Origin of the sequence: Algorimicrobium echini (assembly GCF_900115185.1) — a bacterium.
Classification (GTDB): Bacteria; Bacteroidota; Bacteroidia; order Flavobacteriales; family Flavobacteriaceae; genus Algorimicrobium; species Algorimicrobium echini.
In genome coordinates, this window is sequence record NZ_FOVN01000006.1 from 115,344 (window position 1) to 173,014 (window position 57,671).

Sequence of the window (57,671 nt, forward strand, 5' to 3'; positions counted from 1 at the left end):
TGAGTTGGAAGCACTTTCTAAAGTAGATGGGTATTTGGCTAAAGGTTATATTTATGAGTATGATGACGAACCCGAACTAGCCGAAACCTATTATAAACGCGCCATAACTACTGGAGGTTCTATTACCTGTTTTGAAAAATTAGCTAATTTTTACGAAAAGCAACAGCAACCCGATAAGGCGATTGCAACGATTGAAGCATCCGAAAAAAAGCATAAACGCAATGCCGTTCATTACCAAATAGGAAAAGTAGCCGCCGAGTATAATTTGCAATTAGAAAAAGGTGAAAATTGCCTGAAAAGGTATCTAGCCAACTATTCCGTGGAAGATGGTGTGCCAAAAGCCTGGGCAAATTACCGATTGGCGCAGATTTACAAACATCAGAATCGTAAAAAAGAGGCGCTTAAACATATAGATCTAGCCTTGGCCGAATTACCTGAAATTGAAGTTTTTTCGGCAGAGAAATCCGCTATTTTAAACCGTTAGAAACTTAATAATTTACCGGTGTTCACATTTCTACTTCCATTTGCAATGTGTATATTTGAATTCTACAAAATTTAATTATGAACGTACATTTTATAGCCATTGGTGGTGCTGCCATGCACAATTTAGCCATTGCTTTACATAATAAAGGCTACCAAGTTACCGGTAGCGATGATACTATTTTCAATCCGTCTAAATCTCGTTTGGAAGCTAAAGGTTTACTGCCTGAATCATTTGGTTGGTTCCCAGAAAAAATCAGTTCTAATTTGGATGCTATTGTTTTGGGCATGCATGCCAAAGCTGATAATCCGGAATTGCTAAAGGCGCAAGAACTCGGTTTAAAAATATATAGCTATCCAGAGTTTCTGTACGAACAATCTAAAAATAAAACCCGTGTGGTAATTGGCGGAAGTCATGGGAAAACCACGATAACCTCTATGATTTTACACGTTATGCATTACCACGATCGGGATGTGGATTATATGGTTGGCGCCCAATTGGAAGGTTTTGATGTCATGGTGAAACTCACAGAAGACAATGATTTTATAGTTTTGGAAGGCGATGAATATTTAAGCTCTCCTATTGATAAGCGACCAAAATTTCATTTATACAAACCCAATATTGCGTTGTTGAGTGGTATTGCTTGGGATCATATTAATGTGTTTCCAACCTATGACAATTATGTCGAGCAGTTTAAAATTTTTGTAGATAGTATTGTTCGAGGTGGTAGCATTACCTACAATGCCGAAGATGCTGAAGTAGCACGCGTTGTAGAAGCGTCTGAAAATACCATTCGTAAATTACCGTATTACACACCAGAATATACGGTTGAACATGGTGAAACGCTTTTAGAAACACCGGAAGGACCGTTGCCAATTGAAATTTTCGGGAAACACAACCTGAATAATTTAGCAGGCGCCAAGTGGATTTGCCAACATATGGGCATTGACGAAGATGATTTCTATGAAGCCATTGCCACATTTAAAGGGGCTAGCAAACGATTAGAAAAAATTGCCGAAAGTAAAACCAGTGTTGCTTATAAAGATTTTGCCCATTCACCCAGTAAAGTATCGGCTACTACCCAAGCTGTAAAAGCCCAATATGAGGATAAAACCCTTATTGCCTGTTTGGAATTGCATACTTATAGTAGCTTAAATGCCGAATTTTTAAAAGAATATAAAGGCGCTCTGGATGCTGCTGATGAGGCTGTCGTTTTCTATTCACCAGACGCGGTTGAAATTAAGAAATTGGACGCAGTTTCGCATGAACAAATTGCCCATGCGTTTGAACGTGACGATTTAATGATTTATACCAATCCCGAAGAATTTAAAACTTTCTTATTTTCGCAAGACTTTAATAACAAAGCCTTGTTGCTCATGAGTTCTGGAAATTATGGCGGATTGGATTTTGATGCGGTTAAGGGGTTGTTGAGGTAGTTTGTCATTCCTGCAAAGGCAGGAATCTCACTGTAGGTTTTTTAGGTTATTGTTTGGTAAATAAATCACAGATAGAAAATCCGCGAGGACTTTCGTAAGTAGGTGAGAACTAGCCGTTAATTATACATGGTGTTACCAACTGTAATTTTATAATATGTTATTTAAATCTTGTCTTCCAACAATAGCCATTATCTCTACAATGTCATTATTAACTTTAAAATAAATGCTGTCAGATCCGCAGACACAGCGTTTATATCCGTATTTTATAAAGTCAACCGATTCAAACGAGAAAGGCCGTTGAGCAATAATGTCAAAATATTCAAAAAATGAGTTAAAATATTTGTCAGCTTCTGTTATACCAAATTTCTTTACACCGTAATGATGAATTCTAATTAAGTCATCTTTAGCTGCATTACTTAACTTGTATTTAGCCATTCAATAAAGACTTTGATTTTGCTAAAATTTGCTCTTTACTATCATTCGTAAAACCGCTATTTTCAGCTATTTCTAATTTAGAGCTTATCCAATCAATTTGGCGTTGTTGATTTCTTGCCTGTCTTATTAGGTCATTTACAAGTTCACTTTTACTGGAATACTCATTAGTCGCCACTTGGGTTTTTAACCATTCGTCATTTGGTTGTGTCAATGAAATGCTTTGTCGTGCCATTGGATTCGTTTTTGATGTAAATTTACACCAAAAAAATATATTTACAAAACATTTTAATTCAATTAGCTAAATTTCAGAAGGTTGGGTTTTTATAGTTGGTAACGATATAATATAAATCCGTTTCAATGATTCATATTATTTGAACTCCAAGTTCGTCATATTTTTTTCTAAACAACGCAATAAACTCAAATAAAGATCGTTAAACGATACAGAACCAGCCACTAACTATTTATTCGAAACACAATTACGTTTTTTAATCACCTTAATTTTTTAAAATATGATACGTAATTTGTTATTTATCCTTCTTTTAGTATGTGCTTTTTCATGTTCCTCTGATGATGATACTGGAACGCAACCAGCCAATGGAATTAGCGATCCTGGTTTTTATGGTTTGCAAGTTGGTAATGCATGGGTTTATAAAAGCTATCAACGAAATCCAAGTACAGAAACCTATGATGATACAGGCGTTGTAGATTCTATAAGTATTGTTGGTACAGAGGTAATTAATGGTCATACCTATTTTAAGTTTAGACGATTAACAACTGGTAATACTAGTAATGCACCACTTTTAAGCTCCAATGGCGAGTATTTTGAGCTTGTAAGAGATTCCTTGGGAAATTTAATTTACGATGACGGCAGCATAAAATTTACGCATACCAATTTAAGCGAACGAACGATTACTACGGATTCTTGGGGTTCTATTTTTGAAATCTTAACTGAAAATGAAGTACAACTGACTGTGGAAGCTGGTGTGTTTACATGCAACTATTCAGAGCGTTATGCCAAATCACACGAAGGCGAACAATTTCCAGGTTTAGACCGTTTTTATTATGCGGAAGGTGTTGGACTTATTTATGATACAAATTCATTTGTCAGCACACCAATTCATGCTGTAGAGCGTCGTTTAGATAGTTATAATGTGCAGTAACAACGTAAATCTAAATTTAACCTACTGGTTACGGTTGCCTTAGCGCATAAACGGCATTTTCCAAATTATCAGCGTCCTGTTTGCCAATAAGCAGTTTAAATCCGTTGCGTTCTAATAATTTTATAGAAGCGGTATTGTTTTTCTGTGTGTAGGCTTCAATAGATTTCAAGTTTATAGAATTAAACCCAAAATTAATAATCGCTTTTAGCGCTTCATTCATAATGCCTTTGCCTTGGGAGTTTGGATGTAAATCGTAACCCACTTCTGCTTTTTTTCTGTCTTCTGAAAAATTCCACAAACAAATGCTGCCTATCATTTGGTTTTGGCCTTGTTCTGTAATCACCCAATATAAAGAGTTGTTTGTTTCAATAGCTTGGCTAATTTTATCAATAAACGCCAGAGCTTTTTCTTGGGTTTCCGCGGATGCTCTTTTTACAAATTTATTGACATCTGGATCCGAACGTAAAAAGGAAATAGCTTCCCAATCGGAATGTGTTAGTTTCCGGAGTCGTAAGCGTTTGGTTTGTATTTCTGTGAATAGACTCATGGTAGATGTTACGTGCTTACGTGGCCGTATTTTATGATTAACGGGTATTATTTATCCAGTTTAATTTTCTTTTTATTCTCGTATCTAAAATCGTTCAAATCTTTTAGTTCAGCAGCAGTTTTCGCTTTCCATTCTTCAATTTTTTCATTATTTCTGCCACTTTCAGTTTCCTTTACTAATTCCAGACGGCTTTCTGAAAATTCACTCAAAATATCATTGTTAATTTGCGTTATAATATCAAAACCTTTAGCAATTTTTTTCTTATTCTCTAATGCGCGTTTTCTAAATTTTCTTGCGTGAATTTCTGCCAAGTCAAATTGCAATTGTTGAAATTCTATTTGTTTATCAATTTCGTCAACCTTTGTCGTATCTATCCACGAGGCGTTTCCAAGAAAAATATTTTCTATTTTTTGGTTCAAATTCCGCTGCATAAAATCAAAACCACCAATGGCATGATGTATCATAAATTGACTATAAACAGACTCGTTATTCTCATCGCTAATTTTTATTTTAAAATCGTCAACGGTTAACGGATGTTTTGCACTCCATCTTTTTTGTCCCTCTTGTAGGTTTTGCCCAAATGTTTTATTTATAATACTACATACTATAATAAACCCTAATAATGACCTTTTCATGCGTCTTCTTGTCAACTTGTTAGCAATTATTGGATCTAGGTAGTCAACCAGAACCAACTTTTAAATATGTTCACAAATCTAATCCATTTCTACATATTTATATTTCCATTTTTTCAATTTTTAGTAAATTGCGAGCATGAGCAATAACTTTGAAAATGAATTTTTTGGTATCGGGATTCAAAATGGTAAAACACCTGAAAACTTGGGTGTGCTTTGGCGTTCGGCTCAAAATTTAGGGGCTAGTTTTATTTTCACTATTGGAAATCGCTATGCCAAACAAGCTTGCGATACGCATAATGCTGTAAAAGCCATGCCGTATTTTCATTATGAAACTTTCAACGATTTTCTAAAAAACTTACCAAAAGGTGCCCGAATTGTTGGTGTGGAACTCACAGATGAAGCCGAAAGTTTAGAAACCTTTCACCATCCAAGACGCTGTGTGTATTTGTTAGGTGCCGAAGATCATGGTTTGTCCAATCAAGCTATTGAGAAAAGTCATTTTTTAATTAAATTCAAGTCGGAATTAAGCCTCAACGTATCTGTAGCTGGAAGTATTGTTATGTATGATAGAGGAATAAATAAACCAAGGTCGTAACTTTGCCACAATAAAACCGCACGTATATGAATCATAAAGCTGGATTTGTAAATATTATTGGAAACCCAAATGTAGGGAAGTCCACATTAATGAATGCCTTTATTGGCGAAAAACTATCCATTATAACCTCCAAGGCACAAACCACGCGGCATCGGATTTTGGGTATTGTAAATGGTGATGATTTTCAGATGGTTTTATCTGATACACCAGGCATTATTAAACCGGCTTATGAAATGCAGGAATCCATGATGGATTTTGTAAAGTCAGCTTTTGATGATGCGGACGTGTTGATTTATATGGTAGAAATAGGGGAAAAAGAACTGAAAGACGAGGCGTTTTTTAACCGCATTACCAATTCTACAATTCCTGTTTTATTACTCTTAAATAAAATTGATAAATCAGATCAGGAGCAATTAGAAGCGCAGGTGCAATTATGGTCAGAGAAAGTGCCAAATGCCGAGATTATGGCTGTTTCAGCTTTAGAAGGTTTTGGCGTTCGCGAAGTATTTGATAGAATTATTGAATTACTTCCGGAGTCACCACCTTTTTATCCAAAAGATCAGTTAACCGATAAGCCAGAACGCTTTTTTGTAAATGAAATTATTCGGGAGAAAATATTAATGCATTACAAAAAAGAAATTCCATATGCGGTGGAAATTGATACCGAGGAGTTTTTTGAGGAAGAAGACATTATTCGTATGCGTTCCGTAATTATGGTAGAGCGCGAAACCCAAAAAGGCATTGTTATTGGCCATAAAGGTTCAGCGTTAAAGCGTGTAGGTGTGGAAGCAAGAAAAGATTTAGAAAAGTTTTTTGGCAAACAAGTCCACTTGGAATTGTATGTTAAAGTGAATAAAAATTGGCGAAGCGATCAGCGTCAATTAAAGCGTTTTGGTTATAACCAATAGCTTCAGTGTTTGATAAAAAGTTCGTTAGCTCGGGTAAGTTTAAGCAGTAAAGCTTGTAACTTATATCGAGAATAAGAATTTGAGTAATAGATTAATTTTCGATATATTTTTCCAGTAAAAAATCAGTCATAATAACGCTTTGTTAACGTTTATTTGAATACCAAAACCGACATTATGCTTTAAGAATTTTATTCATAAAATCATGGAGTTCGTGCATTTGGTCTTTGCTGGAGTCTCGGCCAATACGTCCTGCAAAATATAATGCAATCCAAAGAATGACCATCAAAATCATGACTCCTACCTGTATGGCATATTCATTATCTAAAGTCCAATTGGAATAACCCCAAATACCAAAACCTATAAACAAACTAGCCACTATAAAATGGAAAAACATAAACATAGTCCAAACCGTTGGATTGGGTCCAAATAGGCCATGAAGCATAGCTGTATTGTGGTTTACCTCATTAATTTCTAAATGGAGTTGTGGCGACCAAAAGTGTTGTTTGCTTTTTGGTAATTTTAAAAATATATGATCGTCAATAATAGAAATTACATAATCGGTTTGCGTTTTTTTGGCATCAGCAAATAGCTGAATAAGCTCGGTATTGCTTTGAGGTAGTTCCTTTTTAAAGCGTGGACGTAGCACAATATCTTCTCTGTGTAAACTCATTAGTATCTGCCTATTAGCAATTTAAGTAACTGATTTTAATTTCTTTTTTAAAAATACATATTTTAAACACGCACTAAATATAACGAAATCATTAGCTTATCATTATATTTGCACCAAATTTTGTAATAACATGAGTAATATAGTTGCCATAGTTGGTCGTCCAAATGTAGGAAAGTCCACGTTCTTTAACCGTTTAATTCAACGTAGAGAAGCTATTGTGGATGCCACAAGTGGAGTAACCAGAGACCGTCATTATGGGAAAAGTGACTGGAATGGTCGTGAGTTTTCATTAATAGATACGGGAGGTTATGTAAAGGGAAGTGATGATGTTTTTGAAGCTGAAATTGATAAGCAAGTTGAAATTGCTATTGAAGAAGCAGATGCTATTATTTTTATGGTAGATGTAGAATCTGGCGTAACTGGTATGGATGAAGACGTAGCGAAATTATTACGTAAGGTCTCCAAGCCTGTTTTCTTGGTTGTTAATAAAGTTGATAATGGAAAACGTGCAGAAAATGCTGTAGAGTTTTATTCTTTAGGTTTAGGCGACTACTTTACTATTGCCAGTATTAATGGAAGTGGAACGGGTGATTTGTTAGATGCGCTAGTGGACGCCTTGCCAGAAAAAGAAACGGTAGAAGAAACAGAATTACCTCGTTTTGCGGTGGTTGGCCGTCCTAATGCTGGAAAATCGTCATTTATAAATGCCTTAATTGGTGAAGATAGATACATAGTTACTGATGTAGCTGGAACCACAAGAGACTCTATTGATACCAAATACAATCGTTTTGGTTTTGAATTTAACCTAGTTGATACCGCTGGAATTCGAAAGAAATCCAAGGTTAAAGAGGATTTGGAGTTTTATTCCGTTATGCGTAGTGTGCGTGCCATTGAACATTCGGATGTTTGCTTGGTGGTGTTAGATGCCACTCGTGGTTTTGACGGACAGGTTCAAAATATTTTCTGGCTGGCAGAACGTAACCGAAAAGGCATTGTTATACTAGTAAACAAATGGGATTTGGTTGAAAAAGATACTAAAACAACCAAAGAGTTTGAAAAACATATTAGAGAACAAATGGAGCCGTTTACGGATGTGCCTATTGTTTTCATTTCCGTATTGAATAAACAACGTATTTATAAAGCTATTGAAACAGCCGTTGAGGTTTATAATAACCGAAACAAAAAGATTAAAACAAGTAAACTTAACGAAGTTTTATTGCCAATTATTGAAAATTATCCGCCACCTGCTTATAAAGGTAAGTTTGTGAAAATTAAATACATCATGCAGTTGCCAACACCACAACCGCAGTTTGCTTTTTTCTGTAATTTACCACAATACGTTAGAGATGGTTATAAGCGTTTTCTAGAAAATAAACTACGTGAACATTTTGATTTTCATGGTGTTCCTGTTAGTGTATATATGCGTAAAAAGTAATTAAATAGTACTTTTATTTCAATTAATAAAAATCCGTTTACAGCTGTAAATGGATTTTTTTGTTTCGGTTTAGGCTCTTGTTTGTAGGATTTTATAACAAAAGTTTATGTTTTTTTTAAGAGGCTCCATACTTCAAACAGTATATATTCGTTTTCTTAAAACCAACCTAAAACCATCAATCTTAAATATGAAGAATCTATTCTTTGTACTCTCGTTTTTTACTATATCAGTAGTATTTTCTCAATCAAGACCTATTCAAATTTCTGGTAAAATTATTTCTGTCGATGAACAATTGCCATTAGAATCTGCAACCGTTCATTTAGAGCGTCTGTCAGATAGCACGGTTATTACTTACACCATTTCAGATAAGGAAGGGCTATTTGTTTTAGAAGATCGGATTTCAGATAAATCCGTAAAGTTACACGTGTCCTATGTTGGCTACAAAACGTATACTAAAACAATTTCATTAAGTAATCCTATGGTTCGTTTAGAAACCATCAATTTAGATGTGAGTAATGAGTTGGATGAGGTTGTCATTAAATCGGCTGCACCAATAACCATAAAAAAAGATACATTAGAATTTAATGTCAGTTCTTTTAAAACAAAAAAAGATGCTACAGTAGAAGATTTACTAAAAGAATTGCCAGGTGTAGAGGTGGATGAAGATGGTAAGATAAAAATTAACGGTAAAGAGGTGAATAAAATTCTTGTAAATGGGAAGCCTTTCTTTGGTGATGACCCTACCATAACTACAAAAAATTTAACCAAGGAGCTGATTGAAAAAATACAAGTTGTAGATACAAAAACCAAAGCGGAAGCTTTTTCAGGAGAAGAAGTGGATGGTGAAAATAAAACCATAAACTTAACCATTAAGGAAGAAAATAATAAAGGGGTTTTTGGTCGAGTAGCAGCAGGTGCGGGAACAGATGATCGTTATGAAGGTGCTGGAATGCTTAACTATTTTGATAATGACAGGCGTATTAGTGTACTAGCAGGAGGGAATAATATTAATTCCCCTGGTTTTAGCTTTGGTGAAATTCGTAAAATGTTTGGTGGCGGATATAGCATGTCTATGTCTAGTAATGGGTCGTTTACAATTGATGGTCGGTCGTTTGGTGGAGGTGAAGGAATTACCAAATCTCAAAATGCAGGATTAAATTATGCGGATATTATTGGAGAAAAAACAGATGTAGCTGCCGATTATTTTTATTCTGGAAGCAGTTCTGAAAACAAAACAGCTTCTCAACGTGAAAATATTTTACCAGATTCTAGATATTTTACCAATTCGGTTTCTAGTAGCTATAACGATAGCGATAGCCATTCTGCTAATATGGGTTTTGATATTGAAGTAGATTCTACGTTTTTAATTAATATTGACCCTTCATTTCGTTATTCAAAAAGTACCAATAGTTTTAATGCAGCCGAAGAATCATTAAATGAAAACCAGATACTAACTAACAATTCAACATCCAATTCTTATGTTGAAAATACAGGTAGAAATTTCCGAAACAATATAAATATTACCAAAAAATTTGGTAAAAAGGGAGCCTTTATTAGGGTGAATTTAACCAATGAAATTAATACCCGAGAATCGGAAGACTTCTTAACTTCTTTAACCAATGTGTATGGCGAAGATGTAAATAATCCAAACAATCCAGACTTCATTATTATAGACCAAATAGAACGTGATCAACTTACAAATGGAACTGGTGATGTTACTAATTTCAATTCAAGCATAAACTACCGATTGCCTGTCGTTGCTGAAAAGTTATTTTTGGATTTTGAATATTCCTATGCACGAGACAAAAGTACAGATACAAAAAGTACTTTTGATAAAGATGCACAAGGAGAGTTCACAGTTTTTAATGAAGATTTAAGTACAGATTTTGAATATTTAGATGAACGGATAACACCTGGTGTTAGTTTGAGTTTTCGTAACAAAGTATGGTCCTCAAGAATTGGGTTTAATTATGTGTTTAGAACATTAGGAAATACAGATTTACTCCGACCAGAATTGAGTATCAAAAAACGTTTCGAAGCCACAGAGTTAAACGGATACTTGCGTTATAAATTTAGTCCAAAAGCTTCATTTTGGTCTAGTTACCGTTTGAGTAATGAACCACCTAGGTTATCTCAATTGCAGGCGTTTCAAAACGTATCGGACCCATTAAACACAGTTGTTGGTAACCCAGATTTGGAGCCATCCAATAGTCATCGTATAAATTTAGGATTTAATGCTTTCGATTGGCAGAAACGAACCGGATTCTATTCCTACGTAGGTGGGAATTTTACCCAAAATCAAGTGGTAACCAAGACAACGATAGACGCCAATTTTGTTAGAACAACAACCTTTGCTAACGTTGATGGTAACTATCAGTTTTATGCTAACATGGATTATAGCAAAGATGTTAAAATAGATAGTTTACGAACGGTAAAAATGAGTGTAGGTGTGAATGGAAATTTAAGTAGAAATATCAATTTTAATAACGACGTGCAATATGCCAGTAAAGTAAGATCCTTATCACCAGAAGTGGGCATGCGTTTTACTTGGAAAGAAGTTATGGAGTTTAGACCAAGGTATTCAGTGTCATTTACAAAAAATAAATACGATTTAGCTGAATTTGAAGATCGTGAGTTTTTAGAACATAACTTAAATATAGGAACAGCCTTGTTCTTGCCAAAAAAGTTTGAATGGCGAAATGATATCAATTTTAATTACAATCCTAATGTAGGACCAGGCTTTCAAAAAAGTGCCTGGTTTTGGAATTCTACTCTAGCATATTCTGTTTTAAAAGACGCAGGAACTGTTACGTTAAAAGTTTATGACTTGTTAGACCAAAATACGAACGCCAGACGAACAGCTACTCAAAATTACATTCAAGATTCTCAAAGTACGGTTTTAGAACAATATTTTATGCTAAGCTTTAGTTGGAAGTTTAATAGTTTGGGAAGCAAAGGAGAAACGGATGATGATACTTTTTATTGGGATTAAGCAAAGCCTAATTAAGCAGTAAAGATATTCATGTCCGTTGGAGTCCAGTAGAGAATTTTTTCCTTTTAAGTAAAATGAGGTGTCAACTGAACTCGACCAGACAACAACTTAAATGAAAAAGCGATTTTAGTTCAAACTAAAATCGCTTTTCTATTTTTCATTGCTCATTACTCACTACTACCAACCTCCCGAAGCGCCTCCACCTCCAAAGCCACCGCCTCCGAAACCACCTCCAAAGCCGCCTCCAAAGCTGCCGCCCGAAGAGCCGCCAAAACCACCTGATGAGCCACCATAACCACCACGTCCTAGATTGCTTAAAATAATAGCGTCTAAAATGCTAAAACCTCCAGAGTTTTTACCACCAGAACCATTATGACCACCACCACGCTTATTTTTAGAAATAGCGATGATGATGAAAATAAATACTATAAATAGGAAGAAAAAGAAACCAATGGGTGAACCATTAGAATTTTCTTGTCTGGATCCTTGATACTCGCCAGTCATTACCTCAAAAATGGCATCAGCACCTCGGTTTAAGCCACCAGGATAATCATTTTGTTTAAAGAAAGGGATGATATCATTTTGTATGATACGTTTGCTCATGGCGTCTGTAAGCAAATGCTCCACACCATAACCTGTATTAATGGCAATTTTCTTGTCATCACGTGCTAATAAAATTAACACTCCATTGTCTTCCTTTGCTTGACCTATTCCCCATTTTTGTCCCCATTGCGCACCTAAATAATTTATGTTTTCTCCATTGGTTGAAGAGATAATTGCGACCACTATTTGCGTAGAAGTCGTGTCAGAATACTTGATTAATTTATTTTCTAAAGCCCTTTTTTCTGTTGCTGATAATAAACTAATATAGTCATAAACACTGGTTTGTTCTTTGGGTATTTCAGGAATTGTAAACTGTGCCAAACCAGATTGCAAACCTAAAAACAGCATGGTGCAAATAAGACTAATCTGCTTGAAAGTTATGTGTGTAAATAGGTGGTTTTTTAAATTTGGCATGTTTGGTTTTATCCTTTAGAAATGGTGTCTGGTAATTCGTTTATATCAGTGTGTTGCCAAGGGAAATGTTGTTCTAATGCTTTGCCAGCCATTAAAATACCATCTACTAATCCTTGCTTAAAGTTACCTTGTTTGAACTGGGCTTGAATGGCATTACGTGTTGTGTCCCAGAAATCATTTGAAACGACATCGTTAATACCTTTGTCTCCAAATATCACAAAGTTTCTGTCTTCTACAGCTACATAAATTAATACGCCATTTTGCTGTTTGGTATTATCCATTTTTAAAAAATGAAACACTTCCATAGCACGATCAAACACATCAATTTTAGATGTTTTTTCTAAATGAACCCGAATTTCACCAGAGGTGTTTTTTTCAGCTTCGCGAATGGCAGCAATAATAGCTTGTTCCTCATTAGCTGTTAAAAAATCTTCTATTTTAGACATAGCTCTTAAAATTCGAAATCAATATCTGGTGCATTTTCACTGCCTGGATCTGCTTTGTATCTTGGCATTTCTTCAAACCCAAAGATTCCAGCTAAAAAGCTGCCTGGGAACTTTTTAATGTGCTTGTCATAAATGTTAACAGATTCATTATAACGGTCTCTAGCTACATTAATTCGGTTTTCGGTTCCTTCTAATTGAGCTTGTAATTCCAAGAAATTCTGATTGGCTTTTAAATCAGGATAGCGTTCCACTGTGACTAATAATCGTGATAAAGCACTACTTAAGCCAGATTGAGCTTGTTGAAATTGTGCCATGTTTTCAGCTGTTAAATTGCTGGCGTCAATGGTAGTTGATGTAGCTTTTGATCGGGCTTCAATAACTTCAGTTAACGTAGTTCGTTCAAAATCGGCAGCACCTTGAACCGTTTTTACTAAGTTTCCAATTAAGTCGTTACGTCGTTGGTAAGAGCTTTCAACATCTGCCCATGCTGTTTTTGCATCTGCTTCATATTCTACGGCTGTATTATTAAATCCAACAGCCCAAGAGTAAATTGCGACAGCAAGAACTCCTATAATTATAACGGGAATTAACCATTTTTTCATAATAAGTTGTTTTAGTGTAAAGGTTGTTATTATTAGTTGTCTTTTTTAGTAAAAAGTTACAATTGCTCTTTAATTTTTGTGAGTTGTGCTTTTATATCTTCTAGTTTAGAGATAATTTCAAAGTTATTTAGCGTCTGTTGTTTTTCTTCTTTTAAGTGAATTTTAGCACCATCTAAAGTAAAACCGCGTTCTTTTACTAAATGAAATATGAGTTTCAGGTTTTGAATATCATCAGGTGTAAACTTCCTGTTGCCCTTTGCGTTTTTTTTAGGTTGTAAAACATCAAATTCCTTTTCCCAAAAACGAATTAAAGACGTGTTTACACCAAATGCCTTGGCTACTTCACCAATTCCATAATATCGTTTTTCGGGTAAGTTAATATGCATTAGTCTAAAGATTGGTTTTCAAGGGTGGCATGTTTTAAAAGCTCATCAAATTCTTCAGCAGATAGATTGCCGTAATAGAAATTGAGTGGGTTAATGCGTTCATCGTCTTTAAAAATTTCATAATGTAAATGGGCTGCTTCTGAACGACCCGTATTTCCAACAAAGCCAATTAAATCACCTCGCTTTACTTTTTGATTTTTTTTAACGTTGTATTTATATAAATGAGCATACAAGCTGATATACCCAAAACCATGGTCTATCCGTATGTGATTGCCATAGCCGGATGATTGACTGTCGGCACGAATAACAACGCCATCACCAGATGCGTAAACAGGTGTGCCTCGTGGTGCTGTAAAGTCCATGCCATAATGAAATTTTCTAACTTTTGTAAATGGATCGGTTCGATAACCATAACCAGAGGCCATTCGTGTTAAATCTTCATTGCTAACGGGTTGTATAGCCGGAATAGCAGCTAATAGTTTTTCTTTTTCTTCTGCTAATTTGGCAATTTCATCCAATGATTTTGACTGGACTACAATTTGCTTTTGTAGCATATCAATACGTTTATTGCTTTCAATAATAAGTTTGGAGTTATCAAATCCTTCTAGGTTTTTATAACGGTTTACACCACCAAATCCAGCACGCCTTTGTTCGTCTGGAATAGGGTTGGTTTCAAAATACAATCGGTAAATATTATTATCTCTATTGGCAACATCTTCTAAAACTAATTGGGCTTCATCCATTTTTTTGTTTAACAATTGGTACTGTAACTGCATGTTAGCCAGTTCTCGTTTTAAAGCTTTTTCTTTAGGAGATTCAATATATTGACTAGTAATAAACATGGTTAGGAAACCAAACAATCCAGCGGCTAAAATAAAAAGCCCAATGAATTTAAAGGTGCGCCTTTTTTTACGCTCAATTTTCCTGTAAGAGAGCGTTTCAGAATCGTAATAATATTTTACCTTACTCATTGGCTAAATTTACTATTTTTGCAGATAATTAGAATAGATTAATTAATTATTCTGCTATGTAAAAATAATGTTATAAATATAGAACTAGAACTGGTGTTATTGCCATACATTTAGTTTACTATATTTTTAATTATAAATTTATGAAGAGTAAATATATAAATTGTTTAGCACATGGCGGAATTTTAACATAAGCTTACAACCCATTTTCATTTATGAAGTCTCAAGATATACGTTCAAAATTTCTACAATTTTTCAAAGATAAGCAGCACAGTATTGTGCCATCAGCTCCAATGGTACTAAAAGATGATCCTACGTTAATGTTTGTCAATTCTGGTATGGCTCCTTTTAAAGAATACTTTTTAGGGAATGCGGAGCCTAAAAATAATAGGATTGCTGACTCACAAAAATGTTTACGTGTTTCTGGTAAACACAATGATTTGGAAGAGGTTGGTTATGATACCTACCATCATACGCTTTTTGAAATGCTAGGAAATTGGAGTTTTGGTGATTATTTTAAAGAAGAAGCTATTGCTTGGGCATGGGAATTACTAACAGACGTTTTTAAAATAGATCAGGATATTTTATATGTTACTGTTTTTGAGGGTGATGATGAAGATGGTATCCCTATGGATCAAGAAGCTTATGATTTTTGGAAGCGTTTAATTCCTGAAGAGCGTATCCTTATGGGAAATAAAAAGGATAATTTTTGGGAAATGGGTGATCAAGGACCATGTGGACCTTGTAGTGAGATTCATGTTGATATACGTTCGGCAGAAGAAAAAGCCAAAGTATCAGGAAAAGATTTAGTAAATATGGATCATCCACAAGTTGTGGAAATCTGGAACTTGGTCTTTATGCAATACAACCGGAAAGCCAATGGTTCATTAGTGTCTTTGCCTAATAAACATATTGATACAGGTATGGGATTTGAGCGATTGTGTATGGTTTTACAAGGTGTTCAGAGTAATTATGATACCGATGTTTTTACACCAATTATTCGTGAAATAGAAACCATAACCGATAAAGATTATGGTAAAGAAGATAAGATTGATGTTGCTATTCGGGTTATTTCAGACCACGTCCGTGCGGTAGCATTTTCAATTGCAGATGGTCAACTGCCAAGCAATACAGGAGCAGGTTATGTTATACGTAGAATTTTACGTCGTGCCATTCGCTATAGTTTTACCTTTTTAGACCAAAAGGAACCATTTATTTACCGTTTGGTAGATGTATTAAGTTTGAAAATGGGCGCGGCTTTTCCAGAACTGAAATCGCAAAAGCAATTGATTGAAAATGTTATAAAGGAAGAAGAAGCCTCCTTTTTAAGAACATTGGACCAGGGATTAGTATTATTAGATGGTATTGTAAAAAACACTTCAGGTGATACGGTTTCGGGTGAAAAGGCCTTTGAGTTATATGATACGTATGGTTTTCCAATTGACTTAACCGCTTTAATTTTATCTGAACAAGGATTAAAATTAGATCAAGCTGGTTTTAAAACGCATTTAGAAAAACAAAAAAAACGATCGCGTGCAGCCAGTGAAATGTCTACAGACGATTGGACCATTTTAATTGATGATGCTGTTCAGGAGTTTATAGGTTATGATGCTTTGGAAGCAAAAGTTAAAATTACACGCTACCGTAAAGTAACGTCTAAAAAAGATGGCAATATGTATCAACTGGTTTTTAATCTTACCCCTTTTTACGCAGAGGGTGGTGGTCAGGTTGGTGATAAAGGCTATTTGGAAGATGTACATGGTAATATCATTTATATCCTAGACACCAAGAAGGAGAATAACGTGGTCATGCATTTTACTAAAAATTTACCAGAAAATATTGATGGGACTTTTACAGCAACTGTAGATGCTAAGCAACGTTATAGAACGGAGTGTAACCATACAGCAACTCATTTATTGCATCAAGCTTTGCGTGAAGTTTTAGGACCTCACGTCGAGCAAAAGGGAAGTGCCGTTCACTCTAAATACTTACGCTTTGATTTTTCGCATTTTTCTAAATTAACCGTCGATGAATTGCGGGATGTTGAGATTTTTGTAAATGCACGTATTGCTGGTAAATTACCATTGCAAGAAGAGCGCAATATGCCAATGGATAAAGCTATTGAGGCTGGAGCAATGGCGTTATTTGGAGAGAAATATGGTGATACGGTTCGTGTGGTTCGTTTTGGGCAATCTATTGAATTGTGTGGTGGAACTCATGTGAAAAATACAGGTGATATTTGGTTCTTTAAAATTGTTTCTGAAGGTGCAGTTGCAGCTGGAATTAGACGTATTGAAGCCATAACCAACGATGCATTAAAAGATTACTTTGCAGACGTAAATAATACGTATACTGAAATAAAAACACTATTGAATAATAATGAGCCTGTTAAAGCACTTCAAAATTTACAAGAAGAAAATAGTCAGCTTAAAAAACAGGTTGAAAGCTTATTAAAAGACAAAGCAAAGAACTTAAAAGGCGACCTTAAATCAGAATTAACAGTAGTAAATGGTGTTCAGTTTTTAGCTAAAAAAATAGATTTGGACGCAGGAGGTATTAAAGATTTGTGTTTTGAATTGGGTAGCCAGTTTGATAATTTATTTTTATTATTTGCGGCCGAAAATGATGGAAAAGCCTTGTTGTCCTGCTATGTTTCTAAAGAACTTGTAGCAAGTAAAGGTTTAAACGCTGGACAAATTGTTAGAGAACTAGGCAAGTATATCCAAGGTGGAGGTGGAGGTCAACCGTTTTTTGCAACAGCAGGCGGTAAAAATCCAGACGGTATTGAGGAGGCTCTGGAAGCTGCTAAAAAGTATTTGGAATAGGAAGGAGGCTCTCGCAAAGGGGCAAAGACGCAAAGTTGGATTACAGTGAGAATAAAAGGGTAAATGAGTTAAGGAATATCAATGCTGTTTGCTGAAAATTATTTTCTTCATTATTTTTTAGATAATCTAAATAAATAGAAACTATGAATGAAAACGATATTTCAAAAGTTATAGTTGATGTTTGTTATCAAATTCATGTAGAAATTGGTCCAGGATTGTTAGAGTCTGTTTATGAAGAAATATTATATCAAGAATTACTAAATGAAGGTATGATAGTTGAAAGACAAAAATTACTTCCAGTAGTCTGGAGAGGTCAAAAATTAAATTTGAATTATAGAACGGATTTAAGAGTTGAGAATAAAGTTATCATAGAAATTAAGTCGGTTCAAGAAATTCATCCAGTACATCCAAAACAATTGTTAACCTATTTAAAATTGTCAAAATTAAAACTCGGTTTACTAATAAATTTTAATAGTCCTCTAATTAAAACAGGAATTACTAGAATTGTAAACGGTTTATAGTAAGTAATTTGATTTTGATTTTCAGAAAAGCAACTTTGCGCCTTTGCGAAAAAAAACAATTAAGAATAAATATCAGTAATGAACCTCCAAACAAAAATCCCACTAAAACCACAGCCAAGTAATCAAATAGATTATGATGCTAAAGTGCTTTTATTAGGGTCGTGTTTTGTTGAAAATATTGGTCAGAAATTAGATTATTTTAAATTTAGGAGTGTTCAAAATCCGTTTGGAATTTTATTTCACCCTTTGGCTATTGAAAATTTGATTTCAAATGCTGTCACTAGAAAGGTTTATAAAGAAGATGATGTCTTTTTTCACAATGAACAATGGCATAGTTTTGAAGCGCATTCAATATTAAGTAGCGTTAGTAAGGAAGCTTTGTTAAGTAAACTGAATGAGCAGATTGAAATCACGCACGAACAAATTGTAAAAGCCTCTCATATTATTATAACATTAGGAACAGCTTGGGTGTATCGCGATATAGAAAGCAACACCGTTGTGGCTAACTGTCATAAAATTCCGCAGAAAAAATTCTTAAAAGAATTGTTGTCCGTAACCGATATATTAAAAAGTTTGCAAGTTTCTTTGCTACAGATTAAAAGCGTGAACCAATCTGCAGACATTATATTTACGGTGTCGCCCATTAGACATTTAAAAGATGGTTTTATTGAGAATACACAAAGTAAAGCGCATCTTATAACTGCTATTCACGCACTATTAAATGAAAAAGCATCACCTAATAAAGGGCAATTGTATTATTTTCCTTCTTATGAAATAATGATGGATGAATTACGCGATTATCGTTTTTATGCTGATGATATGATTCACCCAAACCAAACAGCTATACACTATATTTGGAATGCTTTTAAAAGAGTATGGGTTTCTGATGATGCCTTAAAGACGATGGATGAGGTTGATGCCATTCAAAGAGGGCTTCAGCACAAACCCTTTAATTCAAATTCAGAAGCGCATCAATTATTTCTTAAAAAACTTTCAGAAAAAAAGGTAAAATTAGAAACGAGCTTTCCGCATATAAGTTTTAAATTTTAATACCTTATTCCTAAATATACGTAATTCATCGTATTGACTTCAACCCGCTATTGTTGCAATTTTGGACTATTATTAACAATAAACGAATTCAACAATGAGAACTTTAAAACAATTTACCGTATTTGTGATGATGGCATCACTTGTTTCAATTACAGCTTGTAAAAGCGATGATGATGGAGGTGATCCAGCAGCATCAGGAGGAGCATCAGGTGTGATAACGGCTAAAATAGATGGAAATTCATTTCAGTCGTTGGAAATTACATCAACAGCTTCACAAGTTACAGCAGGTCCAAATACAACCGTAACTTTGCAGGGGAATTCTTCAACCCAAGGATTTAGTATAATTATTAATGCGTTTGATGGTGTTGGAACTTATGAAATAACCGATAGTAATGTTTTTATCGTGGCATCTTACATAGAGCCTAATGTTTCAAATCCGTCAGCAACGCAAACATGGAATGCGCCTTATCAAGATTCTGGCGTTGTGGGTGAAATAAAAGTTTCTGAAGATTCAGATACTAATATTAAAGGAACGTTCAGTTTTCAGTGTAAAAACGCAAATGACGATTCGGTGAAAAACATCACGGAAGGAACGTTTAATTTGACAAAGCAAATTTTCTAAAAACGACATTTAAATCTTAACTAACAATATCTTGTTGTTGAGATGTGTGGATTGGGCGTGATGATACCATATTATTACGCTTAATCTTTTTTAAAAAGCAGTTGGTCGAAAAAATAATTGATGTCAGCCATATAGTTGTAATTTTAAAATGCTATTAATTATTATATAATTAAACATCAATTATGCGAACTGCCAAAAGCAATTCCTAATTGGTGTTTTTTTTTGTTTAATAATTAGTAAAAATGATTCTACTCTCAATTTTATACAGTCTAGTTCTGATACTAGTTATGGTTGCTATTTGGATATATATGCAAACACGAATATTCCAAAAAACAGTTGTAAAACAGAATGAAATTTTGCAAGAAAATCTTGCTTTTAACCTAAAAAAATATGAGAACAATACTCAAAAATATACATTTTTAGAATCCTATAATAAAGAGTTGCTTAAAAAATTATTTGGTATCACGCAGGACTTACTTATAGTAAAAAAAGCTATATTAGAAGATGCTATTAATGGATTTCTTTAACTATTTTCACTACATAATTTAAACGGAACTTATGAATTATTTTATTTGTATTGTTTTAGTTCTTTTTAGTGCGACAATTTCTTGGGGCCAAAATCGTGCACAAGTTTATAATGATTCTGCACTAGATATTTATAAAACCGATTCTAAAAAAGCCATTGTAATTTTAGAACAAGGGTTAATGATAGCGGAAAAAGAAGGTTCCAAAAAAGAAAAAGGTAGAATATTAAATAGTCTAGGAATTGTTTATAGAGATTTGGGTGAGTTTGAAAAATCTAAAGAGCTTTCTCTAGAGTCTTTAAAGAATACTAATGATTCTCTGATAGTGGCATCGGCCTATAATAATCTGGGTGTTGTAAATAGAAATTTGGGTTTTTATGAAGAAGCGGTTTCATTTTTAATTAAAGCTTTATCAATTTATGATGCCAAAGGTATGATGCGTGAATCTGCAGTTACAAATAATAATATTGGTATTGTTTATAGTTTTAATGATGTTTATGATAAAGCAGTAGAATATCACCTAAAGGCTAAAGGAGAATTCGAGAAACTAAATGATAAGAAAGGGGCTTCGGAAGCTTATAACAATATAGCTATTGTTTATGCTAACAATGGTGATTTAAAAAAAGCTTTAGAATATTTTAAATATTCATTAAAACTAGAAAGTGAGTTGAAAGATAAAAAGGGCGTTGCCGAATCTTTAAATAATATAGGAGGTGTCTATTATTATTTAGAGGAAGTCGATTCATCTCTTGTTTATTTTGAAAAATCCGCTGAATTGGAGAAAGAAATTGGAAATTATTCAGGTGTCGGATCCAGTTATAATAATATAGCGCAAGTTTTAATTGAAAAAAAAAGAGCGGTTAAAGCAAAACCTTACATTGATAGTGCTTTTGTTTATGCTCAAACTTATAAAGTAGTAGAAGACATTCAAGCTGCCCTACAAAACTATTCAGACTATTATCAAGCTAATAATCTGCCACAAAAAGCTTTGGAGTATTATAAACGTTTAACCAATTTTAAGGATAGTATTCAAAATTTGGATGTAAAAAATAAAATTGCTGAACTTGAAATTGAATATCAAACCGAAAAGAAAGAAAAGGAGATTTTAAAGCAACGTGCTGATTTAGCGGAAAAAGAACGGGATATCAGCGAAAAAAACAGCTTCATATTAGGTTTAGTTGGTTTGGCTACTGTAATATCATTACTAGGTTTTTTGGTTTATAATCAACAAAAGTTAAAAAACCGACAGCTTAAAAAGGAAAGTGAATTAAAAGAGGCCTTAATAAAAATTGAAACCCAAAATAGATTGCAGGATCAAAGGCTGCGAATTAGTCGCGATTTGCATGATAATATTGGTGCGCAATTAACCTTTATAATTTCCTCTTTAGATAATTTAAAATATGGGTTTAAACTTCCAGATAATTTAACCGCTAAATTAGAAACCATCAGCCAGTTTACAACTGCCACAATTTATGAGCTTCGCGATACAATTTGGGCCATGAATAAAACTGAAATTTCCTTTGAAGATTTACAATCTAGAATATCTAACTTCATTGAAAAAGCAAATTCTTCATCAGATGCTATTACCTTTAATTTCCGTGTGGATCAAGATGTTGATTCCAATAAGTTATTTACTTCTGTTCAGGGTATGAATATCTATCGTATCATTCAAGAATCTGTTAATAATGCTTTAAAATATGCAAAAGCATCTATTATTAATGTTCAATTTTTATCTAAAAATCATCAATTTGAAATGACCATTACTGATAATGGAATAGGATTTAATCCCGATGAGGTTTTGGGTGGAAATGGACTCCTAAATATCAAGAAACGTACGCATGAATTAGATGCAGAATTGGAAATTATCAGCTCTGAAAATAAAGGTACAACCATACGTGTTTTTAAAATTCTAAATACGTAAAGTGTCGTATAGCATCTAATCTGTGGAATTCCTATATTTAGTAAAAACCAACTATCATGAAAATTAAAATAGCCATTGTTGATGATAATTCTTTTCTAATAAAAGCCGTTACTGAAAAATTATCTTTTTTTGAAGATTTAGAGGTGAAATTTACAGCTACCCATGGTTCAGATTTATTACTTAAATTAAGTGAAAATCATAATTTAGATTTAATTCTAATGGATATTGAAATGCCTATTTTAAACGGTATCGAATCGACTGAAATTGTCAAACAAAAATATCCGCATATTAAAATTATTATGCTCACAGTTTTTGATAATGATGAAAATATTTTTAATGCTATTAAAGCAGGAGCAGATGGCTATTTGTTAAAAGAAATTAATGCCAAAGATTTATATGATGGCATTCAAGAAACTATAAATGGAGGTGCTGCAATGAATCCATCAATAGCTATGAAAACGCTTAAATTACTACGAAACCCAATAAATATTGAAAATAAAATAGATCAAGATGTTATTAAATTAACACAGCGTGAAGTTGAAGTGTTAGAGCAATTAAGTAAAGGTTTGAGTTATAATTTAATTGCCGAAAATTTAATCTTATCTGTAGGAACTGTTAGAAAACACATTGAAAATATTTACAAAAAATTACAAGTACATAATAAACTAGAAGCCGTTAGCAAGGCCAAAAAAAACAATCTCATTTAATATGTTGAGCCTCAATAAGGACGATTTATTTTTTTTGTACATTCGTATATGAGAAAAATTTTATTTGGAGTTGCTATTACGCTAATCGTACTTTTTACCCTTAAGTATTGTGGTGATAAAAAAGAAAATCAAGCAACACTTAAAGAAAGCTCTGCGCTTATTCAAGAGCAAATAAAAAATGTCGGTAAATTAATTGTTACCGAAGGCCATTTTAGTCAAGTTCTAAACTATACGAACTCAAAAGAATTATTTGGTAGTTATCTCACATCTAATAAAAAGGCTTTGGTAGTTGTAAATGCCGATGTTTTTATTTCTTATGATTTAAGTGAAATTGAGTATGATATTAACCAAACTACCAAAACCTTAACTATTTTAAGTGTTCCTAAAGAAGAAATTAAAATAATTCCTGATTTGGAATATTATGATATTGAAGCAGATTTTTTCAATCCCTTTGAAGCTGAAGATTATAATAATATTAAAGAGTTGGTAAAAAAAACGTTAATAAAAAAATTGGATAAGTCTGATATGAAATCCAATGCACAGAACAGACTAATAAGTGAGTTGTCTAAATTTTATATTCTAACAAACTCTTTGGGCTGGACCCTTGAATATAATGGTGCCGAAATTACCAATCAAGAAGCTATAAATAAGTTCAAGTTATAGTCGGTTTTGTAATTTTACCCAGCCTCCACCATTTGTTGCATCAATATTTTGGAGATTCAGGTATTTTGCAGCTTTAGCTGAACGCACGCCACTCTCACAACAAACAACAATAGGTTTTTTTAATTGTTTCACTTCTTCAATTCTGTTTTTAAGCTCATCCAAAGGAATATGTACAGCTCTTTCAATATGTCCATTGTCCCATTCGTGTTTGTTCCTAACATCTAAAATGGTTGCACCATTATCTAAATACATCTGAACCTGACGTTTTTTCACGCCAAATATAAAATCAAAAAACCCCATAGTCTATCTTTTTATTTACATTTACACATAAAAGGTAGTTAATAAATATTATTTAATCAAATGCAATAGCAATTTGAAATCAGAAACTAGAAAAGAGGAAATTATAAAAACAGCAGCTAAACTTTTTAAAGAAAAGGGTTATAGTGCAGTTACCATGCGCGATATAGCAACAGCAATGGGGATAAAAGCAGCTAGTTTATACAATCATATTAGCTCCAAACAAGAAATTTTAAAAGATATTATAATCTCGCTTGCAGAAGCATTTACCGAAGGAATGCAGCAAATTAAATCATCTCATATTTCAACCATTCAAAAAGTTCAAGCTGTTATAAAATTGCATGTAGATATCACTGCTAAAAACACCTATGGTATGGCTTCTCTAAATAATGATTGGATGCATTTGGAAGACGAAAGAGGTTATTATTTAGCTTTGCGAAATGGATATGAAGCCGATTTTAGAAGCATTATAGATGAAGGTATGCGTCGAAATGAAATATGTAATGGTAACGTGGAGATCATCATTTTTTCTATACTATCCACATTACGCTCTCTATATCTTTGGATTCCTAAAAAGGAGGATGTCTCGCCTCAAGAACTGTCAGATAATTTAAGTAGTATCTTAATCAGTGGAATTAACAAATAGTTAGCATAATATTTTGTAAATTTGTATCCCAAACTAACAGTTGTTAGTTTGTAGTATAAATTAAAATATGGCAGATTTTTACAACATAAAAGTTGCGGATATATACAAGGAAACAAAAGATACGGTTGTTATTTCTTTTGATGTTCCTGACAATTTAAAACCTAAATTCCATTTTAAACAAGGCCAACACCTTACCTTGCGTAAGGAAATAAATGGTGAAGATATTCGTAGAAATTATTCCCTTTGCTCCAGTCCTTTGGATAACGAATGGAAAGTGGCAGTTAAGACAATAAGAGGTGGTGTATTCTCTAATTACGCATTCAATTCTTTAAAAAAAGGCGATGAACTCCAGGTTATGGCACCTCATGGTGAATTTTATGTAGATTGCGAGCCTGAAAGTTCTAACAACTATATAGCCTTTGCAGCAGGAAGTGGAATAACACCCATGTTGTCCATAATTAAAACACATTTGCGTTCGGAGCCAAACAGCACATTCAAACTGTTTTATTTGAATAGAACCGTTAAATCCATTATCTTTAAAGAAGAAATAGAACAGTTGAAAAATGAATTTTTTGGGCGGTTTCAGGTATTTTACTTTTTAACTAAAGAACAACGTGATATTCCGTTTTTAAATGGTCGTTTTAATAAAGAAAAGCTAGCAGTTTTAACCCAACGGTTTATTGATATTCCAGATACGAACCATGCATTTATTTGTGGGCCACAAGAGATGATTTTCTTAATTCGTGATGAATTGCAAGCTGCTGGGATGGCAAAAGAAAAAATTCATTATGAATTGTTTTTTTCTGGAAGTTCGGAAGAAGAAAACAGACATATTGCAGAAGTTCTTGACGAAAAGGTGGATGGTACACAAGTTACCATTATCGATGGTGGAAAAGAATTTCATTTTATTATGGATGATGATTTCGATAATATTTTGGATGGTGCTTTAGCTGCTGGAGCCGATTTGCCATTTGCTTGCAAAGGAGGTGTTTGTAGCACCTGTAAATGTCAAGTAATTGAAGGTTCGGTTAAAATGAAAGTCAATTACGCACTTGAAGAAAAAGAAGTGGCACAAAATTATGTGTTAAGTTGTCAAGCTGTGCCAACAACCGGTAAAGTGGTGGTTGATTTCGATGTTTAATAAAAAAACAAAATGCTATGAGTGAAGAACAAGTAAAAAATCTAGAAAAACAATTTGAAGCACGAATTGCGCGTGACGAAAAAATTGAGCCTAAAGATTGGATGCCAGAAAAATACAGGCAAACCCATATTAGACAAATGTCTCAACATGCACATTCTGAAATTGTTGGTATGTTGCCTGAAGGGAATTGGATTACCAGAGCCCCTTCTTTAAGACGCAAAGTAGCCTTGTTGGCTAAAGTACAGGATGAAGCTGGTCACGGGTTGTATTTGTATTCAGCCTGCGAAACATTAGGGGTTTCTCGTGATGAATTATACGAACAATTGCATTCCGGAAAAGCCAAATACTCATCCATATTTAACTACCCAACAGTTACTTGGGCTGATATGGGAGCTATTGGATGGTTGGTAGATGGTGCAGCCATAATTAATCAAGTGCCACTATGTAGCACGTCTTTCGGGCCTTATGCACGTGCAATGGTTCGTGTTTGTAAAGAAGAAAGTTTTCATCAACGTCAAGGTTATGAAATCATGATAAAACTAGCAAATGGAACACCAGAACAAAAAGAAATGGCTCAAGACGCTCTCAATCGCTGGTGGTGGCCAAGTCTAATGATGTTAGGGCCAACTGATGCTGAATCCATTCATACCGAACAATCCATGAAATGGAAATTAAAAAGAAAATCGAATGATGATTTACGCCAGCAGTTCATAGATCAAACCGTTCCACAAGCTGATTTAATTGGACTTACTATTCCAGACCCTGATTTAAAGTGGAATGAAGAACGAGGAAGTTATGATTTTGGCGAAATTGATTGGGATGAATTTTGGCAAGTTGTTAAAGGTCATGGCCCAATGAATAAGGAGCGCATGAAAGCACGAGTTGGTGCTTGGGAACGTGGTGAATGGGTACGCGATGCGGCCATGGCATATTCTGAAAAGCAACAAGAACGTAAAGAAAAACAAGCAATTTAGTAATTTATGATTGATAAGTTCTGATTTCAGAATCAACAATCAACAATAAATAATAATTATGTCTGATAAAAAAAACTGGCCACTTTGGGAAGTCTTCGTAAGAAGTAAAAATGGTTTAGAACATCGTCATTTTGGAAGTCTTCATGCAGCAGATGCTGAAATGGCTCTTGAAAACGCACGGGATGTCTATACAAGACGCAATGAAGGTGTGAGCATATGGGTGGTAGAATCAAATAATATTACAGCCTCAAATCCAGAGCACAATGGCGAATTATTTGAACCAGCACAAGATAAGGTTTATCGCCATCCCACTTTTTATGAGTTACCAGACGAAGTGAAATACATGTAACATTCGTGTAATACAGGAAATCGAAGATTCCGTAAAGCTAATCTCATTAAGTTTTTATGAATTGTTCTCTTGATGTTTCAGATTTTTAAAATATCAAGAAAACAAAAAAAATATCCACTTACGTGGACAGTAAAAATGAAACAACACCTATACAACTACATACTAGGCATTGCCGATAACTCCTTAATTCTTGGGCAAAGAATGGGAGCATTAACAGGCCATGGTCCTAGTTTAGAAACCGATATCGCTTGTACCAATATCTCTTTAGATTTATTCGGGCAGGTACGCAGCTATTACCAATATGCAGCAAAATTAGCTGACGATAAGCGCACTGAAGATGATATTGCCATGCTACGTCAAGAACGTGAATACCTGAATGTGCTCTTAGTAGAGCAACCAGATACAGATTTCGCATATACGATGGCGCGCCAATTTTTATTTGATGTGTATCACTATTTGTTTTTAACAGAATTGCAAAAAAGCACCGATTTAACGTTATCAGCTATTGCCAAGAAATCAATTAAAGAAGTGAGTTACCACCAACGTTTTTCATCCGATTGGATTAAACGTCTTGGTGATGGTACCGAAGAAAGTCACAAGCGAATGCAAACGGCTATCCGAGATTTATGGACCTATACAGATGAGTTATTTCATCAAACCGAAGCTGATAAAGCCATGGTTTCTGAAGGAATTGGAGTAGACGTAACCAAATTAAAGGATGCATATTACAAAAAAGTATCTGATATATTAGAAGAATCTACGCTAGAGGTTCCGGAATCTAAATATTTTCAAAAAGGAGGAAAACAAGGAATCCACACCGAACACATGGGTTATATTTTAGCTGAATTGCAATATATGCAGCGTGCATATCCCAATATGGAGTGGTAACAAATTCTTTTTGAAAAAGGAATCTTATTGAATAAACAGAATGTTATTCAGAGCAAAGCAAAGAATTTCATTTTAATAAAATATGACAACAACAGAACAACATATCGATCCAAAACTGATAGCGATTCTTGAAAAAGTCTCCGATCCAGAAATACCAGTATTGTCCATCATGGATATGGGCGTAGTTCGCAAGGCGATTATAGAAAACGATAGTGTTAAAGTTCAAATTACACCAACCTATAGTGGTTGTCCTGCAATGGATGTCATTGGTGATGATATCAAAACAGCCTTAAAATTGGCAGGGTATGAATCGGAAGTCGAACTAATTTTAGCGCCAGCATGGACAACGGACTGGATTACACCAAAAGGTAGAAAAGCACTGGAAGATTATGGTATTGCTGCGCCTTTAGGTGAAGAAGCAGATAAAGCTGTTTTGTTACATGGGAAACGCTTGGTAACATGTCCGCAATGTGGTTCTGTAAATACACGAATGGTCAGTCAGTTTGGTTCAACCGCATGCAAAGCACAATTTCAATGTGACGATTGTCAAGAACCATTTGACTATTTTAAATGTCTAAAATAAATATCATTCAGAGCGAAACGAACAATTTAAAAAGGAGATAGTGTAATCGTTTTGTTAATAAATGAAAATAAATACAAGGTATGAGCAACAATTCAATTCTACTAAAAATTGAAAACAATATAGCAACTATAACACTCAACAGGCCAGAGGTGTTTAATAGCTTTAATCGTGAAATGGCATTGCTACTTCAAAAAACTTTGGACGACTGCGAAAAAAATGATGATGTTCGTGCTATGGTTTTAACGGGAAATGGAAAAGCTTTTTGTGCAGGTCAGGACTTAAAAGAAGTTACAAGCCCAGAGTTAAATCCTGGATTTAAAAAAATCCTAGAAGAACATTATAACCCCATAATTACTCGAATTAGAAACATTGAAAAACCAATCATAGGCGCCGTAAATGGTGTGGCAGCGGGAGCAGGCGCTAATATTGCATTAGCTTGTGATGTGGTTGTTGCTCACGAAAAAGTGAGTTTTATTCAAGCGTTTAGTTTAATAGGGTTAATTCCCGATAGCGCTGGAACTTTCTTTTTACCACGACTTATTGGATTTCAGAAAGCATCTGCTTTGGCTATGTTAGGCGACAAAGTATCTGCTGAAGAAGCTGAAAGTCTTGGAATGATTTATAAAGTATTGCCATTAGAAACCTTTGAAGAAGATGTTGATAAGCTAGCTTTAAAAATGGCAAATATGCCAACCAAAGCATTAGGGTTAATTAAGAAAAGTTTAAACCAATCGTTGACTAATAGCTTAGATGAACAATTAGCATTGGAGTCTAAATACCAAATAGAAGCAGCAAGTACAGAAGATTATGCAGAAGGTGTTTCTGCTTTTATGGAAAAGAGAAGCCCAAATTTTAATGGAAAATAATTGTCATTCAGAACAAAGCGAAGAATATCACCAATAGAAAATATATAACATGAATATAGGCGTAATAGGAAGCGGTACAATGGGAAGCGGTATTGCTCAAGTAGCAGCTACTTCAGGTTGTCAAGTTAAATTATACGATACCAATCAAGCAGCTTTAAATAAAGCCGAATTAGCTTTAGAAAAAATACTATCGCGATTAATTGAGAAAGGGCGTATAGATTCCGAAGAAAAAAGCAGAATCCAATCCAATATTTCTTACGTTAATAATCTAAAGGATTTAGCAGATTCCAACTTAACCATTGAAGCAATTATTGAAAATATCGACATTAAGAAAAAAGTGTTTTCAGAATTGGAAAGCTATGTGTCTAATGATTGTATTATTGCATCTAATACCTCTAGTTTATCCATAGCATCCATAGCATCTGCATTAAAAAACCCAAAGCGTTGTGTTGGAATTCATTTTTTTAACCCAGCACCTTTAATGAAATTGGTTGAGGTTATTCCTGCCATTCAAACATCTTATGAAACGTTAGAAAAATCTATAGATACCATTTCCAAATGGAATAAAACCGTAGCGGTTGCTAAAGACACGCCGGGATTTATTGTTAATCGTGTAGCACGACCATTTTATGGTGAAGCATTGCGGATTTACGAAGAAGGGATTGCAGACTTTGCAGCCATCGATTCCGCCATGAAGGATATAGGAGGTTTCCGAATGGGACCATTTGAACTTATGGATTTTATAGGAAATGATGTTAATTATACGGTAACCGAAACCGTATTTACAGCCTTTTATTTCGATCCAAGGTATAAACCCTCATTCACCCAAAAACGGTTTGCAGAAGCAGGATATTTAGGAAGAAAATCAGGTATTGGTTATTATGAATATGATAAAAGAGGGAAGATTGTACTTGAAGATGATTCGAATATTAATATAGAAAACGAAGCATCTCAAAAAATATTCAATAGAATCCTTGTTATGTTGATCAATGAAGCAGCCGATGCCTTGTTTTTAAATATTGCATCCGCAAAAGATATAGATAATGCCATGACTAAAGGCGTTAATTATCCAAAAGGTTTACTGGCTTGGGCAGATGAAAAAGGAATAAATTGGTGTGTAGATCAAATGGATGCATTATACAATGAGTATCATGAAGATCGTTACCGCTGCAGTCCGCTTTTACGTAAAATGAACCTTCAAGGTTTGAGTTTTTTTTAAAATAAGTTTGAGGAGAATTTTATGGTGAGAGGTGAGACTTTGAGAAAAGAAAATAAGAATTAATTATAGAGGCATTAGGCATTAGGCATTAGGTAATAAGTATTAAGCATGAGTATGAATAGTGATTATAATTTTAAATTTGAAGATCTGCAGGTTTATCAAAAGGCAATGGATTTTGGTGAAGTGGTAGATACTATAGTTAAAAGTTTTCCTAATCATGAATTGTATGCGCTATCATCACAGTTTAGAAGAGCTGCAGATTCCATAGCCTTGAATTTAGCAGAGGGTTATCCTGGTTCTGATGCACAATTTGTAAAACATATAAATTATGCTATTTATAGTGCTAATGAATGTATAAGCTGCAGTACAAAAGCAAAAAGAAGATTATATATTACCTTTAATCAAGATGAAGAAAATAGAAAATTGATTTCAGAAATGACCAAGATGATGTCATCTTTAAGAAATAAAATTTTAGAAAGAAAGCAATCTAACTAATACCTAATACTTATTACCTAATGTCCATAACCGGAGCTCAAATACCTCATAAAATGTTAAACCAAGATGCCTACAGTACTTGGCTAGGTATTCAGATTCTTGAATGTGAAATTGGACGCTGTAAAGTGGGTATGACTATTAGAAAAGATATGCTTAACAGTATGGATAAAGCACATGGTGGAATCAGTTATTCTTTAGCAGACACGGCGTTTGGTTTTGCAGCTAATACACATGGGAAATATGCCGTGTCAATTGAAACGAGTATTAATCATATTGAAGCTTTAAACGAAGGAGATTATATTGTGGCAGAATCCGTTATAGAGAGTGTTAAAAACAAACTAGGCTTTAATATAATTGAAGTCAAACGAGGTGACGAATTAGTCGCACTTTTTAAAGGTGTCGTCTATCGGACTGGTAAAGATTGGGAATAATTGAATAAAGAATATTTTAATAGGAGAATTAACTAATTTAAGTGTCTAAATATGAAATGGCAAGGTAGAAGACAAAGTGATAACGTTGAAGATCGCAGAGGTATGGGCTCCAAAGGTAAGCTTGTAGCTGGAGGCGGTATTGTAGCTGTTGTAGTAATTCTTTTACAACTTTTTGGAGGGGAAACCGGACAGCAAATAGCACCTGTTTTAGAGCAAATTAATCAAGGTGGTTCAACACAACAAGTGGAACAAAGAGCATTGACTGCTCAAGAAAAAGAAGTCGGAAGTTTTGTTGCTACCGTTTTAGCAGATACGGAAGATGTTTGGAATAAAATTTTCAGAGAGAATAATCTCGGTAATTATCAAGAACCAACAATGGTATTATTTACAGATGCCGTAACTAGCGGTTGTGGAAATGCCAGTTCGGCATCTGGACCTTTTTATTGCCCAGCTGATCAAAAACTTTATATGGATCTCGTATTTTTTGATGAGTTAAAGACACGTTTTGGAGCCAAAGGAGGCGATTTTGCTACTGCCTACGTTACCGCTCACGAAATAGGACACCATATCCAAACCATACTCGGAACCTCAAAAAAGGTAAGACAGTTACAACAACAAACAAATCAAACAGAAGGTAATAAATTATCTGTTGCTCAAGAATTACAAGCTGATTTTTATGCAGGAGTTTGGGCACATCATAATAAAAAGTATTTAGAAGAAGGTGATATTGAAGAAGCGTTAAGCGCAGCCAATGCCGTTGGTGATGACGCCATTCAACGAAGAGTCCGAGGCAGTGTTACACCCGATTCCTTTACACATGGCACATCAGAACAACGCATGTTTTGGTTTATGAAAGGATTTAAAACAGGCGACATCAAACAAGGCGATACCTTTTCCGTAATTTTAAATTAGAAAGAAAATCAACATGAAACAAGCATATATAATAGACGGCATCAGAACGCCAATAGGAAGTTACCAAGGAACACTATCAGCCGTAAGAACAGACGATTTAGCGGCTAAAGTCATTGAAGAACTCGTAAAACGAAATCCAAATATTCCAAAGGATGCCTATGAAGATGTTATTCTAGGTTGTGCCAATCAAGCAGGCGAGGACAATCGTAATGTAGCTAGAATGGCATCACTTTTAGCTGGTTTGCCAGTTACAGTTCCTGGAGAAACGGTTAACAGATTATGTAGCTCTGGATTATCGGCAATTATTCATGCCAATAGAGCTATTAAAGCTGGTGATGGCGATTTATTTATTTCGGGAGGTGTTGAAAATATGACACGCGGACCCTACGTTATTGCTAAACCATCTAAAGGATTTGGAACCGATGCTAAAATGTATGATTCCAGTTTTGGCTGGCGATTTATAAACCCTAAAATGCAAAAAATGTTTGGGACAGATGGTATGGGACAAACGGCTGAAAACCTCGTAGAAAAATATAATATTTCTCGCGAAGATCAAGATAAGTTTGCTTATTGGAGTCAAATGAAAGCAGCAAAAGCGCAAGAAAACGGCCGTCTAGCAAAAGAAATTGTAACTGTAGAAATCCCACAACGCAAAAAAGACCCCATTCAATTTTCAAAAGATGAATTTGTAAAACCAAATACATCTATGGACGTTTTAGGAAAATTGCGTGGTGCTTTCAAAACTGAAGGTGGAAGCGTTACCGCAGGAAATTCATCAGGACTAAACGATGGAGCTGCAGCAACAATTATTGCATCCGAAGATGCAGTTAAAAAATACAATTTAAAACCACTAGCACGCATTGTGAGTTCCGCTGTAGTTGGAGTAGAGCCAAGAATTATGGGAATCGGACCCGTTGAAGCCTCTAATAAAGCACTGGCAAAAGCTGGATTAACCATGGCAGATATGGATGTTATAGAGCTCAACGAAGCCTTTGCAGCACAAGCTTTAGCATGTACACGTGCTTGGGGATTAGCTGATAACGATCCGCGAATAAACCCAAATGGAGGTTCCATTGCCATTGGTCATCCTCTTGGTGTTACTGGAACCCGAATAGCATATTCAGCAGCTTTAGAGTTGCTAGAACAGAATAAAAAATATGCATTAATAACAATGTGTATTGGTGTCGGACAAGGCTATGCTGCGGTTATTGAGAATGTTACTATGTAGAGCCTCTTGAGCGTTTACCTGTTGGCAGACAGAGTAGCTAAAGTTAGGACTTTCGGCAGGCGCTCTTTTTTAGGGCTCCAAGAGTGCCTCAATTGCTATTACAGAAGCAGTTGGTTAAATAAAGTACAATTACGTTTTGCAACTCCTTTTCAATCGGAAATGTTGCAAAAGATATTAAACAGATTTCCGTTTATAAGGAAACGATAAAATAATTTATCGATGAAAAAAATAGAACATTACGTCCAAGGACATTGGACAACAGGAAAAGAAGAAGGAACACCAGTTTACGACGCTATAACAGGTGATGCATTCTCTAGCATTGCTATAGAAGGTTTAGATATTCCTGAAATTTTAAATTACGGTAGAACCAAGGGTGGTGAAGTACTTCGTAAAATGACATTCCAAGAACGTGGAAATATGCTTAAAAAATTGGCTTTCTACCTAACAAAAAGAAAAGAGGCCTTTTACGAATTAAGTTACCGAACAGGTGCAACACGTGTGGATAGTTGGATTGATATTGAAGGTGGATTTGGTAATTTATTTGCTAACGCGTCACTAAGAAAACTATTTCCTAATCAATCCTACCATGTGGAAGGTGATGCTATCGATTTATCTCGAGGTGGTCGTTTTATGGCACATCATATTATGGTGCCAAAAAAAGGTGTTGCGGTACATATAAACGCTTTTAATTTTCCAGTTTGGGGCATGCTAGAGAAATGTGCTGTTAACTGGATGGCCGGAGTACCTGCAGTGGTTTTACCTGCACCTTCATCTTCTTATTTAGCGGAAGCTGTTGCTAAAGAAATTATTGCATCAGGAATTTTGCCTGAAGGCGCATTGCAAATTATAAACGGAACTGTTAAGAGTATTTTAGATACCGTTGAATCTCAAGATGTCGTTACATTTACAGGTTCGGCAGCAACAGGTCGATTACTAAAAGCACATCCACAATTAATTAACGAATCTGTGCCATTTACTATGGAGGCCGATTCATTAAATGCGTCAGTTTTAGGAGAAGATGCTAAACCAGGCACACCAGAATTCGATTTGTTTATAAAAGAAGTCCGAAATGAAATGACCGTTAAATGTGGTCAAAAATGTACGGCTATCCGTCGTATCATCGTGCCTCAAAATTTAGTTGAAGATGTTCAAATAGCTTTAGGCAAAGCATTGGACAAAGTCACCATTGGAGATCCAAGATTGAAAGAAGTAAGAATGGGCTCTTTGGTGAGTAAACAACAAGTTCAAGCTGTAAGAGATTCGGTGAATGATTTGGCAAAAGAAGCACAAATTGTTTATGGAAATTTAGATACAATTGAAACCATTGGAGCCGATGCAAAAAAAGGTGCTTTTATAAGTCCTATTTTATTAAGAGCCGATCATCCATTCCAAAATAATATTATTCATGAGCGTGAAGCTTTTGGCCCTGTGAGTACTATTATGCCCTATAATAATTTAGAAGAAGCTATTACTTTAGCTCAAATGGGTAAAGGTTCATTAGTTTCGTCTATTGCAACTAATGATGACAAAATTGCAAAAGAGTATGTTGTGAATGCAGCAAGTCATCATGGAAGAATCCTGGTTATTAATCGGGATATGGCTAAACAAAGTACAGGTCATGGCTCGCCATTGCCATATTTGGTACATGGAGGTCCTGGTCGAGCTGGAGGTGGTGAAGAAATGGGAGGCGTTCGTGGAATTAAACACTATTTGCAGCGTACAGCCATTCAGGGTTCACCTACAACCTTAACAGAAATTACTGGAATCTATCAGCAGAATGCCGAATACAAAGAAGCGGATCAACACCCATTTAAATATCATTGGGAAGATATTCAGCCAGGTATGTCCCTTAAAACACACAACCGAACCTTTACCGATACGGATATAATTAATTTCGCTAATCTAACGTGGGATCATTTTTATGCGCATACAGACATTACCTCATTAGATGGTAGTATTTTTGAAAAGAGAACAGCTCATGGCTATTTCATTATTTCAGCAGCAGCAGGATTATTTGTCTACCCAAATAAAGGGCCTGTAGCAGCTAATTACGGATTGGAAGAATGTCGTTTTCTTCGTCCATTATATCACAACGATACGGTTTATGTACGATTAACTTGTAAGCAAAAAGTGGATCGTGATGTTGCTTCAGCAGAACACCCAAGTGGTATCGTGAAATGGTATGTTGAGGTATTTGATGCGCTAACCGATGAAAAGGTTGCCTTTGCAACCGTTTTAACTATGGTTGAGAAAAAACAGCAAACGTTTATTGAAATGACTTCAGAAAAAATTGATGCGTGTCTTAATAAACTATCAGCAGATACAAAGCCCAAATGGGGTGTTATGACACCACAACACATGCTGGAGCATTTGGAGTTTACCTATAAAATTGCAGCTGGTGAGATTCAAGATTTTAATGTGGCAACCCCAGAAAAAATTCTTGAAAAAGTTCACAATAGCCTCTATAATTATGAAAAATTTCCAAAAGGGACCAATTTTCCTTTATTAGAGAAAGATACATTAGAGCCTTTAAAACATCCGGATTTGGAAACAGCTATTGAAAAATTCAAGGAACAACGCGAAAAATATTTAGAATTTTTTAAAGACAATCCAGAAGCTAAATTAAAGAATTTAGTATTTGGTGAGTTGAATAAATATGAATCTTATTTATTAGAACGGAAACATCTGAATCATCATTTTGAGCAATTCGGATTAATTTAAATTATTAAGTAAAGCTGTCTAATCAGGTTGAAGCTAGGTTTCTCCAAAGGGAGTACATCGTTCTTCTAACTAGAATAGACAAAAAATATAAACAATGGAACCATACGTAAAACAAACCATAGAAAACGCAGTAGCCTACATAGAGTTTTTTCATCCAGCTCACAACTCTTTACCAGGCGATGTTTTGGCTGAATTAGCCCAAACAATAACAGAGGCTGGAAATAACAACAAGATAAAAGTAATTGTCCTTAAAAGTGGTGGCGATAGAACGTTTTGTGCAGGCGCAAGTTTTAATGAACTCATTACTATTAATGATGAAGCAACAGGAAAAGTATTCTTTTCAGGTTTTGCCAATGTTATTAATGCCATGCGTAAATGCCCGAAATTTATTATTGGTCGTATTCAAGGTAAAACAGTAGGAGGAGGTGTTGGATTAGCTGCATCAACGGATTATTGTATGGCAACAAAATTCGCAGCTATTAAGTTAAGCGAATTAAATATTGGTATCGGACCATTTGTTGTCGGGCCAGCCATAGAGCGCAAAATGGGATTAAGTGCCATGTCGCAAATTGCTATCGATGCGAATACTTTTTATTCAGCAGAATGGGCACAACAAAAAGGTTTATTTACACAAGTTTACGAGAGTACGGAAGCTTTAGATGAAGCTGTAAAAGCTACAGCTGAACATTTATGCACTTACAATCCAGCGGCTATGGTAGAAATGAAAAAAGTTTTCTGGAGCGGAACTGATAATTGGGATGGCCTTTTGGCAGAACGCGCTGCAACAAGTGGGCGTTTAGTATTAAGTGAATTTACAAAGGAGAAATTAAAAGGATTTAAATAACAAATGTTTGCACAGGCAAGAATAGGAATATGATTTACAAATTCAAAGGTTATACACCAGTCGTTCACGAGTCTAGTTTTGTGCATCCATTGGCTGCTGTAACTGGAAACGTTATTATTGGAAAAAACTGTTACATAGGTCCAGGGGCTGCCATTCGAGGTGATTGGGGACAAATTATTTTGGAAGATGGTGTAAATGTTCAAGAAAACTGTACCGTACATATGTTTCCAGGTAAATCCATTACCCTAAAGGAAAGTGCTCATGTGGGTCATGGAGCTATAATACATGGAGCTAATTTGGGTAAAAATTGCCTTATAGGAATGAATACCGTCATCATGGACGATGCCGAAATAGGAGATGAAAGTATTGTAGGAGCCATGGCATTTGTAAAAGCTGAAACTAAAATTCCGATGCGAAGTTTAGTGGTTGGAAATCCGGCAAAAGTAATTAAAACCGTCTCGGATGATATGATTGCTTGGAAAACAAAAGGTACTCAATTATATCAACAATTACCGGCCGACTGTCATGAAAGTTTAGAAGAAGTGGAACCATTAAGAGTTATTCCGAAGAACATGAAAATTCAAGAAGATGTATATAAAACACTTCGTGACTTTATGAAGAATTAATTGGGCGTTACCACAAGGGTCGCGCTTTCACTGCTCGCTTCGCAACAAAAAGGTCGCGAGAGCTCAAACAAACCGTTCAATCGCTAACGCAGGTTGAATAGATTAAAATTAGAACAAATAATGTCCAAATTTGATTTAAAAATGCCCAAAATGGGCGAAAGCATAACAGAAGGGACTATCATAAACTGGTTAGTAAACGTTGGTGATAGCTTTGAAGAAGGCGATATTATTCTTGAAGTGGCTACTGATAAAGTAGATAACGAAGTCCCAGCACCAGCTTCAGGGACTTTGGTAGAAACGCTGTTTCAAGCTAAAGAAGTTGTTCCTGTAGGAGCGGTTATTGCTGTTTTAGAAATTTCAGAAGAAAAAAATGTAAAACCAAAAAAACAGTCAGTCAATCAGAGTGCTGGTCAAGAATCTCAAAAGCAGGAAAAAGTTAATAAACCAAAACCATCGATTTCCCTGTCAACAACATTTTCAAATACCAATTCAAATACATTCTTTTCGCCTTTAGTAATTAAAATAGCGAAAGACCACCACATTAGTTTTGAAGAGTTAGCTAGAATTCCAGCAACTGGACATGAAGGCAGATTGCGAAAAAGTGATGTGTTTCGTTATCTAGAAGATGGACGACCGTATCAATTTTCGCAACCTGTAACTCAAGATCCTACTGCTTATAGAATCCCGCAATTAACGTTCGATAAAGGTAAGGGGAAAGTTATTGAAATGGACAGGATGCGTCAAATGATAGCAGATCATATGGTGTATTCAAAACATACTGCACCACACGTAACTGCTTACGTTGAAGCCGATATGACAAATATGGTTGCCTGGCGAAATGCAAATAAAAAAGCCTTCCAAGAAAAATATGGTGAACGCTTAACATTTACACCCTTATTTGTAGAAGCTGTGGCTAAAGCTGTTAAGGATTTTCCAAATATCAACGCTTCTGTTGATGGTAATAATATTATCGTTAAAGAAGATATAAATATCGGAATGGCAACGGCTTTGCCGAGTGGAAATTTAATTGTTCCTGTTGTGAAAAATGCGGATTCTAAAGATTTAAAAACTATTGCTGAAAACGTTAATGCGCTAGCTAATAAAGCGCGAGAAAATAAATTAGGTGGTGATGATATTAAGGGTAGCACGTTTACAATTTCTAACGTAGGAACTTTTGGTAGTGTTATGGGAACGCCTATTATTAATCAACCAGAAGTTGCTATTTTAGCATTAGGAATTATTAAAAAACGTGCCGAAGTAATAGAAACAGAAAAAGGTGATGAAATTGCTATTCGTAGCATGATGTATTTGTCTTTATCATTTGACCATCGCGTGGTAGATGGCTTTTTAGGTGGTAGCTTTGTACGTCGTGTTGCTGATTATTTTGAGCAGTTTGATGTAAATAGACAAATATAATAACAAAAAGAAAGGTCTTACATGTTTTGAACAATATAGTGGACTGTAATAATATTTCGCGTTAGGGATTGAAGCGAGATTCTTTTTTGTTTTTGCAAAAAAGATATAGTGAAATACCCGACCCCTTCGGGTAACGCCAAAAAAAAAGAATATGAGTATATTAGACAAAAGCATATTAAGAAAAGCATTTTTAAACATCTGCACAGCCAAAACTATGGCTGAATTATATGAGGCTAATTTCAAGCAAGTATCTAAATATGTACATGCAACTTCCAGAGGTCATGAAGCAATTCAAACGGCATTAGGTATGCAGTTATTACCGCAAGATTATGCATTTCCATATTACAGAGATGATGCAATGTTGCTTTCATTCGGGTTAAAGCCGTACGATTTAATGTTGCAATTATTAGCTAAAAAGGAAGATCCATTTTCTGGAGGCCGAACTTATTATTCACATCCTAGTTTGAAGGATGCTGATAAACCTAAAATTCCCCATCAATCTTCGGCAACAGGAATGCAAGCCATTCCTGCAACAGGTGCAGCTATGGGAATGCAGTATCTGGAACAACAAGGTATAGCAAATTCAAATGTCATTCAGAGCACGATCCAAGAAACTCAAAAAAAACCAATAACTGTTTGTTCATTAGGTGATGCTTCTGTTACCGAGGGTGAAATTGCAGAAGCTTTTCAGATGGCAGCATTAAAACAGATGCCTATTTTATACTTGGTACAAGATAATGGATGGGATATTTCTGCAAATGCAGCAGAAACACGAGCGCAAAATGCTTATGAATACGCTAAAGGTTTTCATGGATTAGAGGCTATTACGATTGATGGAGCCAATTTTACTGAAAGTTATGAAGCCTTGGAAACCGTTATCAAAACTATACGAAAAGAGCGTCGGCCATTTTTGGTTCATGCAAGAGTACCGTTATTAAATCATCATACATCTGGTGTTAGAATGGAGTGGTATCGTGATGATTTAGAAGAGGCAAAATCACGTGATCCGTACCCAGTAATAATACAGCAAATGTTGGCGGCTGGTTTTACTAAAGATGACATTAAAACGATGGAAGGTACTGTTAAAGAAACTGTGCAATCTGATTTTCAGAAAGCACTTTTAGCAGAAGATCCAAAGCCTGAAGATTTATTTACAAACGATTTTGTTCCAACTCCTATTACTGAAGAAAAAGGGGAGCGTACCCCTAAAGGAGCTGATAAAGTGGTTATGGTAGATTGTGCCTTGTTTGCTGTAGAAGAGCTTATGAAAAAGCATAAAGCATGTTTACTTTACGGACAAGATGTTGGAGGTAGGCTTGGAGGTGTTTTTAGAGAAGCTGCTACACTAGCACAGAAGTTTGGAGATGATCGTGTGTTTAATACACCAATCCAAGAGGCTTTTATTGTTGGGTCTACAGTAGGAATGAGTGCAGTAGGTTTAAAACCGATTGTTGAGGTGCAGTTTGCAGATTATATTTGGCCAGGTTTAAATCAGTTATTTACAGAAGTTAGTAGAAGTTGCTATTTGAGTAATGGTAAATGGCCAGTTAGTATGATTCTTCGTGTGCCCATTGGTGCTTATGGTAGTGGAGGCCCTTATCATTCATCCTCTGTGGAAAGTGTCATAACTAATATTCGCGGTATTAAAATAGCCTATCCCAGTAATGGAGCCGATTTAAAGGGCCTGATGAAAGCGGCCTATTATGATCCAAATCCTGTGGTGATTTTAGAGCATAAAGGTTTGTATTGGTCTAAAGTACCAGGAACGCAAGGCGCAACATCCGTAGAACCAGCAGAAGATTACGTATTACCTTTTGGTAAAGCGTGGGTATTACAGGAAATTTGGAAACAGGAAAATATGGAAACGGTAACCATTGTTGCGTATGGAATGGGAGTACATTGGGCAATGAATGCTTCGGAAGTTCTTGGAATGCAAGATCAAATTGAAGTGATTGATTTACGAACTTTATTTCCTTTAGATGAGGAAACGATTATGAAATCAGTTAAAAAAACTGGAAAGTGTTTGGTTGTAACTGAAGAACCAAGTAATAATAGTTTTGCAAGAGCCTTGTCTGGAAAAATTCAAGAGGAATGTTTTAAATTTTTAGATGCACCAGTGATGACCATTGGTAGCGAAAATATGCCAGCTATTCCGTTAAATTCTACTTTAGAAGAAACCATGATACCTTCAACAGAGAAAGTAAAGATTAAGATAAATGAGTTATTAAATTATTGATTTGCGTTAAATTACACGCTACTTCATAAGTATTTTTGGATAACACTAAAATATAATATTATGAAAAAAGTAATTTTTATGTCATTTATGGCTTTATTTATGGCTGTTGGATTGACATCATGTAGAGAAGAAAAATCTCAAAAGGAGGAGTTAATTGAAGAAATGCAAGATAAAGACGCAGATATTGAGGTTAAAGAACGCGCAAATGACACCAAGATAAAAATGGAAACTGAAGACAAAAAGGTGAAAATTAAAGAAGGTGATGATGGAGATACAAAGATAAAAGTAAAGGAAGACGATAATGAATCGTAATTCAATTTTTATAGAAAAGTCCAATAGTGCAAACCATTGGACTTTTATTAAATAAAAAGAGCCTATCATTTTTGATAGGCTCTTTTGTAAAGTTTTAAAAGTATATAATTAGATAACTTTTACGTTAATCGCGTTTAATCCTTTTTTACCTTCTGTTAAATCGAATTCAACTTGGTCGCCTTCTCTTACTTCGTCGATTAAGCCAGAAATGTGCACGAAATGCTCTTTATTGTTTCCTTCTTCTGTGATGAATCCAAAACCTTTAGAGTCATTAAAAAATTTTACTGTACCAGTACTCATAATAATAATTTATTTAATTAAGTGGCAAAGGTAGCTTAATAAATTGGTTTCCAAAGGTTTTTTGTTAAATTGTTTAAAATTATTTTTTGACTTTTTCAATTTAATAATGCTTTCATAAAATATATTGATATATTTTGTATATTGAACCCTGATTAATCATGAATTTTAACTTTAACTTATTATGAAAAAATACATTTCACTTTTTAGTTTCATGGCACTGTTTTTTGTTGGTGTCCAATTTTCTGTAGCGCAGTCATCTGAAAGACAACAAAGCCCTGAAGCGATTGCTAAAGAAAAAACTTATAAATTACATGAGCTTGTTACTCTAACAGGTGATCAGCAAGGCCAAATATTTAGAGTTTTGGTTGATGCCGAGCAAAATATGAGTGAATTGAAAAAGAAAGATATCTCTGATAAATTTAGACAGGAAGGCGTTAAAACAATTAACTTAAGAGTGGAAGAAGGTTTTAAGAAAATTTTATCGCCAAGTCAGTATAAAATGTATGAAACTTCTTTAGAAGTCAAGAAATAATTTACATCCAAAAAAAAAAGCGACAACCTTGTCGCTTTTTTTTTTTGTTTTTATTTGATTATTTTTTAGTTGATCCTGGTGGATATACCTCCATAATTTTTGTTACAAACTCTTTAATGCGTTCTTCTTTTTGCTCCATATTGGATTCATTTAAATAGCCAACACCTTGACCTTGCCAAACAAGTTCTTTCTTTCTGGCATCAATTAAATCAATGTATAATGAACCTTCTGTAGAAGTTGAAATATTGTTGTAGTTGCCATAATAGTAAGGATTCCATCCCCATCCGGCACCGTAACCGCCATAGTAATTATTGTAAATATCTATTTTTTCCCGAGATGAAGCTATGATGCTAACCAGTAAATCAGGGTTTTCAGACTTAGTAAACCCTTTAGCAATGAGTTCATTTTCAATAGCTCGGAGAATGCGGCGTTTATCCAGATCATTTATTTCAGCTTTATCAATTCCGGGTTTGTAAAAGGCAAATGTTTTGTACGTGTCAAAATTAACTTGTTTGTCATAATCTGCAACCACTTGTACAGAACTGCAAGATGTCATAGTAGCCATGATTATTATGGCTAAAACAGATGTTAGGATTGTTTTTTTCATTTTTGTGAGATTTTAGGTTAAAATGAGTCTAATAGTTTATCATCAACCAAATTGGGTAATGTTACCTTTAAATTTGGTTCGGCTTTCATAGCACGTTTTATTGCAAACATGGCTTCGTCATTTCTAGCCCAACTTCTTCTGGATATACCATTATTTACATCCCAAAAAAGCATTGATTTTAAACGTCTTTCAGCATCTATACTGCCATCAAGAACCATACCAAAGCCTCCATTAATAACTTCTCCCCAGCCAACGCCACCACCATTATGAATACTTACCCAAGTTGCACCTCGGAAGCTATCACCTATTACATTATGAATGGCCATATCAGCAGTGTAGCGAGAACCGTCGTAAATATTACTTGTTTCTCGATAGGGCGAATCGGTTCCAGATACGTCATGGTGATCGCGACCAAGAATTACGTAGCCTATTTCGCCTCGAGAAATGGCGTCATTGAAAGCTTGCGCAATTTTCATTCTACCTTCAGCATCAGCATAAAGTATTCTAGCTTGTGAGCCTACAACCAATTTATTTTCTTGAGCACCTTTTATCCATTGGATGTTATCGGCCATTTGTTGTTGAATTTCTTGTGGAGAGTTTTCTTTAATATGCTCTAATACTTGACAGGCAATAGCATCTGTTTTTGCTAAATCTTCAGCCTTTCCAGATGCACAAACCCAGCGAAATGGCCCGAAGCCATAATCAAAACACATTGGCCCCATAATATCCTGAACGTAACTTGGGTATTTAAATTCACGTCCATGCGAAGGGTTTTCAGCCATGACTTGAGCTCCTGCTCGGGATGCTTCTAATAAAAAAGCATTCCCATAATCAAAGAAATAGGTGCCTTTTGACGTGTGCTTATTAATAGCTTTTGCATGACGTCGTAATGTTTCTTGAACTTTTTCTTTAAACAATTTTGGATTCTTAGCCATTAAATTATTTGCTTCTTCAAAGCTCATGTCTACTGGGTAGTAACCGCCAGCCCATGGGTTGTGTAACGATGTTTGATCGCTACCCAAATCAATTTTAATGTTCTCTTCATCTAATTTTTCCCAAACATCTACTACGTTTCCTAAATAAGCAATGGAAATAGTTTCTTTCTGTTGTTTTGCTTGTTGTATTCTAGAAACTAATTGGTCTAAATCGGTAATTTTTTCATCAATCCAACCCTGATCTAAACGTACATGTGTTATTTTTGGGTTAACTTCTGCACAAACAGTAATGCAACCGGCTATGTTACCAGCTTTAGGCTGTGCGCCACTCATTCCTCCTAAACCAGAAGTTACAAATAAATGTCCTTTTGGGGATTTTTTTATTTTTCTAAAACCATTTAAAACTGTAATCGTTGTACCATGGACTATACCTTGGGGTCCAATATACATATAACTTCCAGCTGTCATTTGTCCGTATTGTGTTACACCAAGTGCATTGTATTTTTCCCAATCATCTGGTTTAGAGTAGTTGGGAATCATCATGCCATTAGTTACTACCACTCGTGGTGCGTCTTTATGCGATGGAAATAAACCCATAGGGTGTCCAGAGTACATGACGAGTGTCTGTTCTTCTGTCATTTCCGCAAGGTATTTCATTGTTAATAAATATTGTGCCCAATTAGAAAAAACGCCTCCATTCCCTCCGTAGGTTATAAGTTCGTGAGGATGTTGAGCTACAGCATAATCTAAATTGTTCTGAATCATGAGCATAATAGCGGCAGCTTGCTTGGTTTTTGCTGGATACTCTTCAATTGGTCTTGCGTACATTTTGTAGTCTGGACGCAGTCGGTACATATATATCCTACCGTATGTTTCTAATTCGTCTATAAATTCGGGGAGCAATGTTTTGTGATGGTGAGAATCAAAATAGCGTAATGCATTTCGTAAAGCCAATTTTTTTTCTTCGTTCGTTAAAATTGCTTTTCGTTTTGGTGCATGATTAATATCTGAATTGAATTCTTTTGGTGTAGGTAATGTATTTGGGATGCCTTGTAATATTTGTTCTTGGAAAGTCATGTATTGTTTTTTTGTGATAATCTAAATTAATTTAAAGGTTCTAGATTGTCGCTAAGGATATCGGATATCAATCCGATGATGGGTGTTGGCAATTTTAATTCTATATGTCATTAAAAGTAAATCCATATAGTATTACTTTTGAGTATGTTTTTTAGTGTTAAAGCCATATGGACAATGTCTGCAGCCACTTTCACAGCAGTATCCTCGTTTTAAATGATATTGTTCTGTAAAGCATCTATAACCTTCAGGTGTCCAGTAAAAATCGCCTTCTTCAATTGGGATAATCTTCTTCATGTTACAAATATAATGTAAATTGGACTGATTTTTGAATGTTAGTTCTTATGATTGTTGTTTCAAAAGACATTGTGCCAAAACACTATTTAGCTATAACTATTTGGCCATTTATTTTTGTTAAAAAGCAAGCCTTTAAAAAGGATGTTATTCTGCTTAACCACGAACGAATTCATTATAAACAGCAAATAGAATTGTTAGTCATTCCGTTTTTTATTTTGTATTTGCTAGAGTTTATTTATGGTATAATTAAATTCAAATCTAGTCGTCAAGCCTATAGACAAATCTCTTTTGAGCGAGAGGCTTATACAAATGAAAACAACCTTAATTATTTAAAATCAAGGCTGTTTTGGAATTTTAAAAACTATTATTAGGGTTAAAGTTTTAATATGACTTTTTCAATACGTGTTTGGTTATTGGTAGTCGTCGCTTTAACGATGTAAGTTCCTTCAGAAAAGCTATTATTGTTAATAATTACTTCACTGGAATTGTTGTTTGTTTTTTTGATTAATTCGCGGCCTAACATATCGTAAACAACAACCAATTTTATGAGGTCGTTTTTGGATGTCACTTTAATATAATTGCTATTAGGAGCAGTAATATTAATGCCTGAATTGGTGTTAAAGTCGTCTATTGATAATGCATTATCTGTATAGCGTAAAATAAAACGATCATTAAATATACCAGCTTCGCTATTAAAACTGTAAGGCGAAACACGGATGTTATGAATACGGTTTATATAAGTATCTTCAATAAAGATAGTTTGGTTAGTCTCATTAAATAATCCATCAATGGTGTTTAAAGCAATAGTATAACTCCCTGGTGAAGCAATTTCAATACCTAATGGCACTCTGTCTGTGTCTGCAAATGGAAGTGCTCGTCCTTGAATTGCCATTTCTTCCGTGTTGATTAGTGAGTAAAAACGATTACTTGTTTCGCTTAATTCAAATCCGTCAAAAAGTCTGTCAACATCGTTTGTGGCGTTTTCTACGTAGCCTACAAGAATAGAATTGGCTGTGTTATTTGGAGCAATTAAGTCGAGCCAAATTCGGTGTTTTTCAAAGGTGTTACGGTTCTCACCAACAGTGCCTCTGTAAAACTCGTTGTTATTGAATGGTGCGAGTCCAGAATCAAAACGCATGTTGTTATTAAAAACGATGTTTGAAGGTGATGTTGCATTGTGATCCATAAGAACAAAAAATGCTTGCCCTGCACCAATATTGCCGCTAAATCCAGGAGGGTTAGAGCCTGTACTGTTATAGCCCACGTAGTCGTTAGGGTTGTAGTTATAAACAAAATTACCATAAAATGGATCTGTAGTGGAGCTAGGAGCTGTTTGATGACGCCATAAATAGACTGTTCCATAGATGGTTGGTGTATTTGGGTCTGGTGTAGCAACTAAATTACTCGCATTTTCAAGAATAAAAGCATCAGCAGAGATAGCAGATGGATACGGGTTACCGACTAAATTCCAATTATCGTCTAAATCAGTTGCGTTAGTGTTTCCTGCGCCAGTATAGTCTGGTCCAGCATAACTTCCATGTGAAATAGGTATTTGAAATTGGCCGTTTCTAGGTACGCCTCTAAACTCTACAGTATTTGCAGAAGGTGTTGATTCTGGCGTGGTACCAGAAACGCCTCGTATAATATATCCTTTGCCAGGTAGCATAAGTTCTGAAGTAGCCAGCCAATTTCCATAGGTAGCAGCAGTAGTTGGTATCCAACTATAAATTAAATTTGAGCCTGGTGATACATTGGTGACACTAAAATTATTAACTGGAGATGACCAATATACATAATCTTGTGGGTTTAAACCTGAAACCGTACGTTGCATTTGGATGTCACCAGAATTAGTAATCCCTGTATTTGTGACTTGGATAAGGTTAGATCCATTTCGTAATATGACTTTGCCATCAGGTTCAACATCAATTTGGTCATTAATAATTAAGTTTGCGTACTGCAGTAGTTCTAAATACCCATCTGTTTCAACACGAAGTGTTTTACCCAAACCAGGCGTAGGAGGGGTTGGTGGAGTTAAACCTAAAACAATAGGTGAACGATTAAATGTAGTTGTTACATCTGGGATTACAACACAATTTTGGTTTGTTGGAATGCCAGACGGTGTCCAGTTGTCATTGTCATACCAATCTGTACTCTGTGATCCATTCCATATTTTTCGGAAGTTAGTCACTGATACAGTATCTGAACATCCATTTTGGTCTGTTGCTGTATAGGTTTGTGTGCCATTGGGTATTGCAAATACAGTTTCTGAAAAACCACCTGTGTAAGGTGAAGTTAATGTGTTATCTGTAAATAGACCCGTATTAGGTGTCCAAGTTATTTGGGGAGTTGTAAGTGTGCCATTTGCGGTCAACACGACATCATCAATATACCAGTAATTCAGACCAAATGGTCTTCCGTTCAATCGAAACCGGATGCGTAAACTATTACCTGTTATACTTGATAAATCAATATTTCGTGTTTCTTGATTAATATCATTTGTTACCGGATTTACCTCATATTGAGTTGTCCAGCCAGCATTGTCTAAATTTGTTTGTACTGAAATTAAGTAATTATAAGAACTTGAATAGTGGTCTAAATATTGTTTAAAGTTTAGTTGCAAATTTGTTTGTCCAATTATATTTATTGCTGGAGATGTCAATGTTCTATTGCCATTAGCTGTAGTGTTAAAGCCTCCAGAAAGAGTGGCTTCATTAGGGGTTCCCAAAGCGTTTGACGAATTTGTAATATTCCAAGCGCCACCGCCAGTTCCATTGTTGATTGACCAACCTGTAGGAGTACCAGCGCCATTAAAAGATTCAGAAAAAATAACAGCAGGCGTATAGGTGCTGACAGCATTTGTAGTTAATGCTGTATAATTTAAATTACATTGGTCGGCTCCAGTTGGGAAAGCAGTGTCTGAAATAATTAGATTACACGGGTTAAAACAAGTTACATTAGCTGTCCAGCCTTCACGTGTAATTGAGCTGTCGCTTTCAAAAACAAAAGTTAATGCACCTGATGAATCACTTGAAGTAAAAGACCCTGGGAGTGCTGTTCCAGCAAAGACACCCAACAACGGATAAGTATTGTCTGGACCATCATAAACATACAACTCGTCACAACAGGATTCGGTATTGAAAGCTGTAAATGTAACTACTACAAGTTCACCTGGATTGTCTGGAAAAAAGGTTGTTACTGTATTTTCGCTATTGGAGTAATTTCCACCAGCACCACCCGAGTCATAAAATACTGAACCACAAACTATCGGTGGTGTATATGGTGCGCATGATAAGTTGGCTTCCCAGCCAGACCGAATACCAGAGCCATCAGTATCAAATACAAATGTTAGTGCTCCAGACGGGTCGCTAGATGTGAAAGGTCCAGGGATTGCAGTGCCTGTAAATGTGCCAAGGGATGGGTAAGTCGCGTCAGGGCCATTGTATACGTACAGATAATCCCACCCTCCCTCAAGTTCAAATGCCGTAAATGTTGCTGTGATAGCTGTACCAGGAGTGTCTGGGAAGAAAGTGGTTGTAGTTAATTCGTTATTTCCATAATCTCCTGTTGCGCCGCCACTATCAAAAAAGAAAGAGCTACAGGTTGGGGGTACGGTACAGCTAACATCAGCATTCCATCCACTACTTAAACCGTTGCTATTGCTAGTAAAAACAAATGTTAAAGATCCAGAAGGGTTTGTTGAACTAAAAGTAGAAGGAGCACTTGTAACTGTGCCAAGGCTTGGTGAAGTATTATCGGGACCATCATATACCGTTAGTATATCTCCAGCAAGCACATCAAATGTTAAAAAATCTACCGTTACCGTTCCTCCTGCAACAACTGGGTTGATGGTTGTAATTGTGCTCTCATTATTTAAATAGTCATTTGATAGTCCTCCAACATCGAAAAATTTGTTACCACAAGTTGGCGGTGGTGGTGGTACGGTGCATGTCACATTAGATTCCCAACCATTACCAACACCAGTAGTATTACTGTTAAAAACAAACGTTAATGTTCCCGTTGCGTCTGTTGAGCTATAAGTTGTTGGGGCGGTCACTGTTCCTAAATTAGGATAGGTTGCGTTTGGTCCATTATAAACAGTAAGTATATCTCCGCCAAGTAGGTTAACCGAGGTGAAATCTACAGTAACGGTTCCTCCAAGGGTGTTTGGGTAAATGGTTGTAGTTGTTGTTTCGTTATTGGAATAACTACCTGCGTCTCCACCACTATCGTAAAAATTTCCGCCACAAACTGGAATAGCAGAGCAACTTGTAGTTCCAGTTCCTCCAGTTTGTTGAAATGTTATGTTGCCTGGTAAGTTGCTAAAGTTGGTTATTAAGACTACATATATCTGACCAGATAAACCACCAGTAATACTCATGTCTTCGGTTGGTGCTGTGCTAAAACTGCAGTCAGTAATATTGTCCGTAGCATATGGGTAAAATGCTGGGTTAGTGGTATTATTTGGGCATGCTGTAGGTGTGCAAGGTGTTAGTGTAATAGCAGCATTTGCTGCTGCAAGAGAGGAGAAAGGACCCCAAGCTACAAAATCAACATCTAAACCTGTTCCTCCAGTGGTTTCTTGAGAAATTGTAAAAAATAAATCTCCTGGTTGTTCAATTTGTAAAAAATAATATGCAGGATTTGGAATGCTATATAAACATCCTACATCTGTGCCATTAGGAGCTCCTGTAGCATTAGGAAATACTAGTCCGGATCCACCTGCGCAGAATTGGTCTGCAGTACCAACAGAAGTTCCTTGTGAGAAACAAGTTCCGATACAGAATAAAAACATGATGTGAATTGTAAAATTTTTCATGACGATGTACTTTTTGTTTGAAGATAAATTGACTAGAGAAAGCTGAAAAATTGCCATTCGGTATAGCTCTTGCAATTGGTTAATGTATCGACAATTTTTGTTCGCCATTTAAAACACTTCGCGTTAAGTTCTTTAAAACTTACAGCTAATTCACCTTTTGAGTTTTGGTTTAAATTATTGATTTTATGAATGATGCTTTCAGAACGTTTGGTTCCGTTTAAACCATTCCAGCAACTATTAAGAGGTTGAATTTCAAGCTCTAAAATTAAAGAGTCTTTATTTGTGGCTTTTGTGAAGTTCCAAGAAATAAGTTGCTCGGGTAAGTTTGAGTTTGGGATATTGATTGTTTTGCTTGAAATTAAAAAGTTTTCCGTACATGATTTGTTTTGACCAAATCCAATATTAAAAAACGTAATTAACAATACTAGAGTGAGTATTTTTCTTGTCATATGCTACTATTTGAGGTTCTTAAATACAAAGTGTATTTTTACCATTTCAAATAGGTGTAGTAGGTAGGTTTTGGGGTGTATGTGATGAAATTACCGTTTAAATGTTAAAAAGTAGATAATTCATTATAATATTATGAAATATAATAAAAAAAAATGAGCTCTAAAACTATAAATCATAAATATTTATTAAAATTTTATAATGTTTGCAATCTCTAATTATATAAATATTCATATTGATAACCAGTTATATATAAAACCAGATTATTTAACGGATCCAGTCATTTCAGGAAATAAATACCGAAAATTAAAATACAATGTTTTACAAGCTAAAAAGCAAAACGCGAAAACACTTTTAACGTTTGGTGGTGCTTTTTCTAATCACATTGCTGCTGTGGCAGCTGTAGGAAATCGTTTCGGATTTCGAACAATTGGTGTTATTCGTGGCGAGGAAATCAGGGGTAACATTCAGGAGAATTCAACGTTAATGTATGCCCAATCTCAAGGAATGAAATATCATTTTGTTTCCCGTGAAGCTTATCGTGAAAAAGAGACAGAAACATTTATAAAGAATTTAAAAAATGAATTTGGTGAATTTTATTTAATACCTGAAGGTGGTACGAATGAATTAGCTATAAAAGGTTGTCAAGAAATATTAACAGAACAAGATTCGGAATTCGATTTTATAACCTGTCCAGTTGGAACAGGTGGTACAATTTCTGGAATTATAAATTCAGCAAAAAACCATCAAAAAATTATTGGTTTTCCTGCCTTGAAAGGTGAATTTTTACGAAAAGATATTAGTAAATTTGCAAAGCGAGATAATTGGGATTTAATAACGGATTATCATTTTGGTGGATATGCTAAAATAAATTCAGAATTAATTAGTTTTATTAATGATTTTAAGCGTCAATACAACATGCCTTTAGATCCAATTTATACAGGAAAAATGGCTTATGGAGTTTTAGATTTGATAAAAAAAGGGTATTTTCCCAAGGATGCAAAAATACTAATGATACATACTGGAGGTCTTCAAGGTATTATTGGTATGAATCATGTGTTGGAGAAAAAGAATATGATAAAAATTCAGTAAAAAATGAGGCGAGTAGTTATAGTGGTTTGTATAGCATTAATTGTTTTTAGTTGTGGCTCAAAGAAGCGGGTAACTTCTAAATCATCAAAAAAAAGTAATCGTACAGAGCGTGTAGTAAAAAAAACTGAAGTAAAAGAAACAAAAGTAGAAACTCAAACAGATTTACCTGTTAAAGAGTCAGTAGTGGTTAGTAGTAACCCTATAGAGGCTTATATAGAAACTTATCGTGACATTGCCCAAGAAGAAATGCGCTTATATCATATTCCTGCGAGTATTACCCTAGCACAAGGAATTTTGGAGTCAAGTTCTGGGCGTGGTCGTTTATCTGTTGAAGCCAACAATCATTTTGGAATAAAATGTCATGAGTGGACTGGTGCCCGAATTTATCATGATGATGATGCTGATCAGGAATGCTTCCGAAAATATAATGACCCAAAATATTCTTATCGAGACCATTCGCTATTTTTAAAAGAACGTAAGCGCTATTATAAGTTATTTGAATTAGAAATAGATGATTATGAGGGTTGGGCTAAAGGTCTAAAAGCGGCTGGTTATGCTACCGATAGAAAGTACCCTGATAAATTAATTAGTTTAATTGAACGCTACGAGCTTTATAAATATGATGAATTAGTAACAGGGAAAACTAGGGTTACACGGGTGAATCAATCTATGGAATCGTCTCACCGTGTTGTAAAAGGTGATACACTTTATTCGCTTTCAAAACGTTATAATACTACTGTTGATGATTTAAAGCGACTCAATAATTTAACGTCTAACAATTTGAATATTGGTGATTTATTAGTCGTAAAATCCAATTAATTTAAGTACTAATTATATGCAATACAAAAGAAGCAGTGCCTTATTTGCACAAGCTGAAAAAGTAATACCTGGTGGAGTAAATTCTCCAGTAAGAGCCTTTGGAGCTGTTGGAGGAACGCCAATTTTTATACAAAAAGCACAGGGTCCCTATTTAATCGATGAAGATGGTAACCAATATATTGATTACATAAATTCTTGGGGTCCCATGATTTTAGGGCATGCGTTTCAACCAGTAGTTGATGCCGTTGTTGAAAAAACAAAACTTGGAACATCTTTTGGAACTCCAACAGAAATTGAAACTAAAATTGCAGAATTAGCTGTTTCAATGGTTCCGAATATTGATAAAATTAGATTTGTAAATTCTGGAACAGAGGCGTGTATGAGTGCTGTTCGTTTGGCTCGTGGCTTTTCTGGGAAAGATAAAATTATAAAATTTGCTGGTTGTTATCATGGTCATAGTGATAGTTTTTTAATTCAAGCTGGTAGTGGTGCGGTTACTTTTGGATCACCAAATAGTCCAGGTGTTACAAAAGGTACGGCAAAAGATACGTTGCTAGCTAGATATAATGATTTAGAAAACGTTAAAGAATTAATTCAAGCAAATAGCAATGAAATTGCTTGCATTATTTTAGAGCCTGTGGCAGGTAATATGGGATGTATTCCTCCAAAACCTAATTTTCTAAAGGGTTTACGAGACTTGTGTTCAGAAAATAATATTCTTTTAATTTTTGATGAGGTCATGACGGGTTTCCGGTTGTCTAAAGGTGGTGTGCAACAATTATACGGTATACAAGCAGATATTGTCTGTTTTGGGAAAGTAATTGGAGGAGGATTGCCAGTCGGTGCATTTGCGGCTCGTGAGGAAATTATGAATTATTTAGCACCAATAGGACCTGTTTATCAGGCAGGAACATTAAGCGGTAATCCGTTAGCTATGGCAGCAGGTTTGGCTATGTTGCAGGCTTTGAATAATGATGATGAAGTTTACAAACGGCTAGAAGAAAAAACGGCTTATTTGCACAAAGGTATATCAAAAGTACTCAACGATAATCATGTTGTACATACTATTAATAGAGTTGGTTCCATGATATCTGTACATTTTTGTGAAACAGAGGTTAAAGATTTTCAATCGGCTGCAGAAGGCAATAACAATACTTTTAAAAAATTCTTCCATGGCATGTTAGAAAATGGTATTTATATTGCGCCAAGTGCTTTTGAAACGTGGTTTATTACCGATGCATTGACTTATGATGATTTAGACAAAACGATAGAAGCGGTAGGAAAAGTTGCTAAAACCTTATAAAAAAAGCGATCTGAATTTCAGATCGCTTTTTTGTTGTTTGTATTCAGGCGTTAAAATCCATTATTTTGGAAGCATTTCGCTAAACTCTTTTTTCTGATCCTCATCCAAAACTTTTTTCATATCATCTTGAAATTTAGGCTCATCTAGCAAAGCTCTAGAAATATCATCTAATTGGTCACTAGAGCCTGAAGACCCTAAAAGTTTTCCAGCAGAGTCACCAATTAATTTTTGAAATTTAGGCGATTTCAACTGGCTAACAACTAAATCTGAAGCCATTTTCTGTTGGGATTCGTTTAAATTTAATTTTTTAGTGAGTTTTTTAACTTGGTCACTTGCTAATTTATCAATCATTGAGCTTGATTCGCTTGACGCAGCAGAGCTTAAGCTGTTTAAATTTTGTGCAGAAAGCTGCATACCAACTAAAGCGATTGCTATAAGTAGTAATTTTTTCATAGTAATAGTGTTTATAGATATCTGTGAATTTAAATATAATTTAGCTTTTAAATAAAAAAAAAGACAAATATTTTATTAATATCTGCCTTTTAGTAAACTAATTAACCGACTCAAAATTTATTTTCTGCGTCTTTTTTGTTTCTTTGAATCATAACCTTTTTTCATGCGTTCTTCTTGAAGATTTTCCCATTTAGAATATTGTTCATCATTTAGTATTTTCTTCATTTTTGATTTCATAGCAATTTGTTTATCCAGCATGTTGTTCTTCATTTTAAGCTTGTCTTCTTTTGAAAGGGATGCTTCTTCTTCCTTTTTCATTTCTTGACGCTTTTCCATTATAGCTTTGCGTTCTTTTGCATTTTCAAGGTTTAGAGCCATAACTTGTTTTTGCTGTGATTCCGTTAAATCTAAAGCCAATGTCATCTTTTTTGTTTGTAATTCCGCCATTTCTTCTGGTGTGTATGATTGCATATTTTCAACTCGTTCACCTTTTTTAGACATATGTTTTCTGTCTTGAGCGGTCATTTGAAGTGTTACTAGTGCTAAAGCAATTAAAAATAATCTTTTCATAATCTATATGTATTAACGTTTGTACTATTAAGACCTGTAATTTTTAAAAAGGTTTAATACTTACATTTTATTAACTCTAGATTCATAATTTCTTTATAAAGTAAATTTTGCCAATCTCTACGGTGCTGTTTTATTATCGTGTAACATGATTATAAAAAACACAAATTGAAAAAACGGTGTTGTAATGTTAAACAAGGGATTGTTAAAACTTCTTAAATTCAGCAGTTTACTGTTAATTATTTCTAAATAATTGAAACTTTTTCGAGATATAGTAGTCTTACAGTTAAATATATAATCAAACCAAAAAAATGAAACATTTATTATTCTTAAGCGCAATAATACTCTCAGTAAGTACTTGCGTGGCTAGCAATTTAGTAACTGAAATTTTTACAGATAATCTTGGCCATAATCCAAATCACCCTAAAGATATAAGCACTTTAGTTGATGTACAAGATATTTATGTAATTGAGTTGGAAGAGTCTATTGATTTAGGTTTTGATGTGAATCAATATTTGCCTTCAAATTTTAATCCCTTAAAAGGTAAAGATGATATTGATTGGAACACGATTACACTTATTGAAATTCCAGAAAACGAAAGTTTAGGTTTTGATCATACAGTACTTCTTCCTAAAGATTTTAACCCATTAAAAGGTAAAGATGATCTTAACTGGGATGTTATTCCTTTAATAGACATAGAAGAACCTTTTCAGTTTGATTTTGATATTAATGATTATTTGCCTAAAGGTTTTAATCCTAATATATAAATTTAGTTTTTCATATTTGTTTAAGTTAGTTAGTGAAAAACCCAGTGATTTAATAATCACTGGGTTTTTTTTATATGGGTAAATGTAGCTCTAATTACAAGGAATTTAAATATTCTCGAATCAAACCATAGCCTTCACTATGAACTAGGCTTGTACCAATTAATGGCATACTAATACCAGGATTATAACTTCGCATACGGTTATCTATGCTTGCTTTTCTTTCAAAAATCATAGATTCTGAGAAAGGTGTTTCGTAGGTTAAACGCAATTCAGATTGAAATTGGCAGTAACCACCATCTGAATGACAATGTGCACAATTAACATCAAAATAGGCGCGTGCACGTTCTTCCTGTGTATAACTTGTATCTTCCCAGTTTGGTAACGTGGTTACAGTTGTTGGGTCTGATAGATTTGATAGGTAACCAGAATTAATAAAATCTTGTAACTGATTATTGAAATTCATAGTTCGTAATTTAGGCCCTATAGGCGTAACAATGTTGTTACTATTATGGCAATCAATACAGTCTTGCATGGATGGAATACCATAGTTTATGGTGTTAGTTATTCCATTATTATTTACAAAAGAAACAGGAACCGTATGTGCCATATCATCTAAAACTGCATCGGTTTGGCTGTCATTCCACTTGTAATTTCCTAATTCCCAGGTTCCGTTAATTTTAATTAAAATGCGCGTTTCAATAATTGTTTTACCTAACGATTCATTGCGCTCATCATTAAAGTAATAAAAAGTTTTAGATATTACGGTATTGTTTGGAAAGTCAGGAAACCCATTATCTACATAATCCATGGTAGTCCCAGGAGGTAAAGCTATTAATCGTTGTTTATGAGCGTAATCAGTAAATAATGGTGTATTTAAATTGTACTCAAAAGCTCGAGAGCTTGGTGTTAAATCGTTTAAATTACCTGAAAACAAATTTAAATCTGAAAGATTTGGTAGTAGTTGTGGTACAACTAAAGGTGCTGCTGTTGTAAAGCTAAAAACGTCCGAATACATGCTTGTGTTTTCAACACTACAAGCTGTTTTTATATATATGTCATAGTTAGTATTTGCTAAAAGATTGGTTAGCAAAGCAGTTGTTTCTGTTGTATTTATGGTGGTTCCAGAGCCAAGCATAAAACCAGTTAAACCATATTCAACGGTAAATGAACCTGCATTATTGGTATCGCTCCAAATTATTTCAGCGCTTTCAAATGTAATAGCATTGGCACTAATGTTGGTAGGTTTGGCACATTGTTGAACTGTTACAGTATCATCATCACTGGAGCATGATGCCAGAAGTAGGCACGTAAAGAAAATGAGTAGATTATTTTTCATTATTGATTATTTAACGGCTGTTAAATTAGTATTTTTCAACTTGACATTAAAAATAAAATCGATAAAATTCTGATAATTACTGTCTAACCCATCGTTTTTCTAAAGAAACTCCCGATATTGAAGGACTCGGAAATCAAAGGTGTTGAAATTAGGATTGCGTGCTTTTAGTTGTTTGTAAAGTGGCAACCTACCTATAGAAATATTGGCTGCACCAGACCCAGAAGTCAAGGAAACTGTTTTGATAAGGCGTTTTGAGTTTCCTGTATTTATGTTAAATTGATGAGTTCTTGGAACCTCATTAGAAACCGTTTCCAATTTTAAATTATAGGTTTTTAAATGTTTTCTGAAGAAATATTCCGGGCCGTTTTTACTGTTTCCTCCCGTAAATAAGAGTGTGTCAATTTTTGGATATTCTTTTAAGTAACCTAAAATATCGCGCAATATGATGTTGCTCATTCCTATATCAGAGGCATCAATTTTTTCGCGTTCAGCACTTTCTACAATATCACAAATACCTATTTTATGTTTAATTAAAAATTGTTTCCGTTCCAGAATGGCTTTATCAGAATTGTCATAACGTAAATTAAGATTGTGAA

60 protein-coding genes (2 of these 60 cut by a window edge) are annotated in these 57,671 nt (G+C 34.8%); 39 read left to right on the forward strand and 21 right to left on the reverse strand.

Annotated features, from left to right (window positions below; translation table 11 throughout):
- Positions 1–484, forward strand: the 3' portion of a protein-coding gene (locus BM239_RS13005) for a tetratricopeptide repeat protein (RefSeq protein ID WP_092209332.1). 470 nt of this gene lie to the left of the window's left edge; the window shows 484 of its 954 coding nt (coding positions 471–954); its start codon lies beyond the left edge, outside the window; it ends in the stop codon at positions 482–484.
- A gap of 77 nt (positions 485–561) precedes the next feature.
- A complete protein-coding gene (locus BM239_RS13010; RefSeq protein WP_092209334.1) occupies positions 562–1,917 on the forward strand; it encodes a UDP-N-acetylmuramate--L-alanine ligase in 1,356 nt (451 codons plus the stop codon).
- Positions 1,918–2,064: 147 nt separating this feature from the next.
- Here BM239_RS13010 and BM239_RS13015 read toward each other — a convergent pair whose 3' ends face one another.
- Entirely contained in the window at positions 2,065–2,352 is a 288-nt protein-coding gene (locus tag BM239_RS13015; RefSeq protein ID WP_092209336.1) for a type II toxin-antitoxin system RelE/ParE family toxin, read from the reverse strand.
- Positions 2,345–2,584, reverse strand: coding sequence for a ribbon-helix-helix domain-containing protein (locus BM239_RS13020; RefSeq protein ID WP_092209338.1), 240 nt, complete (start codon positions 2,582–2,584; stop codon positions 2,345–2,347). Before BM239_RS13020 ends, BM239_RS13015 begins: the two co-directional genes overlap by 8 nt.
- A gap of 277 nt (positions 2,585–2,861) precedes the next feature.
- On the opposite strand from BM239_RS13020, the gene BM239_RS13025 reads away from it, so the two are divergent.
- Entirely contained in the window at positions 2,862–3,512 is a 651-nt protein-coding gene (locus BM239_RS13025; RefSeq protein ID WP_092209340.1) for a hypothetical protein, read from the forward strand.
- A 28-nt stretch (positions 3,513–3,540) separates the two neighbouring features.
- On the opposite strand, the gene BM239_RS13030 is transcribed toward BM239_RS13025, so the two are convergent.
- Positions 3,541–4,059, reverse strand: coding sequence for a GNAT family N-acetyltransferase (locus BM239_RS13030; protein ID WP_092209342.1), 519 nt, complete (start codon positions 4,057–4,059; stop codon positions 3,541–3,543).
- A 47-nt stretch (positions 4,060–4,106) separates the two neighbouring features.
- Positions 4,107–4,694, reverse strand: coding sequence for a hypothetical protein (locus tag BM239_RS13035; protein ID WP_143094926.1), 588 nt, complete (start codon positions 4,692–4,694; stop codon positions 4,107–4,109).
- 136 nt (positions 4,695–4,830) lie between these two features.
- Between BM239_RS13035 and BM239_RS13040 the strand changes: the two genes are divergently transcribed.
- Both BM239_RS13040 and era read left to right on the forward strand, forming a co-directional pair.
- Positions 4,831–5,289 carry an RNA methyltransferase gene (locus tag BM239_RS13040; RefSeq protein WP_092209346.1) on the forward strand — a complete coding sequence of 153 codons (459 nt, stop codon included), beginning with the start codon at positions 4,831–4,833 and terminating at the stop codon, positions 5,287–5,289.
- Between the two features lie 26 nt (positions 5,290–5,315).
- Positions 5,316–6,197, forward strand: coding sequence for a GTPase Era (gene era, locus BM239_RS13045; RefSeq protein ID WP_092209348.1), 882 nt, complete (start codon positions 5,316–5,318; stop codon positions 6,195–6,197).
- 172 nt (positions 6,198–6,369) lie between these two features.
- Here the strand turns inward: era and BM239_RS13050 are convergent, their stop codons facing one another.
- Positions 6,370–6,867 carry a GTP-binding protein gene (locus BM239_RS13050; protein ID WP_092209350.1) on the reverse strand — a complete coding sequence of 166 codons (498 nt, stop codon included), beginning with the start codon at positions 6,865–6,867 and terminating at the stop codon, positions 6,370–6,372.
- Between the two features lie 130 nt (positions 6,868–6,997).
- Between BM239_RS13050 and der the strand changes: the two genes are divergently transcribed.
- The gene (gene der / locus BM239_RS13055; protein ID WP_092209352.1) at positions 6,998–8,302 is read left to right on the forward strand and encodes a ribosome biogenesis GTPase Der; all 1,305 of its coding nucleotides are present in this window, start codon (positions 6,998–7,000) and stop codon (positions 8,300–8,302) included.
- Positions 8,303–8,489: 187 nt separating this feature from the next.
- Positions 8,490–11,294 carry an outer membrane beta-barrel protein gene (locus BM239_RS13060; RefSeq protein WP_092209482.1) on the forward strand — a complete coding sequence of 935 codons (2,805 nt, stop codon included), beginning with the start codon at positions 8,490–8,492 and terminating at the stop codon, positions 11,292–11,294.
- 177 nt (positions 11,295–11,471) lie between these two features.
- On the opposite strand, the gene BM239_RS13065 is transcribed toward BM239_RS13060, so the two are convergent.
- From BM239_RS13065 to BM239_RS13085, 5 genes are read right to left on the reverse strand one after another with little or no spacing between them, the layout of a single operon-like run.
- Entirely contained in the window at positions 11,472–12,311 is an 840-nt protein-coding gene (locus BM239_RS13065) for a TPM domain-containing protein (RefSeq protein WP_092209354.1), read from the reverse strand.
- An 8-nt stretch (positions 12,312–12,319) separates the two neighbouring features.
- Positions 12,320–12,757, reverse strand: coding sequence for a TPM domain-containing protein (locus BM239_RS13070; protein WP_092209356.1), 438 nt, complete (start codon positions 12,755–12,757; stop codon positions 12,320–12,322).
- Between the two features lie 5 nt (positions 12,758–12,762).
- Complete coding sequence (locus BM239_RS13075) at positions 12,763–13,359, reverse strand: LemA family protein (RefSeq protein WP_092209358.1); 597 nt, start codon at positions 13,357–13,359, stop codon at positions 12,763–12,765.
- Between the two features lie 56 nt (positions 13,360–13,415).
- Positions 13,416–13,745 carry a MerR family transcriptional regulator gene (locus tag BM239_RS13080; RefSeq protein ID WP_092209360.1) on the reverse strand — a complete coding sequence of 110 codons (330 nt, stop codon included), beginning with the start codon at positions 13,743–13,745 and terminating at the stop codon, positions 13,416–13,418.
- Complete coding sequence (locus BM239_RS13085) at positions 13,745–14,716, reverse strand: M23 family metallopeptidase (protein WP_092209362.1); 972 nt, start codon at positions 14,714–14,716, stop codon at positions 13,745–13,747. The genes BM239_RS13080 and BM239_RS13085 overlap by 1 nt, the downstream gene beginning before the upstream one ends.
- Positions 14,717–14,928: 212 nt before the next feature.
- Here BM239_RS13085 and alaS point away from each other — a divergent pair, with 212 nt between their 5' ends.
- From alaS to BM239_RS13125, 8 genes are all read left to right on the forward strand, one after another.
- Positions 14,929–17,538: an alanine--tRNA ligase gene (gene alaS, locus BM239_RS13090; RefSeq protein ID WP_092209364.1), complete on the forward strand. Its 2,610-nt coding sequence runs from the start codon at positions 14,929–14,931 to the stop codon at positions 17,536–17,538.
- 143 nt (positions 17,539–17,681) lie between these two features.
- A complete protein-coding gene (locus BM239_RS13095) occupies positions 17,682–18,059 on the forward strand; it encodes a GxxExxY protein (RefSeq protein ID WP_092209366.1) in 378 nt (125 codons plus the stop codon).
- Positions 18,060–18,137: 78 nt separating this feature from the next.
- Complete coding sequence (locus BM239_RS13100) at positions 18,138–19,109, forward strand: GSCFA domain-containing protein (RefSeq protein ID WP_092209368.1); 972 nt, start codon at positions 18,138–18,140, stop codon at positions 19,107–19,109.
- Positions 19,110–19,203: 94 nt separating this feature from the next.
- A complete protein-coding gene (locus tag BM239_RS13105) occupies positions 19,204–19,731 on the forward strand; it encodes a DUF6252 domain-containing protein (protein WP_092209370.1) in 528 nt (175 codons plus the stop codon).
- 242 nt (positions 19,732–19,973) lie between these two features.
- On the forward strand, positions 19,974–20,258 hold the full coding sequence (locus BM239_RS13110; protein WP_092209372.1) for a hypothetical protein: 285 nt from the start codon (positions 19,974–19,976) through the stop codon (positions 20,256–20,258).
- 31 nt (positions 20,259–20,289) lie between these two features.
- A complete protein-coding gene (locus tag BM239_RS13115) occupies positions 20,290–22,176 on the forward strand; it encodes a tetratricopeptide repeat-containing sensor histidine kinase (protein WP_092209374.1) in 1,887 nt (628 codons plus the stop codon).
- Between the two features lie 56 nt (positions 22,177–22,232).
- Complete coding sequence (locus BM239_RS13120; protein WP_092209376.1) at positions 22,233–22,883, forward strand: response regulator; 651 nt, start codon at positions 22,233–22,235, stop codon at positions 22,881–22,883.
- A 48-nt stretch (positions 22,884–22,931) separates the two neighbouring features.
- Positions 22,932–23,546, forward strand: a complete 615-nt coding sequence (locus tag BM239_RS13125; protein ID WP_092209378.1) for a DUF4230 domain-containing protein — start codon at positions 22,932–22,934, stop codon at positions 23,544–23,546.
- Here the strand turns inward: BM239_RS13125 and BM239_RS13130 are convergent.
- On the reverse strand, positions 23,541–23,846 hold the full coding sequence (locus BM239_RS13130) for a rhodanese-like domain-containing protein (RefSeq protein WP_092209380.1): 306 nt from the start codon (positions 23,844–23,846) through the stop codon (positions 23,541–23,543). The two genes, BM239_RS13125 and BM239_RS13130, sit on opposite strands and share 6 nt — an antisense overlap.
- 73 nt (positions 23,847–23,919) lie before the next feature.
- Between BM239_RS13130 and BM239_RS13135 the strand changes: the two genes are divergently transcribed.
- The 18 genes from BM239_RS13135 to BM239_RS13220 all read left to right on the forward strand — a co-directional run bounded on the left by BM239_RS13135 (position 23,920) and on the right by BM239_RS13220 (position 41,730).
- Positions 23,920–24,489 carry a TetR/AcrR family transcriptional regulator gene (locus tag BM239_RS13135; protein WP_092209382.1) on the forward strand — a complete coding sequence of 190 codons (570 nt, stop codon included), beginning with the start codon at positions 23,920–23,922 and terminating at the stop codon, positions 24,487–24,489.
- 67 nt (positions 24,490–24,556) lie between these two features.
- A complete protein-coding gene (gene paaE, locus BM239_RS13140; protein ID WP_092209384.1) occupies positions 24,557–25,630 on the forward strand; it encodes a 1,2-phenylacetyl-CoA epoxidase subunit PaaE in 1,074 nt (357 codons plus the stop codon).
- A gap of 17 nt (positions 25,631–25,647) precedes the next feature.
- Positions 25,648–26,604 (forward strand): 1,2-phenylacetyl-CoA epoxidase subunit PaaA, encoded by a 957-nt coding sequence (paaA, locus tag BM239_RS13145; protein ID WP_092209386.1) that lies wholly within the window; start codon positions 25,648–25,650, stop codon positions 26,602–26,604.
- 58 nt (positions 26,605–26,662) lie between these two features.
- Complete coding sequence (gene paaB / locus BM239_RS13150) at positions 26,663–26,953, forward strand: 1,2-phenylacetyl-CoA epoxidase subunit PaaB (RefSeq protein WP_092209388.1); 291 nt, start codon at positions 26,663–26,665, stop codon at positions 26,951–26,953.
- Positions 26,954–27,088: 135 nt separating this feature from the next.
- Positions 27,089–27,841, forward strand: a complete 753-nt coding sequence (paaC, locus tag BM239_RS13155) for a 1,2-phenylacetyl-CoA epoxidase subunit PaaC (RefSeq protein WP_092209484.1) — start codon at positions 27,089–27,091, stop codon at positions 27,839–27,841.
- 82 nt (positions 27,842–27,923) lie between these two features.
- Positions 27,924–28,424, forward strand: a complete 501-nt coding sequence (paaD, locus tag BM239_RS13160; RefSeq protein WP_092209390.1) for a 1,2-phenylacetyl-CoA epoxidase subunit PaaD — start codon at positions 27,924–27,926, stop codon at positions 28,422–28,424.
- An 80-nt stretch (positions 28,425–28,504) separates the two neighbouring features.
- The gene (locus BM239_RS13165; RefSeq protein WP_092209392.1) at positions 28,505–29,290 is read left to right on the forward strand and encodes an enoyl-CoA hydratase-related protein; all 786 of its coding nucleotides are present in this window, start codon (positions 28,505–28,507) and stop codon (positions 29,288–29,290) included.
- A 49-nt stretch (positions 29,291–29,339) separates the two neighbouring features.
- Positions 29,340–30,509 carry a 3-hydroxyacyl-CoA dehydrogenase NAD-binding domain-containing protein gene (locus BM239_RS13170; RefSeq protein ID WP_092209394.1) on the forward strand — a complete coding sequence of 390 codons (1,170 nt, stop codon included), beginning with the start codon at positions 29,340–29,342 and terminating at the stop codon, positions 30,507–30,509.
- A gap of 114 nt (positions 30,510–30,623) precedes the next feature.
- Positions 30,624–31,004, forward strand: coding sequence for a four helix bundle protein (locus BM239_RS13175; protein ID WP_092209396.1), 381 nt, complete (start codon positions 30,624–30,626; stop codon positions 31,002–31,004).
- A gap of 20 nt (positions 31,005–31,024) precedes the next feature.
- Complete coding sequence (locus BM239_RS13180) at positions 31,025–31,435, forward strand: PaaI family thioesterase (RefSeq protein ID WP_092209398.1); 411 nt, start codon at positions 31,025–31,027, stop codon at positions 31,433–31,435.
- A 51-nt stretch (positions 31,436–31,486) separates the two neighbouring features.
- Positions 31,487–32,347 carry a KPN_02809 family neutral zinc metallopeptidase gene (gene ypfJ / locus BM239_RS13185; protein WP_092209400.1) on the forward strand — a complete coding sequence of 287 codons (861 nt, stop codon included), beginning with the start codon at positions 31,487–31,489 and terminating at the stop codon, positions 32,345–32,347.
- Between the two features lie 13 nt (positions 32,348–32,360).
- Positions 32,361–33,575, forward strand: a complete 1,215-nt coding sequence (locus BM239_RS13190) for an acetyl-CoA C-acyltransferase (RefSeq protein ID WP_092209402.1) — start codon at positions 32,361–32,363, stop codon at positions 33,573–33,575.
- 219 nt (positions 33,576–33,794) lie between these two features.
- Positions 33,795–36,296 (forward strand): phenylacetic acid degradation bifunctional protein PaaZ, encoded by a 2,502-nt coding sequence (paaZ, locus tag BM239_RS13195; RefSeq protein WP_092209404.1) that lies wholly within the window; start codon positions 33,795–33,797, stop codon positions 36,294–36,296.
- Between the two features lie 94 nt (positions 36,297–36,390).
- Positions 36,391–37,140 (forward strand): enoyl-CoA hydratase/isomerase family protein, encoded by a 750-nt coding sequence (locus tag BM239_RS13200; RefSeq protein WP_092209406.1) that lies wholly within the window; start codon positions 36,391–36,393, stop codon positions 37,138–37,140.
- Positions 37,141–37,169: 29 nt separating this feature from the next.
- The gene (locus tag BM239_RS13205; RefSeq protein ID WP_092209408.1) at positions 37,170–37,766 is read left to right on the forward strand and encodes an acyltransferase; all 597 of its coding nucleotides are present in this window, start codon (positions 37,170–37,172) and stop codon (positions 37,764–37,766) included.
- A gap of 120 nt (positions 37,767–37,886) precedes the next feature.
- A complete protein-coding gene (locus BM239_RS13210) occupies positions 37,887–39,182 on the forward strand; it encodes a dihydrolipoamide acetyltransferase family protein (RefSeq protein ID WP_092209410.1) in 1,296 nt (431 codons plus the stop codon).
- A gap of 151 nt (positions 39,183–39,333) precedes the next feature.
- Complete coding sequence (locus BM239_RS13215; protein ID WP_092209412.1) at positions 39,334–41,418, forward strand: alpha-ketoacid dehydrogenase subunit alpha/beta; 2,085 nt, start codon at positions 39,334–39,336, stop codon at positions 41,416–41,418.
- Between the two features lie 78 nt (positions 41,419–41,496).
- Positions 41,497–41,730, forward strand: a complete 234-nt coding sequence (locus tag BM239_RS13220) for a hypothetical protein (protein ID WP_317042741.1) — start codon at positions 41,497–41,499, stop codon at positions 41,728–41,730.
- A gap of 108 nt (positions 41,731–41,838) precedes the next feature.
- Here the strand turns inward: BM239_RS13220 and BM239_RS13225 are convergent, their stop codons facing one another.
- Positions 41,839–42,030, reverse strand: a complete 192-nt coding sequence (locus tag BM239_RS13225) for a cold-shock protein (RefSeq protein WP_007646460.1) — start codon at positions 42,028–42,030, stop codon at positions 41,839–41,841.
- A 181-nt stretch (positions 42,031–42,211) separates the two neighbouring features.
- Here BM239_RS13225 and BM239_RS13230 point away from each other — a divergent pair, with 181 nt between their 5' ends.
- A complete protein-coding gene (locus BM239_RS13230) occupies positions 42,212–42,562 on the forward strand; it encodes a hypothetical protein (RefSeq protein ID WP_092209416.1) in 351 nt (116 codons plus the stop codon).
- Positions 42,563–42,620: 58 nt separating this feature from the next.
- Here BM239_RS13230 and BM239_RS13235 read toward each other — a convergent pair whose 3' ends face one another.
- The 3 genes from BM239_RS13235 to BM239_RS15450 all read right to left on the reverse strand — a co-directional run bounded on the left by BM239_RS13235 (position 42,621) and on the right by BM239_RS15450 (position 45,475).
- Positions 42,621–43,169, reverse strand: a complete 549-nt coding sequence (locus tag BM239_RS13235; protein ID WP_092209418.1) for a DUF4136 domain-containing protein — start codon at positions 43,167–43,169, stop codon at positions 42,621–42,623.
- Between the two features lie 17 nt (positions 43,170–43,186).
- Entirely contained in the window at positions 43,187–45,181 is a 1,995-nt protein-coding gene (locus BM239_RS13240; protein WP_092209420.1) for a urocanate hydratase, read from the reverse strand.
- Between the two features lie 132 nt (positions 45,182–45,313).
- On the reverse strand, positions 45,314–45,475 hold the full coding sequence (locus tag BM239_RS15450; RefSeq protein ID WP_177209044.1) for a C1orf53 family protein: 162 nt from the start codon (positions 45,473–45,475) through the stop codon (positions 45,314–45,316).
- 47 nt (positions 45,476–45,522) lie between these two features.
- Between BM239_RS15450 and BM239_RS13245 the strand changes: the two genes are divergently transcribed.
- On the forward strand, positions 45,523–45,846 hold the full coding sequence (locus BM239_RS13245) for a hypothetical protein (RefSeq protein ID WP_092209422.1): 324 nt from the start codon (positions 45,523–45,525) through the stop codon (positions 45,844–45,846).
- 2 nt (positions 45,847–45,848) lie between these two features.
- On the opposite strand, the gene BM239_RS13250 is transcribed toward BM239_RS13245, so the two are convergent.
- Both BM239_RS13250 and BM239_RS13255 read right to left on the reverse strand, forming a co-directional pair.
- Complete coding sequence (locus tag BM239_RS13250) at positions 45,849–50,291, reverse strand: CUB domain-containing protein (protein WP_177209045.1); 4,443 nt, start codon at positions 50,289–50,291, stop codon at positions 45,849–45,851.
- A 32-nt stretch (positions 50,292–50,323) separates the two neighbouring features.
- On the reverse strand, positions 50,324–50,740 hold the full coding sequence (locus BM239_RS13255) for a hypothetical protein (protein ID WP_092209427.1): 417 nt from the start codon (positions 50,738–50,740) through the stop codon (positions 50,324–50,326).
- 199 nt (positions 50,741–50,939) lie between these two features.
- Here BM239_RS13255 and BM239_RS13260 point away from each other — a divergent pair, with 199 nt between their 5' ends.
- Genes BM239_RS13260 through hemL form a run of 3 tightly spaced genes read left to right on the forward strand, consistent with a single transcriptional unit; the run spans position 50,940 to position 53,952 of the window.
- The gene (locus tag BM239_RS13260; RefSeq protein ID WP_092209429.1) at positions 50,940–51,830 is read left to right on the forward strand and encodes a 1-aminocyclopropane-1-carboxylate deaminase/D-cysteine desulfhydrase; all 891 of its coding nucleotides are present in this window, start codon (positions 50,940–50,942) and stop codon (positions 51,828–51,830) included.
- Between the two features lie 3 nt (positions 51,831–51,833).
- Positions 51,834–52,649, forward strand: coding sequence for a glucosaminidase domain-containing protein (locus BM239_RS13265; protein ID WP_092209431.1), 816 nt, complete (start codon positions 51,834–51,836; stop codon positions 52,647–52,649).
- A 16-nt stretch (positions 52,650–52,665) separates the two neighbouring features.
- Positions 52,666–53,952 (forward strand): glutamate-1-semialdehyde 2,1-aminomutase, encoded by a 1,287-nt coding sequence (gene hemL / locus BM239_RS13270; protein WP_092209433.1) that lies wholly within the window; start codon positions 52,666–52,668, stop codon positions 53,950–53,952.
- Positions 53,953–54,012: 60 nt separating this feature from the next.
- Here the strand turns inward: hemL and BM239_RS13275 are convergent, their stop codons facing one another.
- Both BM239_RS13275 and BM239_RS13280 read right to left on the reverse strand, forming a co-directional pair.
- Positions 54,013–54,405, reverse strand: a complete 393-nt coding sequence (locus BM239_RS13275) for a hypothetical protein (RefSeq protein WP_092209435.1) — start codon at positions 54,403–54,405, stop codon at positions 54,013–54,015.
- Between the two features lie 117 nt (positions 54,406–54,522).
- Positions 54,523–54,975 (reverse strand): hypothetical protein, encoded by a 453-nt coding sequence (locus BM239_RS13280; RefSeq protein WP_092209437.1) that lies wholly within the window; start codon positions 54,973–54,975, stop codon positions 54,523–54,525.
- Between the two features lie 359 nt (positions 54,976–55,334).
- Between BM239_RS13280 and BM239_RS13285 the strand changes: the two genes are divergently transcribed.
- Positions 55,335–55,739: a hypothetical protein gene (locus tag BM239_RS13285; RefSeq protein ID WP_143094927.1), complete on the forward strand. Its 405-nt coding sequence runs from the start codon at positions 55,335–55,337 to the stop codon at positions 55,737–55,739.
- Between the two features lie 94 nt (positions 55,740–55,833).
- On the opposite strand, the gene BM239_RS13290 is transcribed toward BM239_RS13285, so the two are convergent.
- Positions 55,834–57,075 carry a fibronectin type III domain-containing protein gene (locus BM239_RS13290; RefSeq protein WP_177209046.1) on the reverse strand — a complete coding sequence of 414 codons (1,242 nt, stop codon included), beginning with the start codon at positions 57,073–57,075 and terminating at the stop codon, positions 55,834–55,836.
- A 99-nt stretch (positions 57,076–57,174) separates the two neighbouring features.
- On the reverse strand, positions 57,175–57,671 hold the 3' portion of the coding sequence (locus BM239_RS13295; protein ID WP_092209441.1) for a uracil-DNA glycosylase family protein. 172 nt of this gene lie beyond the right edge of the window; the window shows 497 of its 669 coding nt (coding positions 173–669); the start codon falls outside the window, past its right edge — the gene reads right to left on this strand; it ends in the stop codon at positions 57,175–57,177.

Excerpts from the sequence above, each read along its gene's own strand:
- paaZ (WP_092209404.1), top strand. The coding sequence starts at position 33,795 with ATGAAAAAAATAGAACATTACGTCCAAGGACATTGGACAACAGGAAAA.
- BM239_RS13030 (WP_092209342.1), bottom strand. The coding sequence starts at position 4,059 with ATGAGTCTATTCACAGAAATACAAACCAAACGCTTACGACTCCGGAAA.
- ypfJ (WP_092209400.1), top strand. The coding sequence starts at position 31,487 with ATGAAATGGCAAGGTAGAAGACAAAGTGATAACGTTGAAGATCGCAGA.
- BM239_RS13265 (WP_092209431.1), top strand. The coding sequence starts at position 51,834 with ATGAGGCGAGTAGTTATAGTGGTTTGTATAGCATTAATTGTTTTTAGT.
- era (WP_092209348.1), top strand. The coding sequence starts at position 5,316 with ATGAATCATAAAGCTGGATTTGTAAATATTATTGGAAACCCAAATGTA.
- BM239_RS13175 (WP_092209396.1), top strand. The coding sequence starts at position 30,624 with ATGAATAGTGATTATAATTTTAAATTTGAAGATCTGCAGGTTTATCAA.
- paaC (WP_092209484.1), top strand. The coding sequence starts at position 27,089 with ATGAAACAACACCTATACAACTACATACTAGGCATTGCCGATAACTCC.
- BM239_RS13205 (WP_092209408.1), top strand. The coding sequence starts at position 37,170 with ATGATTTACAAATTCAAAGGTTATACACCAGTCGTTCACGAGTCTAGT.
- BM239_RS13170 (WP_092209394.1), top strand. The coding sequence starts at position 29,340 with ATGAATATAGGCGTAATAGGAAGCGGTACAATGGGAAGCGGTATTGCT.
- BM239_RS13110 (WP_092209372.1), top strand. The coding sequence starts at position 19,974 with ATGATTCTACTCTCAATTTTATACAGTCTAGTTCTGATACTAGTTATG.
- der (WP_092209352.1), top strand. The coding sequence starts at position 6,998 with ATGAGTAATATAGTTGCCATAGTTGGTCGTCCAAATGTAGGAAAGTCC.
- paaE (WP_092209384.1), top strand. The coding sequence starts at position 24,557 with ATGGCAGATTTTTACAACATAAAAGTTGCGGATATATACAAGGAAACA.
- BM239_RS13040 (WP_092209346.1), top strand. The coding sequence starts at position 4,831 with ATGAGCAATAACTTTGAAAATGAATTTTTTGGTATCGGGATTCAAAAT.
- BM239_RS13245 (WP_092209422.1), top strand. The coding sequence starts at position 45,523 with ATGATTGTTGTTTCAAAAGACATTGTGCCAAAACACTATTTAGCTATA.
- BM239_RS13255 (WP_092209427.1), bottom strand. The coding sequence starts at position 50,740 with ATGACAAGAAAAATACTCACTCTAGTATTGTTAATTACGTTTTTTAAT.
- paaB (WP_092209388.1), top strand. The coding sequence starts at position 26,663 with ATGTCTGATAAAAAAAACTGGCCACTTTGGGAAGTCTTCGTAAGAAGT.
- BM239_RS13115 (WP_092209374.1), top strand. The coding sequence starts at position 20,290 with ATGAATTATTTTATTTGTATTGTTTTAGTTCTTTTTAGTGCGACAATT.
- BM239_RS13050 (WP_092209350.1), bottom strand. The coding sequence starts at position 6,867 with ATGAGTTTACACAGAGAAGATATTGTGCTACGTCCACGCTTTAAAAAG.
- BM239_RS13290 (WP_177209046.1), bottom strand. The coding sequence starts at position 57,075 with ATGAAAAATAATCTACTCATTTTCTTTACGTGCCTACTTCTGGCATCA.
- BM239_RS13230 (WP_092209416.1), top strand. The coding sequence starts at position 42,212 with ATGAAAAAATACATTTCACTTTTTAGTTTCATGGCACTGTTTTTTGTT.
- BM239_RS13105 (WP_092209370.1), top strand. The coding sequence starts at position 19,204 with ATGAGAACTTTAAAACAATTTACCGTATTTGTGATGATGGCATCACTT.
- BM239_RS13070 (WP_092209356.1), bottom strand. The coding sequence starts at position 12,757 with ATGTCTAAAATAGAAGATTTTTTAACAGCTAATGAGGAACAAGCTATT.
- alaS (WP_092209364.1), top strand. The coding sequence starts at position 14,929 with ATGAAGTCTCAAGATATACGTTCAAAATTTCTACAATTTTTCAAAGAT.
- BM239_RS13215 (WP_092209412.1), top strand. The coding sequence starts at position 39,334 with ATGAGTATATTAGACAAAAGCATATTAAGAAAAGCATTTTTAAACATC.
- BM239_RS13210 (WP_092209410.1), top strand. The coding sequence starts at position 37,887 with ATGTCCAAATTTGATTTAAAAATGCCCAAAATGGGCGAAAGCATAACA.
- BM239_RS13260 (WP_092209429.1), top strand. The coding sequence starts at position 50,940 with ATGTTTGCAATCTCTAATTATATAAATATTCATATTGATAACCAGTTA.
- BM239_RS13095 (WP_092209366.1), top strand. The coding sequence starts at position 17,682 with ATGAATGAAAACGATATTTCAAAAGTTATAGTTGATGTTTGTTATCAA.
- BM239_RS13075 (WP_092209358.1), bottom strand. The coding sequence starts at position 13,359 with ATGAAAAAATGGTTAATTCCCGTTATAATTATAGGAGTTCTTGCTGTC.
- BM239_RS13065 (WP_092209354.1), bottom strand. The coding sequence starts at position 12,311 with ATGCCAAATTTAAAAAACCACCTATTTACACACATAACTTTCAAGCAG.
- BM239_RS13015 (WP_092209336.1), bottom strand. The coding sequence starts at position 2,352 with ATGGCTAAATACAAGTTAAGTAATGCAGCTAAAGATGACTTAATTAGA.
- BM239_RS13130 (WP_092209380.1), bottom strand. The coding sequence starts at position 23,846 with ATGGGGTTTTTTGATTTTATATTTGGCGTGAAAAAACGTCAGGTTCAG.
- BM239_RS13125 (WP_092209378.1), top strand. The coding sequence starts at position 22,932 with ATGAGAAAAATTTTATTTGGAGTTGCTATTACGCTAATCGTACTTTTT.
- BM239_RS13100 (WP_092209368.1), top strand. The coding sequence starts at position 18,138 with ATGAACCTCCAAACAAAAATCCCACTAAAACCACAGCCAAGTAATCAA.
- paaD (WP_092209390.1), top strand. The coding sequence starts at position 27,924 with ATGACAACAACAGAACAACATATCGATCCAAAACTGATAGCGATTCTT.
- BM239_RS13165 (WP_092209392.1), top strand. The coding sequence starts at position 28,505 with ATGAGCAACAATTCAATTCTACTAAAAATTGAAAACAATATAGCAACT.
- BM239_RS13200 (WP_092209406.1), top strand. The coding sequence starts at position 36,391 with ATGGAACCATACGTAAAACAAACCATAGAAAACGCAGTAGCCTACATA.
- BM239_RS13235 (WP_092209418.1), bottom strand. The coding sequence starts at position 43,169 with ATGAAAAAAACAATCCTAACATCTGTTTTAGCCATAATAATCATGGCT.
- BM239_RS13085 (WP_092209362.1), bottom strand. The coding sequence starts at position 14,716 with ATGAGTAAGGTAAAATATTATTACGATTCTGAAACGCTCTCTTACAGG.
- BM239_RS13220 (WP_317042741.1), top strand. The coding sequence starts at position 41,497 with ATGTCATTTATGGCTTTATTTATGGCTGTTGGATTGACATCATGTAGA.
- BM239_RS13240 (WP_092209420.1), bottom strand. The coding sequence starts at position 45,181 with ATGACTTTCCAAGAACAAATATTACAAGGCATCCCAAATACATTACCT.
- BM239_RS13280 (WP_092209437.1), bottom strand. The coding sequence starts at position 54,975 with ATGAAAAGATTATTTTTAATTGCTTTAGCACTAGTAACACTTCAAATG.
- BM239_RS13120 (WP_092209376.1), top strand. The coding sequence starts at position 22,233 with ATGAAAATTAAAATAGCCATTGTTGATGATAATTCTTTTCTAATAAAA.
- BM239_RS13275 (WP_092209435.1), bottom strand. The coding sequence starts at position 54,405 with ATGAAAAAATTACTACTTATAGCAATCGCTTTAGTTGGTATGCAGCTT.
- BM239_RS13225 (WP_007646460.1), bottom strand. The coding sequence starts at position 42,030 with ATGAGTACTGGTACAGTAAAATTTTTTAATGACTCTAAAGGTTTTGGA.
- BM239_RS13190 (WP_092209402.1), top strand. The coding sequence starts at position 32,361 with ATGAAACAAGCATATATAATAGACGGCATCAGAACGCCAATAGGAAGT.
- BM239_RS13250 (WP_177209045.1), bottom strand. The coding sequence starts at position 50,291 with ATGAAAAATTTTACAATTCACATCATGTTTTTATTCTGTATCGGAACT.
- paaA (WP_092209386.1), top strand. The coding sequence starts at position 25,648 with ATGAGTGAAGAACAAGTAAAAAATCTAGAAAAACAATTTGAAGCACGA.
- BM239_RS13025 (WP_092209340.1), top strand. The coding sequence starts at position 2,862 with ATGATACGTAATTTGTTATTTATCCTTCTTTTAGTATGTGCTTTTTCA.
- BM239_RS13080 (WP_092209360.1), bottom strand. The coding sequence starts at position 13,745 with ATGCATATTAACTTACCCGAAAAACGATATTATGGAATTGGTGAAGTA.
- hemL (WP_092209433.1), top strand. The coding sequence starts at position 52,666 with ATGCAATACAAAAGAAGCAGTGCCTTATTTGCACAAGCTGAAAAAGTA.
- BM239_RS13180 (WP_092209398.1), top strand. The coding sequence starts at position 31,025 with ATGTCCATAACCGGAGCTCAAATACCTCATAAAATGTTAAACCAAGAT.
- BM239_RS15450 (WP_177209044.1), bottom strand. The coding sequence starts at position 45,475 with ATGAAGAAGATTATCCCAATTGAAGAAGGCGATTTTTACTGGACACCT.
- BM239_RS13060 (WP_092209482.1), top strand. The coding sequence starts at position 8,490 with ATGAAGAATCTATTCTTTGTACTCTCGTTTTTTACTATATCAGTAGTA.
- BM239_RS13020 (WP_092209338.1), bottom strand. The coding sequence starts at position 2,584 with ATGGCACGACAAAGCATTTCATTGACACAACCAAATGACGAATGGTTA.
- BM239_RS13035 (WP_143094926.1), bottom strand. The coding sequence starts at position 4,694 with ATGAAAAGGTCATTATTAGGGTTTATTATAGTATGTAGTATTATAAAT.
- BM239_RS13010 (WP_092209334.1), top strand. The coding sequence starts at position 562 with ATGAACGTACATTTTATAGCCATTGGTGGTGCTGCCATGCACAATTTA.